The sequence below is a fragment of the Aeromonas enterica genome, from assembly GCF_054052465.1.
In genome coordinates, this window is sequence record NZ_JBSTYL010000031.1 from 1 (window position 1) to 49,677 (window position 49,677).

General features: G+C 56.9%; 38 protein-coding genes, 1 tRNA gene and 4 pseudogenes. 21 read left to right on the forward strand and 22 right to left on the reverse strand.

What is annotated here, in order from left to right:
• Nucleotides 1-101: 101 nt before the first annotated feature.
• Nucleotides 102-1,280 carry an SfnB family sulfur acquisition oxidoreductase gene (locus ACW5XD_RS21420; protein ID WP_456496633.1) on the reverse strand — a complete coding sequence of 393 codons (1,179 nt, stop codon included), beginning with the start codon at nt 1,278-1,280 and terminating at the stop codon, nt 102-104.
• A 264-nt stretch (nt 1,281-1,544) separates the two neighbouring features.
• On the opposite strand from ACW5XD_RS21420, the gene ACW5XD_RS21425 reads away from it, so the two are divergent.
• Entirely contained in the window at nt 1,545-2,261 is a 717-nt protein-coding gene (locus ACW5XD_RS21425) for a sulfite exporter TauE/SafE family protein (protein ID WP_456496634.1), read from the forward strand.
• Here the strand turns inward: ACW5XD_RS21425 and ACW5XD_RS21430 are convergent.
• The 5 genes and pseudogenes from ACW5XD_RS21430 to ACW5XD_RS21450 all read right to left on the reverse strand — a co-directional run bounded on the left by ACW5XD_RS21430 (nt 2,226) and on the right by ACW5XD_RS21450 (nt 6,843).
• On the reverse strand, nt 2,226-3,191 hold the full coding sequence (locus tag ACW5XD_RS21430; protein ID WP_456496635.1) for a LysR family transcriptional regulator: 966 nt from the start codon (nt 3,189-3,191) through the stop codon (nt 2,226-2,228). The genes ACW5XD_RS21425 and ACW5XD_RS21430 overlap by 36 nt on opposite strands.
• Before the next feature lie 56 nt (nt 3,192-3,247).
• Nucleotides 3,248-4,374 (reverse strand): annotated as a pseudogene (locus tag ACW5XD_RS21435) (ISAs1 family transposase).
• 119 nt (nt 4,375-4,493) lie between these two features.
• Nucleotides 4,494-4,882: pseudogene (locus ACW5XD_RS21440) on the reverse strand (H-NS family histone-like protein).
• A gap of 588 nt (nt 4,883-5,470) precedes the next feature.
• On the reverse strand, nt 5,471-6,148 hold the full coding sequence (locus ACW5XD_RS21445) for an inovirus Gp2 family protein (protein WP_456496636.1): 678 nt from the start codon (nt 6,146-6,148) through the stop codon (nt 5,471-5,473).
• A gap of 473 nt (nt 6,149-6,621) precedes the next feature.
• Nucleotides 6,622-6,843, reverse strand: coding sequence for a helix-turn-helix transcriptional regulator (locus tag ACW5XD_RS21450; protein WP_456496637.1), 222 nt, complete (start codon nt 6,841-6,843; stop codon nt 6,622-6,624).
• Between the two features lie 241 nt (nt 6,844-7,084).
• On the opposite strand from ACW5XD_RS21450, the gene ACW5XD_RS21455 reads away from it, so the two are divergent.
• Both ACW5XD_RS21455 and ACW5XD_RS21460 read left to right on the forward strand, forming a co-directional pair.
• Complete coding sequence (locus tag ACW5XD_RS21455) at nt 7,085-8,572, forward strand: DUF3987 domain-containing protein (protein ID WP_456496638.1); 1,488 nt, start codon at nt 7,085-7,087, stop codon at nt 8,570-8,572.
• 148 nt (nt 8,573-8,720) lie between these two features.
• Nucleotides 8,721-9,671: pseudogene (locus ACW5XD_RS21460) on the forward strand (DUF932 domain-containing protein).
• A 154-nt stretch (nt 9,672-9,825) separates the two neighbouring features.
• On the opposite strand, the gene ACW5XD_RS21465 reads toward ACW5XD_RS21460, so the two are convergent.
• A complete protein-coding gene (locus tag ACW5XD_RS21465; RefSeq protein WP_456496639.1) occupies nt 9,826-10,173 on the reverse strand; it encodes a helix-turn-helix domain-containing protein in 348 nt (115 codons plus the stop codon).
• A 229-nt stretch (nt 10,174-10,402) separates the two neighbouring features.
• On the opposite strand from ACW5XD_RS21465, the gene ACW5XD_RS21470 reads away from it, so the two are divergent.
• The 8 genes and pseudogenes from ACW5XD_RS21470 (at nt 10,403) to ACW5XD_RS21505 (ending at nt 14,714) form a co-directional block, all read left to right on the forward strand.
• Nucleotides 10,403-11,209, forward strand: coding sequence for a hypothetical protein (locus ACW5XD_RS21470; RefSeq protein ID WP_456496640.1), 807 nt, complete (start codon nt 10,403-10,405; stop codon nt 11,207-11,209).
• A gap of 70 nt (nt 11,210-11,279) precedes the next feature.
• Nucleotides 11,280-11,615: a hypothetical protein gene (locus tag ACW5XD_RS21475; RefSeq protein ID WP_456496641.1), complete on the forward strand. Its 336-nt coding sequence runs from the start codon at nt 11,280-11,282 to the stop codon at nt 11,613-11,615.
• Nucleotides 11,616-11,808: 193 nt separating this feature from the next.
• Nucleotides 11,809-12,093 carry a YkvA family protein gene (locus ACW5XD_RS21480; RefSeq protein ID WP_456496642.1) on the forward strand — a complete coding sequence of 95 codons (285 nt, stop codon included), beginning with the start codon at nt 11,809-11,811 and terminating at the stop codon, nt 12,091-12,093.
• A 25-nt stretch (nt 12,094-12,118) separates the two neighbouring features.
• Nucleotides 12,119-12,544, forward strand: coding sequence for a DUF2787 domain-containing protein (locus ACW5XD_RS21485; RefSeq protein ID WP_456496643.1), 426 nt, complete (start codon nt 12,119-12,121; stop codon nt 12,542-12,544).
• Nucleotides 12,545-12,655: 111 nt separating this feature from the next.
• Nucleotides 12,656-12,961, forward strand: a pseudogene (locus ACW5XD_RS21490) (JAB domain-containing protein); the annotation flags it as partial.
• A gap of 210 nt (nt 12,962-13,171) precedes the next feature.
• Nucleotides 13,172-13,678 carry a hypothetical protein gene (locus ACW5XD_RS21495; protein WP_456496644.1) on the forward strand — a complete coding sequence of 169 codons (507 nt, stop codon included), beginning with the start codon at nt 13,172-13,174 and terminating at the stop codon, nt 13,676-13,678.
• Nucleotides 13,679-13,713: 35 nt separating this feature from the next.
• On the forward strand, nt 13,714-14,076 hold the full coding sequence (locus ACW5XD_RS21500; protein ID WP_456496645.1) for a hypothetical protein: 363 nt from the start codon (nt 13,714-13,716) through the stop codon (nt 14,074-14,076).
• A 95-nt stretch (nt 14,077-14,171) separates the two neighbouring features.
• Nucleotides 14,172-14,714, forward strand: a complete 543-nt coding sequence (locus ACW5XD_RS21505; RefSeq protein ID WP_456496646.1) for a hypothetical protein — start codon at nt 14,172-14,174, stop codon at nt 14,712-14,714.
• 433 nt (nt 14,715-15,147) lie between these two features.
• Here the strand turns inward: ACW5XD_RS21505 and ACW5XD_RS21510 are convergent.
• Nucleotides 15,148-15,235: transfer RNA gene (locus ACW5XD_RS21510), tRNA-Ser, on the reverse strand.
• Between the two features lie 184 nt (nt 15,236-15,419).
• Between ACW5XD_RS21510 and ACW5XD_RS21515 the strand changes: the two genes are divergently transcribed.
• The 3 genes from ACW5XD_RS21515 to ACW5XD_RS21525 all read left to right on the forward strand — a co-directional run bounded on the left by ACW5XD_RS21515 (nt 15,420) and on the right by ACW5XD_RS21525 (nt 18,934).
• Nucleotides 15,420-16,076: a Bax inhibitor-1/YccA family protein gene (locus ACW5XD_RS21515; protein ID WP_042652487.1), complete on the forward strand. Its 657-nt coding sequence runs from the start codon at nt 15,420-15,422 to the stop codon at nt 16,074-16,076.
• A gap of 334 nt (nt 16,077-16,410) precedes the next feature.
• Nucleotides 16,411-18,564, forward strand: coding sequence for a YccS family putative transporter (yccS, locus tag ACW5XD_RS21520; protein ID WP_456496647.1), 2,154 nt, complete (start codon nt 16,411-16,413; stop codon nt 18,562-18,564).
• Nucleotides 18,565-18,589: 25 nt separating this feature from the next.
• Nucleotides 18,590-18,934: a TusE/DsrC/DsvC family sulfur relay protein gene (locus ACW5XD_RS21525; RefSeq protein WP_065403921.1), complete on the forward strand. Its 345-nt coding sequence runs from the start codon at nt 18,590-18,592 to the stop codon at nt 18,932-18,934.
• A 97-nt stretch (nt 18,935-19,031) separates the two neighbouring features.
• Here ACW5XD_RS21525 and dedD read toward each other — a convergent pair whose 3' ends face one another.
• From dedD to ACW5XD_RS21560, 7 genes are all read right to left on the reverse strand, one after another.
• A complete protein-coding gene (gene dedD / locus ACW5XD_RS21530; RefSeq protein WP_456496648.1) occupies nt 19,032-19,799 on the reverse strand; it encodes a cell division protein DedD in 768 nt (255 codons plus the stop codon).
• A 255-nt stretch (nt 19,800-20,054) separates the two neighbouring features.
• The gene (folC, locus tag ACW5XD_RS21535; RefSeq protein ID WP_456496649.1) at nt 20,055-21,314 is read right to left on the reverse strand and encodes a bifunctional tetrahydrofolate synthase/dihydrofolate synthase; all 1,260 of its coding nucleotides are present in this window, start codon (nt 21,312-21,314) and stop codon (nt 20,055-20,057) included.
• A gap of 2 nt (nt 21,315-21,316) precedes the next feature.
• Entirely contained in the window at nt 21,317-22,180 is an 864-nt protein-coding gene (accD, locus tag ACW5XD_RS21540) for an acetyl-CoA carboxylase, carboxyltransferase subunit beta (protein ID WP_042866098.1), read from the reverse strand.
• A gap of 119 nt (nt 22,181-22,299) precedes the next feature.
• The gene (gene truA / locus ACW5XD_RS21545) at nt 22,300-23,109 is read right to left on the reverse strand and encodes a tRNA pseudouridine(38-40) synthase TruA (protein WP_456496650.1); all 810 of its coding nucleotides are present in this window, start codon (nt 23,107-23,109) and stop codon (nt 22,300-22,302) included.
• A gap of 166 nt (nt 23,110-23,275) precedes the next feature.
• On the reverse strand, nt 23,276-25,438 hold the full coding sequence (locus ACW5XD_RS21550) for a FimV/HubP family polar landmark protein (RefSeq protein ID WP_456496651.1): 2,163 nt from the start codon (nt 25,436-25,438) through the stop codon (nt 23,276-23,278).
• A gap of 278 nt (nt 25,439-25,716) precedes the next feature.
• Nucleotides 25,717-26,733 carry an aspartate-semialdehyde dehydrogenase gene (locus ACW5XD_RS21555; RefSeq protein ID WP_456496652.1) on the reverse strand — a complete coding sequence of 339 codons (1,017 nt, stop codon included), beginning with the start codon at nt 26,731-26,733 and terminating at the stop codon, nt 25,717-25,719.
• A 205-nt stretch (nt 26,734-26,938) separates the two neighbouring features.
• The gene (locus ACW5XD_RS21560; RefSeq protein WP_456496653.1) at nt 26,939-28,072 is read right to left on the reverse strand and encodes a 4-phosphoerythronate dehydrogenase; all 1,134 of its coding nucleotides are present in this window, start codon (nt 28,070-28,072) and stop codon (nt 26,939-26,941) included.
• A 370-nt stretch (nt 28,073-28,442) separates the two neighbouring features.
• Here ACW5XD_RS21560 and ACW5XD_RS21565 point away from each other — a divergent pair, with 370 nt between their 5' ends.
• On the forward strand, nt 28,443-29,165 hold the full coding sequence (locus tag ACW5XD_RS21565; RefSeq protein ID WP_456496654.1) for a phosphatase PAP2 family protein: 723 nt from the start codon (nt 28,443-28,445) through the stop codon (nt 29,163-29,165).
• Nucleotides 29,166-29,250: 85 nt separating this feature from the next.
• Here ACW5XD_RS21565 and ACW5XD_RS21570 read toward each other — a convergent pair whose 3' ends face one another.
• On the reverse strand, nt 29,251-30,081 hold the full coding sequence (locus ACW5XD_RS21570) for a MetQ/NlpA family ABC transporter substrate-binding protein (protein WP_456496655.1): 831 nt from the start codon (nt 30,079-30,081) through the stop codon (nt 29,251-29,253).
• 240 nt (nt 30,082-30,321) lie between these two features.
• Between ACW5XD_RS21570 and ACW5XD_RS21575 the strand changes: the two genes are divergently transcribed.
• The 4 genes from ACW5XD_RS21575 (at nt 30,322) to ACW5XD_RS21590 (ending at nt 36,546) form a co-directional block, all read left to right on the forward strand.
• The gene (locus ACW5XD_RS21575; RefSeq protein WP_456496666.1) at nt 30,322-30,861 is read left to right on the forward strand and encodes a hydrolase; all 540 of its coding nucleotides are present in this window, start codon (nt 30,322-30,324) and stop codon (nt 30,859-30,861) included.
• A 489-nt stretch (nt 30,862-31,350) separates the two neighbouring features.
• Nucleotides 31,351-33,228, forward strand: a complete 1,878-nt coding sequence (asp, locus tag ACW5XD_RS21580) for a serine protease Asp (protein WP_456496656.1) — start codon at nt 31,351-31,353, stop codon at nt 33,226-33,228.
• An 18-nt stretch (nt 33,229-33,246) separates the two neighbouring features.
• Nucleotides 33,247-33,708, forward strand: a complete 462-nt coding sequence (locus ACW5XD_RS21585) for a serine protease chaperone (protein WP_456496657.1) — start codon at nt 33,247-33,249, stop codon at nt 33,706-33,708.
• Nucleotides 33,709-34,164: 456 nt separating this feature from the next.
• Nucleotides 34,165-36,546: a beta-glucosidase gene (locus ACW5XD_RS21590; protein ID WP_456496658.1), complete on the forward strand. Its 2,382-nt coding sequence runs from the start codon at nt 34,165-34,167 to the stop codon at nt 36,544-36,546.
• Between the two features lie 88 nt (nt 36,547-36,634).
• Here the strand turns inward: ACW5XD_RS21590 and ACW5XD_RS21595 are convergent, their stop codons facing one another.
• Nucleotides 36,635-37,612 carry a helix-turn-helix domain-containing protein gene (locus ACW5XD_RS21595; RefSeq protein ID WP_456496667.1) on the reverse strand — a complete coding sequence of 326 codons (978 nt, stop codon included), beginning with the start codon at nt 37,610-37,612 and terminating at the stop codon, nt 36,635-36,637.
• A 350-nt stretch (nt 37,613-37,962) separates the two neighbouring features.
• On the reverse strand, nt 37,963-40,341 hold the full coding sequence (ppsA, locus tag ACW5XD_RS21600) for a phosphoenolpyruvate synthase (protein WP_456496659.1): 2,379 nt from the start codon (nt 40,339-40,341) through the stop codon (nt 37,963-37,965).
• A 308-nt stretch (nt 40,342-40,649) separates the two neighbouring features.
• Between ppsA and ppsR the strand changes: the two genes are divergently transcribed.
• Nucleotides 40,650-41,462 (forward strand): posphoenolpyruvate synthetase regulatory kinase/phosphorylase PpsR, encoded by an 813-nt coding sequence (gene ppsR / locus ACW5XD_RS21605; protein ID WP_456496660.1) that lies wholly within the window; start codon nt 40,650-40,652, stop codon nt 41,460-41,462.
• A gap of 117 nt (nt 41,463-41,579) precedes the next feature.
• Here ppsR and ACW5XD_RS21610 read toward each other — a convergent pair whose 3' ends face one another.
• Nucleotides 41,580-41,873, reverse strand: a complete 294-nt coding sequence (locus tag ACW5XD_RS21610) for a hypothetical protein (RefSeq protein WP_456496661.1) — start codon at nt 41,871-41,873, stop codon at nt 41,580-41,582.
• Between the two features lie 362 nt (nt 41,874-42,235).
• On the opposite strand from ACW5XD_RS21610, the gene ACW5XD_RS21615 reads away from it, so the two are divergent.
• Entirely contained in the window at nt 42,236-43,612 is a 1,377-nt protein-coding gene (locus ACW5XD_RS21615) for an amino acid permease (protein WP_456496662.1), read from the forward strand.
• Between the two features lie 271 nt (nt 43,613-43,883).
• Here the strand turns inward: ACW5XD_RS21615 and ACW5XD_RS21620 are convergent, their stop codons facing one another.
• The 3 genes from ACW5XD_RS21620 to ACW5XD_RS21630 all read right to left on the reverse strand — a co-directional run bounded on the left by ACW5XD_RS21620 (nt 43,884) and on the right by ACW5XD_RS21630 (nt 49,642).
• Nucleotides 43,884-44,588 carry an SIMPL domain-containing protein gene (locus tag ACW5XD_RS21620; RefSeq protein WP_456496663.1) on the reverse strand — a complete coding sequence of 235 codons (705 nt, stop codon included), beginning with the start codon at nt 44,586-44,588 and terminating at the stop codon, nt 43,884-43,886.
• Nucleotides 44,589-44,642: 54 nt separating this feature from the next.
• Nucleotides 44,643-45,200, reverse strand: a complete 558-nt coding sequence (locus ACW5XD_RS21625) for a hypothetical protein (RefSeq protein ID WP_456496664.1) — start codon at nt 45,198-45,200, stop codon at nt 44,643-44,645.
• Between the two features lie 86 nt (nt 45,201-45,286).
• Nucleotides 45,287-49,642, reverse strand: coding sequence for a DUF5801 repeats-in-toxin domain-containing protein (locus tag ACW5XD_RS21630; RefSeq protein ID WP_456496665.1), 4,356 nt, complete (start codon nt 49,640-49,642; stop codon nt 45,287-45,289).
• Nucleotides 49,643-49,677: the final 35 nt, after the last annotated feature.

The following is a 49,677-nucleotide window of genomic DNA, read 5'->3' on the forward strand; positions in this document are numbered from 1 at the left end:
CTGAAATTGATACCGAAGGAAGTGCGCACTAAAGTAGCGTAAACAAGACACCGGTTTGAGGCCGGTGTCAGGTGATAACTAGATCTGTACAGTTAGTGGTTCTAAATATAGTTATGTTTATTTGGATAAACGTTATTTAAATAATACTGACCAATAGCATTTACCTTCCATCGTACTGGATCGTGAAGTGTGTGAGTGCGTGCATTTCGCCAGTGGCGATGTAGATTAAGTTCATCCCGGGTAGAACTGGTTCCAGCATACTCAAAGAGTTTGCTACTGGCTAGTAAAGCAATGTCATTAGCTAGCACTTTTGCCATCCCCACTCGTACCGAAAGCTTGGCGAGATCACCATCAGTGGTAATGTTAGTTTCATCCAGTTCACCGGCTACCAGATCCAGCATAGCGATAGCGGCAGCATGGCGAATTTCCAGATCGCCAATCCCTGAAATAAGATAGGGGTCATTACATGCCTGATCTGCACTGCTATCAATCCAGGGACGGGTTTTCTGTCTGATATATTTTATTGTCTCGTCAATTGACTCCCGCGCAATTCCGATATCAATGGCTGCGTGGATCAACTGAGAAGCAGCACCTATCGGCTTGATATCAAGCAGCGCCTCACTGAAAGGAATAAGATGTTCTTCCCTCACAGCAACATTGTGTAATTCCACAGTTCCGCTTGCTGTCACTTTTTGACCAAAGCCTGACCAATCCATTTTGATTTCCATGCCCGGCGTGCCTTTAGGGACGAAGGCGTGCATGTATAAACCGATATCATCTTTGGCGACAATACCAACCCAGTCAGCATGGATGCACCCAGTCGCATAAAACTTCTTACCATTTAACCACCATGCCCCGCGTTCCTGCGTCAGCGTTGTCTGAATGTCAGATGCATTCTTACCGCCAATTTCCGAAGCTGCCTGAGCAAATTTTTTTCCCGCCAAAATTTCGCTAAAGAAAAACTGCTTCTGAGAAAGCGTAGCCACAGCATTAATGAGATCAATAATATGAAAATGACTACGCGGGATCTGTGCTATTGCGGGATCAGCCGCCGCAATGATTCTCGTTATCTGGCTAAGCGCCTTATAACCCAAACCTAGGCCGCCATATTCACGGGGCACCGTAACAGCCCAGAGCCCGGATGATGCATATGAATCCACTTGCTCAGTACTGATATGGCGAGTCTGATCTCGTTCAGATGCACTCTGGCGTAGCCACTGCGCCATATCATTAGCATCAGACAACGACTTGGATAACTGTGGGCTTATCATCGATTTCATAGCATATGACTCCATGGGTAACTGCTGTTGAGAAATGTATATTAATCGCTAACAAAATGTTTTTGTTCAGTTATTTACGTTTACCACCTAAGGAAAATCCTGATTAATTATTCCTGCACAGCTCACTTATTGACACCACATAAAATAAAGCAATCAGTTTTTTCTTGATTGAACCTAATAAAAATACTCATATACATACACTGTCTTGCCCCCATAACATCTTCCATAAAATAAAAACAACGTGTATATAATAAGGGGAATCACATGATTAGCATCATATTAATTTTCTTACTGGCTGGCATTATAAAAGGCGTGATTGGGTTGGGGCTACCAACGATATCGATGGGTTTATTAACCATTATTATGCCTCCGGCCAGCGCGGCCGGACTTTTAATAATCCCTTCGCTGGTGACAAATATATGGCAGCTTTTGACCGGGCCTGAATTTTTTAGTTTAATTAAAAGGCTATGGGGATTTATCGCGGGTATTTTTATTGGCACGCTATTCAGCGTGTTACCTGGTTTAACATCTACATCGTCATGGACTGAAGCGGCACTGGGTATCGTGCTTATTATATATGGATTTTGGGGACTTATCGCCACTCGATTGCCATCCCCAGGCAATGCCGAGAAATGGCTTTCACCACTGATAGGCTATATCACTGGTGCGATTACTGCGGCAACAGGGGTTTTTGTTATCCCAGCAGTGCCCTACCTGCAATCGCTCCAGTTAAATAAAAATGCTCTTGTTCAGGCACTTGGATTAGCCTTTACTGCATCTACTATTGCGCTGGCCATGCATTTGTCACTGGACAGCAAACTGGATCATGCTGACTCTTATTTATCCACTGTGGCCTTAGTTCCTGCAATCGCAGGAATGTATGTAGGACAATATCTACGAAAAATCATCAGTGAAATAACCTTTCGTCGCTGTTTTTTTATCGGCTTAATTGTGCTGGGCACCTATATGGCTATTTTCTGATAAATAAAGGTCGGTTGGACGCTGCACCAGAAAATCAACAAACTCCTTCACATAGCCAGGAAGATCGGCAAAATCACGAGCGCAAATGATAAGTTTACGATCAGCCCAGAGCTCTGTTAGCTGGATAATTTTGCTGTCATGGCAATGTCGATAACGTTCAGCGGCATGCTTCGGGATAATCGCAACCCCGACGCCGCTACTTACAACCTGCATCACGGCATCAAATGTGGTCATGCGGATACGATAGTTGAGACGATGCCCCAGATTTTTGGCGTGTTCTTCAATATGCTCCTGAAGCGCACTTCCTTCGGATAACCCGATAAATTCAGTCGCCACTATATCTTCAAATGTCGTACTTTCCACATCGTACCAGCGGCCATTTGCTGGAGCAAACACCACTAGCTCATCATCACGAAATGGGAGCGAAGCCAGCCCGTTCAGTTGTGTTGAATCAGCTACGATACCTAAGCTTGCCATTTGATTTTTAACAGCAGCTACGATGTCGTAACTGAGCATCTCTTTAACGGAAACAGAAATATTGGGTTTGCTGAGTAAATATGGGCCGATCAGCCCGGGTAAAAATTCATTTTGCGCCGAAGAATTACATAACAAGTTGATATGCCCACGCAATCCTTTTCCATACTGATGGAGCTCACTACGCATATGATCGACCTGTTGCAATACAATATTAGCATGATTAACCAGCGAATATCCTGCATCTGACAACCTTACACCTTTTCTGGAGCGGCTGAACAGCTGAACACCAAGTTCCCCTTCCATACCGCGAATACGCTCGCTGGCTGACTGTAAGGTAAGGTTTGACAGCGCCGCGCCGCCAGTAATGCTTCCTGCCTTATAAACGTTCAGGAACAAACGTAAATCAATAATATCAAACCGCATAAGAACACCAATTCCTTTGATATGTAGCAAGTTATCCAATCTTTCACTGCTACTTGCTCTGGGTGTCAGGGTAAGAACATGAATGTTCAGTTTTTGTTCACCGCTATAATTCCTACCAAAATCACCTGCTCAAGATAGTCGCTATTCATGGCGGTTATCTTCTGTTTACGACGGATGCTGGCCCGCTTTCCTTCTTCCACTCGGAGCATGTTCAGTGCCATATGCCGTGCTGTGGCCAATATTTCAGCTGCATTCCCTCGATAGATCGGGCAGGCGTCCTCTTTCATGGTGACATCCAAAATCCAATGCAGGTGGTTTTCAATATCCCAATGGCTGCAAACCCCGTTGGCGAATTGTTCTTCGGTTAGGGCCGCCGAGCTGATGTAGTAACGGTACTCCAACGATTCATGCCCATTGTTGTCGCATCGATAGCCGATGGCTACCCCCAAGGTAGATAAGCCTTTCCAGGCCGGTAACTGCTTGGTTATCGCGCACGCCGACATGACATGGTATTCACGGAGCTCTATTCCTCCCCGCGAGCACTCTATCGTGGCTTGATGGCTACCCTCTTGTGCCTGCGGCGCCATCGCCTCACGTACTGCACGATAGAAGGTTTCTTGGTTGCCTTTGACTGTCAGTAGATAGTCCCCCCCCCTTGTCGACAATATTGGCTGCGCTCTCGGTTTGGTAGCCCATAGAATCAATGAAAACCAAACAGCCCCGGATATCCAGCAACGCCAATAATTCCGGGATGGCCTTGATTTTATTGGACTTGGCATCCGTCTTGACCTATTCCAGCACCACGCAATTGGCACTGGCAAACGCGCTGATCATGTGCATGTGGATGGTGGATTGACGATCCTCCCGATTATACGAACTATGCAGAATCTTGCCATCTATGACAATCAGTTCGCTGCGGGCACGCCTGTGGACGGCCTTCATACATTTGAGGAAACACGCCTGAAATTCGTCTGGTGCCAACCGGTATATAACTCTAGCAATGGTGTCGAGCACAGGAAGTCCGTTGGGAAACAAGCCTCTATCTTGGAACCAGCGGCAATGAGCCAGCCCAAAGTCTTCAATATCTTCCCAAACCGCCAATGACGGCACACACCGTCGGGAATACGATATCGAACAAGGGGTAAGAAATTTTTGCCGACTGGTGCGGGTCATGAAGGTCAGCGAAAAATTCAGCAAAGGCATTAAGTTGCATAGATGTACTCCCAAGAAAAGGAAATATCAGATAACAACCCGATCCCCAGGTCAAAATGTGCCGCATCTGTTTGAAAAATGTTCATGACCTTGTCCAGCTATCGGCATAGCCTTGTCTATTTAGATGAGGACGTCATCCAATTGGCGACCTTGCTCGAGTTGCTGGGCCAAGTATTTTTGCATGCGCCCCTGGCCGGTCCAGGTATGCTCTTGCCCGTTATCAACGTAACGGTATTTCGGCGGACGAGGAGCTCGTTTAGATTTAGTAGTGGTCGCTGCGGCTGGGGGGCTGCCCACCAACTCAGCTGGGTCAATCCCTGCATCAGCGAGCATTGCTTGAAATTCAGCCAGTCCGCTTGCGCTGCATGCTCTTTCTCTGCCAGCGCCAGACGCTCAAGATAGACAGCTTCAATTTTTTCGTGTGCTTCTTTGAGTTGGTCCAGAGACAACTCGCGCAACGCCGCACGCAGACTGCGGAAGTTCAACAGTACTTTCAGAAATTCACTCATAATAGTCCCACTCTCAATAAAAAATAGTTTGGCTAGATATACATCAAGGTCTTAACACCAAACACTATTTTTCATTTTGATAACGTTGCGCAACATTATATTGCTGAGTCAACACTTGATGCAATACGAATATCATGATGAACATATCACCATGTTGACCTCATGGTGCTCATGTATCTGTGATGACGCTCACGACCATCGATACATCAGTTCATCGTTTGACGCTAACAACTTGTTTACCATCGCCATGTAAATATCTCCCGCTCTATTTTTACGGGTTCCTACAACATCACAACGCACACCTGGCATTGACCTAACCTTACCCATCCCGCCAACACTGAAACGTCTTGGCGGTGCCCCCAAGACGCTTAGACATCATCTATGAAACCCTATTGAACCTAATTAATTTTCGATTCGCTATTTCTAGCCATACTTTCACTTAACTTAGCAGGTTTATCACATCAAGCATGATATTATACCCAAGTCATTACTTAAACAATGCCTCCATTTGACCTCCCCATCGCCTTGTCTAAGCTCATCTCCCATCCTCGCGACTAACAACGACACACCGCTTGAATAGTGAAGTGGCTAAACCTGGCTGCAACCCATATTGCGCTGACCATCACCAATGTCCTTGGAGTAGGTTTTGCAGAGATAGGCAAGGCGTAACAGAAAGCGATTGAAATCCTCAGGCCTCAGGTGCATTGAATTCTGGTCGAACAGATAGCTACCATTGGGTGGGAAATGGACCAATGTTGCGTAATCTGGATAGACAAGCCCCAAGGCACTACACCAAGCCCTCTGCACCCTAATAGCCATGTTATCGGCATCTGAATTGTTATAGTCGCCTCTAAATCCATTGACGTCTTTCTTGAAAAACAAAACCAGATGATAATGCCAGTGGTCACCACCCACTTGTTCTCTGACCCAAATATACAATGGATAAGCCGGCTCACCAGGTCTTCCTTTGCGTTTATGGTCTGCCTTGATTTGGCTTTTCAGTGCCTCTATAAAACTAGTAATCACTTTAGGGTCACTGCGCTGAAAGCAGATGGGCATGTCATATTCACCGCCACACGTATTTTGTGCAAAACGCAGGTCTACTCGCAGAGCAAAAATTCGGCCAAACTTGGTGACAGCTCCCTGTACCACCCCCAAACACCTTTCCAAGTAATAGGGAGATATTTCACCATAGAGGCGTTGAGCCTCTGCCATTAAGTTATTAAACTCCCAGTTTGCCAGATGATTACAATGCATAATCTCCATAATACAGTCCTGCTTGGGCATGCTGATTCACATGCCTTTATCTAAAGGTTTCGTTGATTAGTGGACTGAGGGATAGATTACAGACCACTAATATTCCATTTGTTTTCCAGGGGGATTGTTTTATTTCTCTCTGGATATATAGTCTGCCAAACAGACTAGACACCGTGTATAACAGGAGTGCCAATCCCAGATAGGATGTGACTGCGGGTACAGCAGAGTAGGTGTATAGAAGTTAATGAGGCGCTGTAGGCATATAACAGTAGATATAGAGGAAATGTAGATTGGGTGTATGTTAGGTATGCATTAGTCATGTATATATTAGATGCACATATATAATACATATACCGACATTGGCCCCAGCTTTGATATCCGGTATATACCACACTTGTCAGATTTAAGTGACCGACAGTACCGTGTATTTACTCGCGCCTGATGAAAGGATTTACTCTGAAGTTATACAATTCAACATCGCGTTATTCAGGCGTAACGTCAAAGCGGGATAAAATCCAATTATCTACCTCGCTCTCCAACCAGCCTACGCTGTTGAGACCTATCTTTACCCTTTTGGGGAGCGTGGGGTCATGGCGGGGAGAACGCTCACTCATCCAGTCATACAGCGTACTACGTGCAATATTGAGCTTGAACAGCATGTCCTTCAGACGAAGCACACGGACAGGTTTATGATGGGTATTCATGATACCAGACTCCTGATAGGAAGAGAGATAACGCCAGGCGAACTCAACCGCCGACAAGAACCCACTCAGGACTCAACTCAGGTGAAACTATCGAGTGATGGTTTGTTCTCATATCAGTAGCCCATGATGTATTTTTTGACATCCATCACAGAGAAATGCGGATTTTAACCCTGCCAGTCACATTTTTCAGCTAATTATTAGCGCACTCTGTGGTATGTGCATGACGTACTTGGAGCCGATGATGCAAAATCCCCCCTTATCCCCACCTTTCCACATAGCCAGCCAGATGTGCCGTTTCTTGCCTTTACCCCTACAACATGTCGTCACCGAGCTACGCCTGCTCACCCAGGCACATGATGACATCATCATCAACAGCATACTCAATGCCATGGCCGTGGCCGTGCAAGCCTCAACCGATATTCTCCATCCCTTTACCCACAAGCCCATCCCCCTTTCACTTTATTGCATCACCGTGGCTGAATCCGGGGCCCGAAAAAGCACGGTAGAAAGCCTCTTAATGGCGCCATTCAGGGATTTCGAACAGCGTCAGGAAGACGATAGTAAAAAGCGCAGGAGACGCTACGAGGATGAAATCGATATTTATGATATCCGGCTGAAGACACTCAAGGCCAAACTCAAAAAAGCGATTGCCAATCAGAATAAAGAGGATGAGACCGAACTTGGGGCCGAACTTACACTGCACAAAGACAACAAGCCCATTGTGGAGCCAGCACCACGAATACTCGTCAGTGACATCACGCAAGCAGCGCTGCAAAATGTATTGAGTGCACCATGGAGCGCCTTGTGCCTTAATACAGATGAAGCTGGTAAAATCCTCAATGGCAAGGATTTTTCAGTGCCCAGCTTCTACAATGGACTCTGGGATGCAACGCCATTCGCCATTGAACGAATAGCAACGGGGCGCAGCCAAGTTGCTAACTACCGCTTTAGTATGAACCTGATGTTACAACCGTCCGTTTTTGCTAAATACACTCGCATTCATGGTGAGCAAGCAAGAGAAAGTGGTTTCTTTGCACGCTGTTTATTTTCGTTTGTGCCACCATCACTGACCATCCAGCAACCTGTTGTTAATAAGGTGCTGACGCCACACCTTGATAACTTTATTGCTCGTATCACCACGCTACTGGACTCCGCTTATGAGCAGTTTCTGTGTGGGCAACTTCATGAGCGCAGAGTATTAGCACTACAAGACACCGCTCAAATAGCAAGGTTGGAACATGACAAAGAGATTTATCGCATCCAATTAAGTGCGGATGACCAACCCCGTGCCCCTCAATTCATTCAGCGCGCAACAGAACATACATTGAGGTTAGCCGGGGTAATGCATGCATTTTTGGAAAAAAATGAGAATAACGCCGTCAACAATGACTTGGTTTTCTCCGCAATTCAGATGATGCAGGAATATTCCAATAGGTACCAACAAGCCGTGGATTACCATGAAATAACAGAATCACTTATTCAAGCATTGCTGACCTTTATCCAACAGCACACTCATTATCATTCATCCCTCAACCTCCGTGTCACCAGTAAAACGCTGTTATTGCAAAAAGGCCCCTCAAAGTTGCGTAAAAAAGAACAGCTTGATATCGCACTGGCGATTCTGGAGTCACAGAACGCCATTCAAATAAAACGAGTATCCAATGGCACTTATATTATCCCATATGCCATCCAGGAAGCACCTCTGTTTCCTGGATTGCGGAATATCTAATTCACTCTTGACGTAGTTAGACTGGGCGCATTAATATCACCATGCGCTCCACTCTCTGTTTGGAATCCATTTCAACCATATTTTACACCTATATCACCTCCATGAGTTAGCGGGCTGAACCCTGCGTTTCACTATTCCTGGAGGATTTATGGCTCACCTGATTGATACCATGGCCTACACCGGCCAAACCCCTTGGCATGACCTCGGTAATTTATTACCACCGCATCAATCTTTGGATATCTGGCTTAAAGCTGCTGGGATGGATTGAACCATTGAGCAGAGCGACGTCATGTTTAATATCGCCTCCGATGCGCTGCATATTCGCCCCTACAGCGACAGCAAGGTGCTTTATCGCTCCGATACCCTCGCCCCCCTGTCGGTGGTATCTCAGCGCTACAACGTGGTACAGCCCCACGAGGTGCTGCATTTCTATCAAGACCTGGTGGAAGCCGGTGGTTTTGAGCTCGAGACCGCAGGCTCGCTCAAGGGAGGCCGCAAGCTGTGGGCCCTGGCCAAGACCGGCCAGAACCTCACACTCAGGGGCGGTGACATCGTGAAGTCCTATCTGCTACTCGCCAGCAGTTGCGATGGGACGCTCTGCACCACGGCACAATTCACCTCTCTGCGGGTGGTGTGCAACAACACTTTGCAGATGGCACTGCGCGGCAGTACCGGTGCCATCAAAGTGCCTCACTCCACCCAGTTCGATGCCGCTGTCGTCAAAGAGTCGCTTGGGCTGGGACTCTCCCATTGGGATGAATTCAAGGAGCAAACCAAGGCACTGGCACAACGGCCTGTAGCCCCCGAAGAGGCATTGCGTTTTTTCAGCAACTTACTGGCACAGCCGCAGGACGATGAGAGCATCATCTTCACCAGGCCGGTACAACGGCTACATGAACTCTATCAAGGCGCAGGCATGGGATCAGAGCTTGTCAGTTCCCGCAATACCGCCTGGGGGCTGGTCAATGCGGTTACCGAATATATTGACCATCACCGTCGCGCTCGCAGTCAAGATCATCGGCTCGATTCCGCCTGGTTCGGTCAAGGAGCCCAGCTCAAGACCCACGCGTTGAGCCAGGCGCTCACCCTGCTGCAGTAATCTCCCCTCCCCCTTCAAACCGCATAATAACCTCACCCGGACTGGCGCAAGCCAATCCGGGCAGGGGCGTCTTATGCTGCTCGTCAGGAGCCGTCATGAAAGCAAGAGCGAAATCAGGCCAGTTCTTGCGACTGCTTCCCTTCTTCTCCCTGAGTCAGGGCTTGGACAAGCGCTCAACCAGCCGGTCGAATGTCTCGATAAGCAAAGCTCGGTCGGCACTGTCCAATCGGGCGAGTTTCTGGCTAAGAACGATACCTTGCTCAGTCGGGCGCGGACTCGTCTCCCGCAGGAAGTCAGCCAGTTCGCAGTCAAATCGCTGAGCTAATTCAGCAAGACGGGCGACGGTCGGCACCACGATGCCGCGCTCCATGCGTGACACGGCCTCCATGCCGATACCCAGATGTTCCGCTACTGCTTCTTGAGTCAGCCCGCAATGCTGGCGCTGACGGGCAATCGCCTTGCCCACTGACACTGCCAGCTCTTTCATGTTGATGTCTGTCATAACTCCTCCATTCGACTCATATGGTCGAAGGAAGACGCATTGACATGAAGGACTCAGAGGGTAGAGTTACAACCTAAGGAGTTGTTAACGGACTTAATGAGAGGTCAATACGCAAACTCCGCCAACCTGTGCGCCCTGTGCTCTTTTATGTGTCTACCCATTTTCACATCCTCTCCATGCCATCACCCGTTTGGAGCAGACTAAGCAATTTTTACTTTAAGGAGGAATAATGAAACGTTACTTAATCGCCCCATTACTGCTGATAAGCACCACGGCATGCGCTGTTGGTGAGCCCGGTCGCTGGAGCACGGGATGGGGCCAAGGCGTGACCGAATACATGGCGACGGTCGATGAACAGAACTCTCTATATATTGGCTGTGGTGATGCCAAGAAAGTCTTCATGATGGTGACGATCCAAGGGAAAGAGTATGTCCCTGAACAGCACATCTATGACCCCGACGACAAGCATGCCTTTGCCCTTATCGTCGATGGGCAGCGCTATGACACCCCATACCTGACCGAGTCCAACGTAGGAGAGCAGAACTTTTATGACCTATGGGATAAGCTGCGCGGTGCAAAAAGTATCGCTGTCGAGACAGCGGATAAACAACAGCTCACGTTACCGACGCAGGATGTTGCCGCTATCCTGCCCTCAACCAAGGCGGCTGAATTTGGTTGTCTGATGTGGGATGAAAGCGAAGAGCCAACACCTGCCGCCGCCCCTACCCCTCCTCCCGCACCAGTGACAACCGCACTCCCTTCGTCAGCATTTGATGTCAGTTGGCGCCTTGAAGAGGTCTGGGTCAATCTGCCCGCTAAAGTGCTGCAGGTCGTTTCCCATCACAACAACATCACCATCCAGAGTGCCATCGTCAATCGCGGCAACTGCCGCAGCACCCCGCATCAGAAACTGCCGCTAACGCTCGGCTTTGGTGGCACAGCCAAATTTATCGTTCCCCAGAATTGCAACATTCTGGAGCTACGCCAGCTAACCAACCAAGGGGAAGCCTTATACCAATTTGACGCACAATCCTAGCATCCATACCCCCCCTAAAAATGGGGGGTAATTTGAGCACCAACACGGCAAGAAGAGGAAAGAAAATCACATGGAAAAAATTCATTACGACGACTTGGATACTGACAAATTAACAGCGCTCATTAGCAACAGGCTCTCATTTGAGGTAACGGGTTTATCCGGGCGGATGAGCAGCGCTGTCAGCAAAATTGAGAATGCCATTGAACCTGCTGGATTAAAATGCAGGGTTTACACCAGTGGGCGCATTGCCGCCGCAGGCGCAAGCCTTCTTGGTGGCCCTGCCGGAGTCGCAGGGGTTGTCTCTGCTGCTGGCATAGCGGTTCACAATCTCGCCACCTACAACCCGGACTATGAAATAGCTAAACATCTGGCAGATAACACCCTCAGCGTTATTTACAAAAAATAATCATCTCGTGGCCATACCGAATCCATCACGTAGATGATGGGCCGAGTTCTGGCCCCCACTACCGTATCCACCGAGGAGGCACTTGCCTCCTCTTTTATTTCCATTTTGTCCATCCACTGAACCAGGAAATCATATGCGACCTTGCCTCCCCCCTGATAAACCCTTCGACCACGATAGTTTTTGGCACAAGCTCTTGGCGTTAACTAAACGAGTCGGACGACCGCTTATCGAAATCTGTTTACTGCTCTATTACACCAGCAAAAAGGAAGGCCTGCCGGTCTGGGCCAAACTGCTTATCTACAGCGCTTTGGTCTACTTTGTCTCCCCCATCGACGCCGTACCGGACTTGCTGCCATTCGGATTCGCTGACGACTTTGCGGTGCTAAGCGCCACACTCGCCACGGTCAGCGCCTTCATCGACAAACAGGTACGCCAACTCGTTACCCACAAACTGACCGAGCTCTTCGGCGACCGCTGATTTTCCCCCATTTCTGGAGACACCTATGACCATTTACTTCTCTCGGGGCGGCTTTGTCCTGCCCGTTGCCCAGGCCCTGCTGACGCTGCTCAATCAGGAAGTAGCAAAAAACGAGCTCAATCTTGAGCACCTGACCCAACTTACTTTCAATTTCCGCAATCCCGGCTACAGCGCTCAACAGGGTGGTGCTCACCCGGTCGAGATACGCCTGATACGCGGTCTTGATGGCTGGCTGTTTGATTACGTCACCGACTTCAGCTACCAGGGGATCGGCCAGGATGCCGAGCTCTGCAAGGCGCTCGACTTCAACTTCCTGGATGACGAGCACTATTTGAAAGGATGGGGCCCGATGCAGCAAGCCGAAGCTCATGAGTTATTCACTCTGTGGCAGAGCAACTTTGTTGCCTACTGCCGGATGGCGTACTTCACCGTTACGGTCAGCGCAGATTAGGGGGCGTGTGATGACGAACGAACTGCCGCTCTCCCACTACTCACGCCAGTGGCTGGGGCTGGTCGCGGCCAAAGCCAAGCTACGGCCAACTCGCCAGGGCGAGCGCTGGTTGGGGCACTGTTTTTGGACTCCCAACATCGCGTACTGGCTTTTGAGGAGCTGTTTCGCGGCACTTTGGGCAGCGCCAACATCTATCCACGGGAAGTGGTCAAACGGGCTCTGCAACTCAACTGCGGGGCCATCATCGTGGTGCACAATCACCCCAGCGGTGACCCGGAGCCGAGCCACTGTGACCGAGTATTTACCCAAGCCCTCAAAGAGGCGTTGGCACTAGTTGATGTCCGGTTGCTCGACCATCTGGTGGTCGGCGCAGAGGGCGTGGTATCGCTGGCTGAACGAGGGATGCTTGTCGGATAGCACCTCGCAAGAGCACGAGGCGGGCCTCGGTCTGCGCCTTGTGTTGTACCACGAGTAGTCGTTACCTCTAAACCGAGTTCATTCAACTCAACCCCTTCTGTCCCTCAACTCGGACCATCTACCGCCACCGACAGATCCCGATAATCCATCCAACTCAATGAAGGCCACCTCACTGCAGGTGGCCTTTTTCATTTCAAGGAATCCCCCAACATGTCAGCCTTTATGATTGACCGCGAGGAGTACCTCGCCTTTGCCGTGCAGTTGCACCGCTTTTGCAATGCCCCGCTGCCACCCCATTACACCCTTGAATTGCTGCGCTCCCTTTGGTGGGCGTCGCCTGCAGACACGACCAGAACCTGGACGTGGCGGGTAGACCAGCTGGTTCGGTTGATGATGCTCGCCAATCGTCGGGCGGTCTGGCATCGCTATCAGCTGGGGCGTCAGAAGGATAGTGAGGAGTCACGCCCGCACCGCTCAGCCAAACTGAGCCCGCTCAAACCTGTCCACCATTACCACCAGGCACCACTCACCGATGCAGAATTGGTGGCCCTGTATAAATTCACCTGCTGCGCCCTGTACCAGTCCAGTGAATGGAGCGGGGGCCCAGAGCGTGCTCCCCGGTTGGTGAAACTGATACAGCAACTGCAGCAGGCCTTGGCACAAGACGTACTCACCCGGTTGCAGCTCTGGGAACACGCCCCCTGGGGAGAGATGTAATAACTCCGTCCTTCTACCATCCATGGAGCAATACCATGATTGAATGCAATGACAGCTTGAGCAAAGCCGCCGTGGCCGAGGTCCTGCGCGCCCATTCGGGGCTCGTCAAGCTCATCAACCAACAGTTGATGCTGCCGGGCTTTACCTATGCCCACGATGTCGAGGGACGGCGTATCGGAGGCCCGCTGGTACGCCCCAACCCGGTGTTGCACAAGACGAAGCTCTTTGTCAGCCCTCGCGAGATGTGCGAACACCTGCCGCGTGAAATTAACTTTGCCCAATTCCGCTGTCCCCGCAATGCAGCCGGTCAGCCGATAGGGGAGTGGCAACGGGTCATCGTCGGGGCCTACGTCAACCACGGCAGCAATGACGCGCCGGATTGGAGCAGCCATACCTGAATCTCCCCGTCTTCACATTCCCGCACATCACTGAACCACAGCCCCATGCAGCCCCTCACACCCGAGGGGCTGTTTGCATTTGAAGGAACCCCGCCGTGCACGACCTGCGTGATTACAAAGCCCTGACACCTAAGCAGATTACCGCTGCTATCGGTCAGCTCAACCACGACATCGCGCCGAAGATAATGACCCACCTCGCAGTGCGGGCCAGACAGCCGTACCCGCTCGGTAATGGCCGTAGCAGAGCCAAGGCCCAAAAGCTGCTGCGTCGGGTCAAGAAAGCACACCTGGCGGGACGTATCTCGTTCGAGCTCACGGTGACAGGTTGCCGCATCGGCCGAGGTAGCCATCAGACAGACCGCTACTACTACGATCGGACACTGCTGGCTCAAGGCTGGCGGCAATACGATACCGAGGAGGACGCCTGGTATTTCGGGATATGGATTCACACCGAGAAGCTGGAGATCTTTACCTACGCCGAGGGGGATACCCACCATGTGATTGCACCAAACGTCGAGGCGTTTCGTGCCGAACTGGCGCGGCTCTACCAGTACCACCCGCAGGCCCCAGCGTTTATCAGTATCGACCCAGAGGCTGGCGTTGTGACTCATCACTTTGAAGCCAAGCCGGAGGTATGAAATGGCGAAACACTGCCATTGATGCCATCAAGGCACTCTCTGCCAGAGTTGGGATCCCTGCCTGGTTCGGTCTGCTGGGAATTAAGGAGAGTGATATCGATGGCTGGATCAACAAAGCATTGGCGGACCCCTGTGCGCAGGTAATCCAAGAGAGGCTAGCGCCGCTCATATAGCACATTTGTACAAATGTGCTCTTGGCTGAGTGGTCTGTTCTTGATGTAAATTAGGCCAATGTCATAAAGCTGTGTGTGAGAGAGGGCTATTGGCCCTCTCTAAATGCATTAGACTAAACGAGGAAAACCAGCCCACAAATGTGTCCAAAGCTGTTCAGCGAGATAGCATGCCAGCCGACATCAAATGGCATACCCAGTGGCATACCAAAAATTGTAGAAACAAAAAATCCCAACCGAATCAATCAGTTGGGCTATATATATGGCGGAGGAGGTGGGATTTGAACCCACGGATGGTCGCCCATCGCCGGTTTTCAAGACCGGTGCATTCAGCCGCTCTGCCACCCCTCCGAACGGCGTGCATACTACGTCATGCCCTTGTTCATATGCAATACATATTTGTTCTGGGATAGTAGGGGGCAACAGGTTGGGGTAGTGCTTGAAATCAGCGCTCGTCATCCCCACATTCAGTGCATACAATGCGATAACGAAGCGGAATCTGCCGCCTCAACCGGAAATCAAGAGGACACCCAAGATGGATACCCGTTCTATCTACACTGGCACCCAGAGTGCCGCGCGCGATACCAACAAGGTACTGCGCAACACCTATATGCTGCTCTCCCTCACTCTTGGCTTCTCTGCCGTTGTGGCCGGGGTCGCCACCGTGATGAACATGCCGCCCCTGCACTGGGCCGTGTTCCTTATCGGTGTGTACGGTCTGATGTTCCTGACCCAGAAGAACCGCGAAAACGGCATGGGGCTGGTGTTCACCTTCGCCCTGACCGGCCTGCTCGGCTACAGCCTGGGCCCCATCATCAACATGTACATGAACAATGGTGGTGGCGAGATAGTGATGACGGCGCTGGGCGGCACGGCGCTGACCTTCTTCGGTCTGTCCGCCTATGCCCTGACCACCAAGCGTGACCTCTCCTTCATCGGCGGCATGCTGTTTGTCGGTTTCTGGGTGCTGCTGGTGGCCATGGTCGCCAACATCTTCCTGCAGATGAGCGCCCTGAGCCTGGCCCTGTCCGCCATGTTCATGCTGTTCTCCTCCGGTGCCATACTGCTGACCACCCAGCAGATCATCCGGGGCGGCGAGACCAACTACATCTCCGCCACCGTGACCCTGTATGTCTCCATCTACAACATCTTCCTTAGCCTGCTGAGCCTGCTTGGCGGCAACCGCAACTGATGAACAACCCCGCTTCGGCGGGGTTTTTATTGATGCCTGTTTCTGTCAGGATAAGTTGTAAATCAAGGATATGAAGCAAAGCAGCCCTGATCCAAATCAGGGCTGCTTTGCGCTTGGCGGGTTAGTATCCCGTTCTCGTTTCGTTCAAGGGTTGCTCTTGTCTCATGCCGATGGATTTCTCTGGCCTGCTGCGCCGACTGCTGACTAACAGTCACATCGATTTTGCTTCGCTCAAGGGTGGTGCCTAGCATGCCCATGGACTTCTCTGGTTTGTTACGCCGACTGCTGACTGACAGTCACATCAATTTTGCTTCGCTCAAGGGTGGTGCCTAGCATGCCCATGGACTTCTCTGGTTTGTTACGCCGACTGCTGACTGACAGTCACATCTATTTCGCCCTCAAGGTGTTGCTGGCCATCATGGGGCTGCTGGCCTTCACCCTGGCGACGGGCGACATCCAGCTCACAGTGCTGCTCTCCCTCGGGGTAGTGGCCGGCGCCATCGCCGAAACCGACGACAGCCTGTGGGGCCGGGTCAAGAACCTCGGTATGACGCTGCTCTGCTTCCTGTTTGCCTCCCTCTGCGTGCAGTACCTCTTCCCCACTCCCTGGCTGTTCGCCCTCGGGCTGGCGGGGTCGACCTTCATCTTCGTGATGGTGGGGGCGCTGGGCCAGCGCTACGCCACCATCAGCTTCGGCTCCCTGCTGATTGCCATCTACACCATGCTGGGGGCCGCCAAGGCGCCGGATCTCTTCTACCAGCCGCTGGCACTCGGCGCGGGTGCACTCTGGTACGGCCTGGTTTCCCTCATCTGGCTCTGGCTGCTGCCCTACAAGACGTTGCACGAGCAGCTCGCCCAGAGCTACTTTGCCCTCGGTCGCTATCTGCTGGAGAAATCTCGCTTCTTTCCGGCGGACGAACACGGCGCCCAGGCCATTCGCCACAATCTGGCCCAGCTCAACATCAATCTGGTCAATGCACTGACCCTCACCAAGTCGGCACTCAACGCCCGCCTCAGCACCCGCCATCAGGCGGCGCCCGAGCTTGCCAGCCTGCTGCGCCTCTACCTGCTGGCGCTGGAGATCCACGAGCGGGCCACCTCCAGCCACTACCCCTACAGCAAGCTGGAAGAAGAACTCAAGCAGGGCATCGTCCTCGACGGATTTCAGGAGGTGTTCCTGCAGCTGTCGGAGGCGTGCCAGCGACTCGGGTACGCCATCCTGGTACACAAGCCCTACGCCCACAACAAGCGCATCCACTGGACGCTGGAAGCCCTCGGCGATCAGCTGGAGTTCACCCACCTCAAGCAGCATTATCCCAAGACGCTGCTGACGCCGATGAAGTTCCTGCGCCGCAACCTGGCCAGCATCAACCAGCTGCTGGGCAGTGCCGAAGAGCTGCAAAACCCGACCCAGGTACAGGCTAGCCTGCCGGCCCTGGCGCGTCCGCCCCGCCTGCCGCTGCTGACCCAGCTCAAGCAGCATCTGACCCCGAACTCCATGGTGTTTCGCCACGCCCTGCGCCTGTCGCTCGGGTTGGTGGTGGGCTACGGCATACTGCAGGCCTTCAATCTGGACAAGGGTTACTGGATCCTGCTGACGGTGCTGTTCGTCTGCCAGCCGAGCTACAGCGCCACCCGCCGCCGGCTGGTGCAACGCATGCTCGGCACCTTCGCCGGCCTGCTGGTGGGGATCCCCGTGCTCTGGCTGTTCCCCGAGCTGCATGTCCAGCTGGTGGTGATGGGGCTGGCCGCCTTCCTGTTTTTCACCCAGGTGCGCAGCAACTACAGCGCCGCCGTCTGCTTCATCACCCTCTACGTGTTGATGGCCTTCAACCTGCTGGACGGCATAGGTTTTGCCATCCTGGGGCCGCGCATGCTCGATACCTTCCTCGGCTGCCTGCTCTCCTATGCCCTGGTGGCCTGGCTGTGGCCGGACTGGCAGTACAAGCGGCTGCCGACGCTCATTGCCAACTCACTGTCAGCCAACGCCCGCTATCTGGCGGCCGTGCTCGCCAGCCTGCAACAACAACGGGATGAATCCATCGACTACCGGGTAGCCCGCAAGAGCGCCCATCTGGCCGACAGCGAGCTGGCCATGGCCTGGCAGAGCATGCTGGTGGAACCGCAAAAGCGTCGCCGCTTCCTCGATCTCTGCTTCACCCTCACCTGGCGCAACCACGCCCTGCTCTCCTACATCTCGGCGCTGGGCGCCCATCGCGACAAGCTGGAAGCCATCGGCGAGCTCGACGAGATCAGCCGCCACCTGAGCCATACCCTGGAACGCGCCGCCGGTCATCTGGCAGGAGACATGCCGGCGCAGATCGAGGGTCAGTGCCCTGTCATCACCCCGGACAGCAGCGAGGAGCAGCTGATGCTGACCCAGCAGCTCACCCTCATCAGCCAACTGGCAGACGAATTGCTTGCCCTGGCCAACGAGAGCCGGTTGCTCACCGGGGAACAAGGCGCTACCATGCCCGCCCAATCCTGATAGCCCCCTTTGCGAGGAGCCCCTTATGTCTGAAAAACATCAGCTGGCATTCAACGGCCGCAGCATCGAAACCGATGCCAAGGGCTACCTGCTCAACAGCAGCGACTGGAGCGAGGAGCTGGCGCAGGTGCTGGCCGAGCAGGAAGGCATAGTGCTGGAGGAGCCCCATTGGGAGGTGGTGCGTTTCGTGCGCGCTTTCTATCTGGAGTTCAACACTTCCCCCGCCATTCGCGCCCTGGTCAAGGCGATGGAGAAGCAGTATGGCCCCGAGAAGGGCAACAGCCGCTATCTCTACAAGCTGTTCCCGGAAGGGCCCGCCAAGCAGGCCACCAAGATAGGCGGCCTGCCCAAGCCGGTGAAATGCATCTAAAAACCGGCCCGGCCTCTCGCAAAGAGACCATGAACAGGTTCTAAAAAATACCGCGCAGAGGCGCGGTATTTTTTGTTCGGCGTTCGTCAAACCCGTATCAGGGGTTGTAAGCCACCACTGAACCGCTGAGCCCTGTCATCTGACCAATGCGACCCTGCATGCCCTGCAGCTTGGCCTTGGAGACATCCGGCCCGATGAAGACACGGTTGAGCTGACCCTGCACCGGCGTTCTCGGCGAAGTCTGGGCCGAATAGCCTGCCGCTCGCAACTTGCCCACCAGTGCGTTGACGCTGTCGACATTCTTGAAGGCACCTAGCTGCAGGATCCAGCTGCCCTGAGCCGTGGCAGCAGCGGGAGCTGCTGGAGTGGTTGGCTGCGCCATCTTGCTGGCGATGAGATCGTCCATCGACTTGATCTGGCCCGCTTGTGGTTTGGTCTCCACCGGTTTTTTGACTTCCACCGGCTTGGGCGGTACCGGCTTTGGCTCGACCGGCTTTTTGGCGATCACTTCGGGCTTGGGCTTGACGACTGGCTGAGTCACCGGCTTGGTGGCTGGCGACTGTGTCTGCGTCGCCGGGGCCTTGTTGGCAGCGAGCGTAACCGGATCCGAGACCTCCTCAACCTGCCACTGCTCGGCGGCAGATGCCTGCTGCTGGCTGGCCAGATGTTCCGCCGGCAAGGCGCTGGCAGCAGAGACCTGCAGCGCCGGCTTGGCGGGTTCAAGTTCAGGCCGCAGCGGGATCTTGGCGAATGCCTCTTCCTTTTGCTCCAGCTTGTGGCCGTCCATCAGATCCGGCAGAAAAATGACAACCAGGGCCACCAGGATGACGGTCCCCACCAATCTGTTCTGAAACTTCGAAGCCAAGTTAATTCCCACCCATGTTACTTAGAATTAATTGCAATTTTGCGGACAACAATGATGGACAGTCCCCTCAAGCCATGCTGTTTTGCAACCTCGAAGCCAAGTTAATTCCCACCCATGTTGCTTAGAACCCACTGCATTTTTACGGACAACGGTGATGGACGATCCCCTCAAGACATGCTGCTTTGCAACCTGGGGCAGATTAACATCAACCTACATTGCTTGGCCGATGGCACCACTCAACCAGCACAGTGCCGATCAGGTCGAGGTGCCCGCCAGAATGTCGGCGACAGTGTAAAACGAACCAAACACAATGACCATATCATCCGGACTCGATGCGGCCAACGCAGCTTGGTATGCCGTACTCACGCAGTCGAAAGTAGTCGCGACAACCTGTCCAGCCCCGAGCGCCGTTGCAAGCTGGGTTGCACTCGCCGCTCGCGGGCCGGTCAGGCTGGCCAGATACCACTCACCGATGAGACCGTCGAGCTCGGCAAGCGAACCCGCCATGTCCTTGTCTTTGAGCATGCCGACCACGGCGCGGCGCGCGCCCTTGCAGGGAATCTGGCGCAGCTGGCTGGCCAGGTAGGCCGCCGAATGAGGGTTGTGGGCCACATCGACGATGACAAGGGGCGCGGTTTGCAGTCGTTGCATCCGCCCCGCCAGCCGGGCATTTGCCAGCCCGTCACGAATGGCGGACTCAGGCAACGGCAAGCCGAGGGATTCCAGCGCTGCCAGCACGGTCACCGCATTCATCAGCGGCAGGGCCGGTTTGGGCAGGTCGCGCCACTGATGAAGGCCGTGGTAATCCCAGCCAGTGTCATGCTCATCGCCGTGGAAGTCGCGGCCAACCTGACGCAGACAGGCGTCGAGGCGCTGCGCCTCTGAGGCTATGGTCGCTGGCGGATTGGGCTCGCCACTGATGGCAGGTTTGCCGGCGCGGTAGACACCGGCCTTCTCCACCGCCACCGCCTCGCGGGTATCCCCCAGCCAGTCGCAGTGATCAAGCGCAATCGAGGTGATCATCGCCACATCGGACTCCACCACATTGGTGGCATCGAGCCGACCGCCCAGCCCCACCTCCAGCAGCAGCACATCCGGCGCGGCGCGGCGAAAGAGCCACAGACCTGCCAGGGTGGCGAACTCGAAGAAGGTGAGGGCAATCTCGGCGCGAGCGGCTTCCACTTCGGCAAAAGCCGTGCAGTGTTCGTCATCAGCCAGCTCGGCGCCGTCGATGCGCACCCGCTCGGTAAAACGCAGCAGATGGGGAGAGGAGTAGACGCCGACCTTGTAACCAGCCGCCATCAAAATGCTGGCCGCCATGGCACAGCTGGAGCCCTTGCCATTGGTGCCTGCCACCGTGATCACCTTGAACGGCAATTGGGTGAGCCCCATGCGACGGGCAACGGCACCGACCCGATCCAGCCCCATGTCGATATTGACCGGGTGGATCTGCTCCAAATAAGAAAGCCAGTCGACCAGCGACCGGCTTTGGGATTGTTGCATGTTTGAACTCATCTTCACTCTTCGATGACGTGAGTATTCAGCATTTTGGCGAGCAGGCTGGCCAGACGGTTACGCATTTCGCGGCGATCGATGATGAGGTCGATGGCACCCTTTTCCAGCAGGAACTCGGAGCGCTGGAAGCCTTCCGGCAGCTTCTCGCGCACGGTCTGCTCGATGACGCGCGGGCCAGCAAAGCCGATCAGCGCCTTGGGCTCGCCCACGTTGATGTCACCCAGCATGGCCAGACTGGCGGAGACGCCCCCCATGGTGGGGTCGGTCAGCACTGAGATATAGGGCAGGCCCGCCTTGGTGAGTCTGTCCAGCGCAGCACTGGTCTTGGCCATCTGCATCAGGGAAAACAACGCTTCCTGCATGCGGGCACCGCCGGAGGCGGAGAAGCAGACCAGACCGCGGCCTTCCTTGATGCTCTCCTCGACGGCGCGCACGAAACGGGCACCGACCACGGAGGACATGGAGCCACCGATGAAGGAGAATTCGAATGAACAGGCGACGACCGGCACCCCCTTGAGGGTCCCCTTCATCACCACCAGCGCATCTTTTTCTCCCGTCTCTTTCTGAGCGGCAGACAAACGATCCTTGTAGCGCTTGGAATCCTTGAATTTCAAGACATCCTGCGGCTCCAGCTCGGCACCGATCTCGGTACGGCCCTGCTCATCGAGAAAACTCTCGAGACGGGCACGAGCGCTGATGCGCATATGATGATCACACTTGGGGCACACTTCGAGATTGCGCTCCAACTCTGCCCGGTAGAGCACCTGTTCACAAGCACTGCACTTGGTCCACACCCCTTCCGGAATGTTGTGACGACGAGGTGTAGTGATCTTGCTCTTGGGAAGGATCTTCTCAAGCCAGCTCATGGAATTCCTTAATGCTTTTGTGCCTGACAAAACGCATCGAGCCTAGATTGTTCAATGACTTAATAGCTCGATGGCAATAAATGACGGATCATTAAACCACAAATTTTCGGGGCCAGTTACTAAAAACTGGTCGTACCCGGTGCCGAGTCCGGCAGCCAGAGCGGGCCGAGCGGCAGCCGTGGCAGCGCCAGTTCTGCCGGGTAATCCACGTCAACCAGATAGAGTCCACCTGCCTTGGCCGTGGGCCCGGCCAGGTTGCGATCCTTGGCGGCCAGCACCTCGGCAATCCACTCGACCGGTTTGAGCCCCTGCCCCACCAGCAACAAGGAACCGGTGATGTTGCGCACCATGTGGTGCAAGAAGGCGTTGGCCTTGATGTCGAGCACGATATAGGGGCCGGAGCGGCTGACACACAGATGGGTCACATTGCGCCAGGGGGTGTTGGATTGGCAGGCAATGGCGCGGAAGGTGCTGAAGTCATGCTCCCCCAGCAGACTCTGGCCCGCCTCGTGCATCAGGTCCGCATCTATGGTTTCGTGATAGTGGCTGACGCCGCTGCCGAGGATCGCCGGGCGGTAATTGAGGTTGTAGATGACATAGCGATAGCGACGAGCAGTGGCGCTGAAGCGGGCGTGGAAGCTCTCGTCCACCGGCTTGACCCAGCGTACGGCGATGTCTGGCGGCAGGTTGGAATTGAGCCCCAGAGTCCAGGCCCCTTCGCCGCGGTTCGCCTCGGTATCGAAGTGGATCACCTGGCCTGTCGCATGGACACCAGCATCGGTACGCCCGGCGCACTGGATGGAGACCGGATGATTGGCAATCCGGCTGAGAGCCTTCTCCAGCTCGGCCTGCACGCTGATCACTTCTCGCTGACGCTGCCAGCCGAAATACCGGCTGCCGTCATATTCAATACCTAGGGCAATTCGCATGGATAACACTTGTCTTATGGTGAAAGGAGGGCGGTAAAAGAAACGGGCGGATTATACGCGCTCAGGCTGAAAAGTCCCAAAAACCGCATCCGCTCGATACAGACCCCCAATAGAGAAGGGCAGCATGCCGGCTGCCCTTCGTTACTTGATCACGCCATGCAAAGGATTATCCCAGCCGTTTGAGCAACTTCTCGGCCTCGGCACGCTGGTGATCCGTGCCCTGCTCCGCCGCTTCTTGCAGCAGTTCGCGGGCGCTATCCTTGTCATCGATCTCGAGGTAGGCACGGGCCAGATCCAGCTTGGCCCCCACGCCACCATCGTCGGCATCCACATCAAACCCAGTGGATTCCGGCAACACCTCGGGGAAACCATCCAGCCCCACGTCCAGCGAGAAGCCCTGATAAGGCTCCTGCTCCGTGGTGCTGGCATCGGCATCGGCCAGCAGCTTGTCGATTTCGACATAGCCGCTCTCCTGCGCCAGTTCCCGTGGCTTCACGTCTCCCTGATGAGATTCCACCTCGGCGAAGGCATCCTCAAAATCGGAGAGTGCCAGCTCGTTGGGATCCCACTCGAGATCCGGCTCGGCCGCCTTGCCCTTGGTCGGCGCCAATCCCAGTTCCGCCAACATCTCGTCGGCACTGGTATCGGCGGCGCTCTGCTGCGCACTGCCCTTGCCAGAAGTTGGCTCGGCAAAGGCACTCTCGAAGTCGCTCAGGTCAAAGGAGGCCAGCTCCTCGCCGCTAATTACGGGCTCGGCATCCGGCTGGCCGTCATCGTCAGCATCCAGATCCAGATCGGCAGTGAGATCGGCGTCCAGCTCGGCAAACAGTGCGGCCTGCAGCTCCTCTTCACTCATGACCTCATGACCGCCCTTGGGCGGGTTGAACTCGCTGGCGAGATCGAGATCCGGCCCGGCATCGAGCTCGATGGACTCGTCATGGGCGAGATCCAGCTCGGGCACCAGATCCGGGTCACGGATGGCCATCTTGGGCGCAGGTTCCGGCTCGAAACTGGCCAGATCCATCTCGCCATCGTCGCTGAACACCAGATCGGCCGGCGCCTCTGTCTCGGCCACCGCCATATAACCATCCGGCGTGTTGAGATCCGGTCTCGGCCGCATCGGCTCCTCGTCCGTGATGCCAACCGTCATCAGCTCGTCAAATTCGCCGCTCTCCTGATCCATGACCATGGCGGTGGATTCGGACAGGCTCTTCTCCTGCTCCTCCAGCTCGCGACGTGCACGGGCACGCAACCAGAGCGTGACCAGCGCCAGCACCAGCAGCACGGGCAGTAGTATGATCATCGCCAGGTTGAGCGGCGAAGCGAGCAGGTCCATCAGCCAGTTCTGCTTGGGCTCGGGAGCCGCCACCACCGGTGGTACCGGCTTGGCTTTCAGTTCGGCAATCTCTTTTTGCAGTGCCGTCTGATCCAGCAGCTGGGCCTTGAGGGTTTCCACCTCTTCGGTCAGGGATTGCAGGCGCAGCTTGAGCCTGTGGTTCATCTCCGTGACTTGGCCGAGTTGGGCATTGGCATCTTCCAGTGCCAGCGCCATCTCGGTAGAGGGCTTGCCGATCGGCTTGTCCACGTCGGCCGGCAACGGAGCCGGTGCGCTCGCACTGGCGGCGCTGGTCGCAGCCGCCTGGCTTGGCACGGAGTCAGCCGCCTTGGCAATCTCTTTGAACTCGGTAGCCGGTTGCGGGGTAGTCACCTTGGGCACTGGCGCAGGTATGGGCGCGGCCTTGGGCGCAGTCACCTTGGCAGGTGCGGCGGCAACCTTGGTCTCGGCCGGCTGGGCCGGCTGGGCATGTTTGTTGGCCAGATATTTCGGGCTGAGCCCTTTCCAGCTGGCGTTGTCGCTGTTGAAACGCTGACGAGCCTGTGCATCCGTGATGACGCTGGCCTCGGCGGCGCTTGGCAGCAGAATGCGGGATCCCACCAGTATGTGGTTGATGTTGCCATCGGCAAAACTGCGGGGATTCTTCTCGTAGATCGCCACCATGGTCTGGTAGACGCTCACCTTGTTGGAGGGGCGGTACTTGCTTGCCAGACTCCAGAGGGTATCGGTGGGACGGATCGGACCATAACTACCGGCATTGCTGGTCGCAACCTGCTGCACTATGGGCTGGGCCCTGGCTTGGCCGGGTTGGGACGTGGCGCGGGGAGCGGCGACGGGTTGTGCCAGCGGCTGGGAATTGACGGCAGGCGGAGCCGGTTCGTCCGGGCCCTTTAGCTCAACAAAAAAAGGCTCCCGCGCCGAGTCTTCAGCCTGAGCGGTGCCCAGCAGACCCAATGCGAGTAGCGTTGCCAATGTTATGCGGGAATGTCCCATATTCGTTCCTTCGTATGACGGCCCTATCGCATTGAAAAATCTGGATAGTTACCCCAAAACAGTCGGTTCAATATAAATCAGGCTCAGGTTGCAAGCCAGCAGTCCGACACATTTAGCACCCAACTTGTTTCTGAGTGTAGGAAAAAACTTAATCAGTTGATATCACGAAAAATTCTCGGGGCCATAGAGTGCGGCGCCGGTCACATCCACACCGCATGCGGGTGGCAGGTTTCACGCCCGATGGGGTTCCTTCCCCATCGGGCCAGCCGATCCGCGGATCAGAGGTAATCGCGCACCAGCAGTTCGGCAATCTGCACACTGTTGGTCGCGGCGCCCTTACGAACGTTATCGGCCACAATCCACATATTGATACCACTCGGATGAGAAATATCCTGGCGAACCCGGCCAACCAGCACCTCATCCTTGCCGGTGGCATCGCGCACCGGGGTCGGATAATCCGCTTCGTCATCGAACAGGGTAACGCCGGGGGCATTGCGCAGCAGCTCTTTGACCTGATCCGCATCGAGCGGCTGGTGCAGCTCGACGTGGACCGCCTCGGCGTGACCGTAGAACACCGGCACCCGCACGCAGGTGGGGTTCACGGCAATGGTGGCATCGCCCAGGATCTTCTGGGTTTCCCACACCATCTTCATCTCTTCACGGGTGTAGCCGTTGTCGGTGAAGCTGTCGATCTGCGGGATCAGGTTAAAGGCGATCTGTTGCGGATAGAGGGTCGGTTCCACCGGGCGACCGTTGAGCAGCTGCGCGGTCTGGCCGGCCAGCTCGCTCACCCCCTCCTTGCCGGAGCCGGAGACGGACTGGTAGGTCGCCACGTTGATGCGGGCTATGCCCACTTCGTCGTGCAGCGGCTTGAGCGCCACCAGCATCTGGATGGTGGAGCAGTTCGGGTTGGCGATGATGTTGCGGTTGCGAAAATCGGCCAGCGCGTCCGGGTTCACTTCCGGGATCACCAGTGGGATGTCTGCGTCGTAACGGAAGCAGGAGGTGTTGTCGATGACGATGCAGCCGTGCTCGGCGGCAATCGGCGCCCACTTGGCAGAAACCTCGGCCCCGGCGGAGAAGAGCGCTATTTGCACCTGGCTCCAGTCAAACTCTTCCACGTCCTTGATCTCGAGGTTCTTGCCGCCAAAGCGCACGGTATCACCGGCGCTGCGGCTGGAGGCCAGCGGATAGAGGGTGCCGACCGGGAAGGCGCGCTCCTCCAGAATTTCGATCATGGCCTGACCCACGGCGCCGCTGGCGCCCAATACCGCTACGTTGAATTGCTGACTCACTGATGTTCTCTCCTGTGGAATTACCCATGGATGGCACCGGTTAACCGCCACTATCCATGGTGTCGCTGACGCACGCTGGCATCACAGTTGGCAGGCTGACCTGCCCGATAGGGGATTTGGCATCATGCCAAACCGGACAAGGGCGGAACCGGGTGTGGCACCGGATCCGCCCATTTTCTGGTGTTGCATTCGGGATTGAGTCGGCTCACCCGGCCTGAATGCCAAAGCCGAGCCGGGCCAGAGTATCGCCGGCGAAAGGGCCGCAGACATGCAACGAGGATAGCTCGCGCCGCTCCGGATAGTGTTTGCGCTGTTCATCGAAACTGCCGGGCAGCTCAATCCGGTTGCGAAAACGGGCATCGTCGCGACGCACGTCATAAATAAGATGCACCAGCTGCTTGATCAACGCCTGATCCACCGGCTGACCCGGCGTCAGTGCGCGCACCTCGGGGGCTGGCAGCAAGGATTGCAGATCCTGGCGCGCCGCGCGGCCCAGTTGCTGGCACAGCGCCTGATAGAGCATCCAGGTGCCGCGCGCCTTGCCCTCCAGGCTGTAACCCGCGATGTGAGGGGTTGCTATCTCGGTATGGGGCACCAGGGCTCGCAGTGGCTCTGGCTCCCCTTCCCACACATCCATCACCAGCCGCAGCGGCGCCTGGCTCTGCTGGCGCGCCAGCAAGGCCTGGTTGTCCCACACCTCGCCACGGGAGGCGTTGACGAGGATCTGTCCGGCCGGCCGCGCGGCGATCACCTGCTCGTCCAGCAGGTGGAAAGTGGCAACCGGCCCCTCGCGGGTGATGGGCACGTGGAAGCTGACGATGTCGGCGCCAAGGGCGCTCTGGTAGTCGACAAACGCTCCCGCCTCTCCCGCCTGCGCGGCGGCCCGGGCGCGCGGCGGATCGCAGCGCAGCACCCGCATGCCGAGGGCCTCGGCCTTGCCCGCCACGCATTCCCCCGTGTTGCCGGCGCCTATGACGGCGAGGCTCATCTCGCTCAAATTGAGCTCATGACGCTCGGCCAGCACCAGCAAGGCACTCAGCACATAGTCACCGACCGAATACTTGTTGCAACCCGGCGCACTGAAGAAGGAGATGCCCCGCTCGGCCAGCAGCGCCTTGTCTACGTGATCCGTGCCTATGGTGGCGGTGCCGACGAACCCGAGCCGCGGGCTGGTGGCGAGGAGCTCGGCATCGACCCGGGTCACGGAGCGCACCAGCAGCACATCGGCATCTTGCAGATCCACCGCCTGCATCTGTCGTCCTGGCAGGGGGATCACCTCGCCAAATTCGGCAAACAACTCAAGGGCGTGGGGCATATTTTCATCAACGACGATCTTCATCGGGCTCTCTCACTTCGCAACCGGCCACAGGCGCGCCATTCTAGCCCAAACCAACCGAATTTTCAGATGCTTATTCGCCCATCTCCTTTCACCACAGTCGCTCCGCCCGGCCTGCCCAAAGCGGCCAGATGCCCAGACGCTGGTTCACCCATGCCCCTTCACCACAGTCGATCCACCAGACCGGCCCAAGCCGCCAAGATGTTCGGATGCTGACGCCCCATGCCCATATCGCCATGTCGGCCCGGGCCACACTCATTTGTAACCCCATGTTACAGCCCGGCCGGTACGACTTGACCGACAAGCCGAGGCTGGCACAATGGCGCCTCTTTTCTATCTGCCCCTATTACACGCACCCGTTACGAGCCCTGTTATGCCGACTCATGCCTCTTCGTTGCCGCGCCGCCAGGTGCTTGGTTTCAGCGCCGCCCTGATCCTGCCGCTGCTACTGCTGGCCTGCCTCCCCTGGCAACCCTTTATGAGCAACGCTCTGCAATCGGGTTGGCTGTGGTGGCCCTACGCCCTCACCCGCATGGTGGATCTGCCCGGCCTCGCCGTCAGCATCGCCGCCCTCTTGCTGCTGACCCGGCACAAGCTGACGCTGAGCCTGCCCGCCACGCTGGCCCTCGGTGGCGCCCTGTTTGCCGTGCTGGCGGGAGACTGGGCCATCAAGAGCCTGGTCAAACACCTGACCCAGGAGCCGCGCCCCTATCTGCTCTGGCTTGAGAGCCAGAACCTGATCCCCGCCATCCAGCAGTTCTACGCCAGCAAGGTGGAAGTACGCAGCGAGCAGGTGCATGCAGCCAGCCTCTTGCTGGCCCTGCCCGAGTGGCTCGGCAACCACTGGCAGGCGGAGGTGAACTACGCCTTCCCTTCAGGCCACAGCATCGCCGCGATGAGTCTGGCCCAGTTCTTCGGTCTGATCTGGCTGGCCCGCGCCCCTGCCGGGGTCTGGCTGCTGCCGCTGTGGGCGCTGGGCATAGGCCTGTCACGGATGCTGATCGGCATGCACTGGCCGCTGGACGTGCTGGCGAGCGCCCTGCTCGGCAGCCTGACCGCACTCGTTGCCGCCCGCTGGTGGCTGCGCCGCTACTGACGCCTGTGACGACGCCAACAAAAACCGGGCACCTTCTGGTGCCCGTTTTTGTTGATGCGATAGCGTCACATACCGATGGCCATGCTCAGTTGCTGGCGCTCTGCCCCTGCCAGCCCTCGGGATACTTGTAACCCACGAAGCGCTTGGCGGCATAGGCCTTGAATTCGGGGGAGTTGTAGGCCGCCGCCACGTCCTTGGCAAACGGCTGCCCGGCATCGGCGCTTTTCACCACCACCCAGTTGATGAAGTTGTAGCTGCGCTCGAGGAACAAGCCCTCGCTGAACGCAATGCCGCTGGAGGCGGCGAAGTTGCCGTTGATGACGGAGAAGTCCACATCTTCCCGCGAGCGTGGCAGTTGCGCTGCTTCCAGCTGGATCAGCTTGATATTGTGCGGATTTTTCGCCACATCAAACTCACTCGCCTTGAGCGGATTGATCCCCTCCTTGAGGGTGAGCCAGCCCAGATCCTGCAGCATCAGCAGAGCCCGCGCCTGATTGGTCGGATCGTTGGGAATGGCGACCGTGCTCCCTTCTTTCAACGCAGTCAGCTCGCCCAGCTTGCCGGCGTAGAGCCCCATGGGGCCGGTCGGCACCTGGGTGATGGGAGCCAGCGACAGGCCCCTGTCTTTTGAGAAACTCTCCAGATAGGGTTTGTGCTGGAAGCAGTTCACGTCGAGCGAGCCATCGGCCAGCGCGATATTGGGGGTCACGTAGTCGGTGAATTCTACCAGTTTGACCTTGTAGCCCTTGGCCTCCAGCTGCGGCTTGATGGAATCGGTCACCATGTCGGCAAAGTCCCCGACTGTCGTGCCAATCACTATCTCTTTCTTGGCCGGATCGGCGGCAAGAACGGAAAACGGCAGACTGCTGGCCAGCAGTGCCAGCGCGGAGAGGGTGAAGAAGGAACGACGCTGCATAAGAAACTCCCTGTCAACATGATCAAAACGGTGGCCTATGATGACGCCTGCCACCATGGATATATTCGCCACAACCATCTAGCCATCCAAACGGCTAATTAATGCCACCATAACAGAGCCTCTTCCCGTCGCCAAGCAACAAAACAGGGCAAGCTTATTTATCGCAAGCCATAGCCTTTGATATAAGGACTTCATATGGCAGAGATCCATCACCCATCTATTTTCAGCCAAGGAGCCATCATGCTGACCGTCTCTACCACAGGCCTGCTGGTCGTCGATATTCAAGGCAAGCTGGCACGGCTCGTCGAGGGGAGCCCGGCCCTGATTGCCAATAGCGCACGGCTGGTACAAGGGGCCCAGGCACTGGGCTTGCCGGTTGTCTGGCTGGAACAAAATCCGGACAAGCTGGGACCAACGGTGCCCGAGCTGCAACCGCTGCAGAGCGACGCCCCCGTGCTGACCAAGTTCAGCTTCGGCGCGCTGGGGGAGCCGGCAGTGGCCGCTGCGCTGGCCCGGACGGGCAGGCGTCACTGGCTGGTGTGCGGCATTGAGGCCCATATCTGCGTTTACCAGACGGTGCTGGGACTGCTCGACATCGGCGCCGATGTCTCCCTGGTGGTGGATGCGGTGTCGTCCCGCAGCGCCGCCAACCGTGACTTGGCCATCGCTCAGCTGACCGCCCGTGGCGCGCGGCTCACCTCGGTGGAGATGTGCCTCTACGAGCTGCTGGGGGATTGCCGTCATCCGGCGTTTCGCCCGATCCTGGCCTTGATCAAATAACGGCTGGCCACTCGCGGCCAGCCCCTCACATAAACACGGCGCCACTGGCGCCGTTTTCATTGCCGCCTGGGTGCAAAACCCGCCTCCCGGCATGGCAGGCTTGCCGGCCACATAACGCCCGCTTGAGTATGTGTCATATCTGGTCAGGGCCAGCCCAACGCGCCGGCCTCGGCACTGCCGCAGCCAAGGTGAATGGTGAATGGTGAATGGTGAATGGTGAATGGTGAATGGTGAATGGTGAATGGTGAATGGTGAATTAATAACATCTTGACCTATAAAGACAAAGATCAATAAACGCCAACTGAGAAAAGTTCTCAATACAACACATAAAAGGATTCACTGGAACCCCCATATGGTTGAAAACAGATTTGTGATGGGATTTTTTTGAGCCTTATCCCAGATCAGGAATGAGCCCTTTTTGGCTCTGTTTTTCCCGTGTATAGATGCCAGTCGCACCCAGGACGGTGCGATATAAGATGGAGTTTATTAATGAGAAAAACATCGTTGGCGTTGGCAATCTCGGCCCTGCTCTCGGCCCTGCCTATCGCCTCAGTTCAGGCTAATGAGAGTTGCACCCCGCTCACCGGTAAAGAGGCCGGACTCGATACCGGTCGCAGCAGCGCAATCCGTTGTCTGCCCGGCATCAATCCCCTGCAGGACCAGCAGTGGCACCTGCTCAACAACGGCCAGAATGCCTTCAGCCCCCGCGGCGGCGTGGCGGGCAATGACCTCAACCTCTGGTGGGCACACCGCACCGAGGTATTGGGTCAGGGCATCAACGTAGCCGTGGTGGACGATGGCATGGCCATCGCGCACCCGGATCTGGCCGACAACGTGCGCCCCGGCTCCAAAAACGTGGTGACCGGCAGCAGCGATCCGACCCCGACCGATCCGGACAGTGCCCACGGCACCTCGGTATCCGGCATCATAGCCGCGGTGGACAACACCATCGGCACCCTGGGGGTGGCCCCCCGCGCCCAGTTGCAGGGCTTCAACCTGCTCGATGACAACAGCCAGCAGTTGCAGAAGGATTGGCTCTACGCCCTTGGCGGCAATGCCGTCACCGCAGACAATCGGGTCTTCAACCAGAGCTACGGCATGAGCCTGGTCGATCCAGAAGGGGCCAACGGGCTGGATCAGATGCAGCTCGATCGCCTGTTCGAGCAACAGACCCAGCAGGCGCAGGGGGCGGCCTATATCAAGGCGGCGGGCAACGGCTTCAACCGGATTGCCTCCGGCAACTATGTGCTCAACCGCACCGGCAACCTGCCCAAGCTGCCGTTTGAGAACAGCAACATAGATCCCTCCAACAGCAACTTCTGGAACCTGGTGGTGAGCGCCATCAACGCGGACGGGGTGCGTTCTTCCTACTCCAGCGTCGGCAGCAACGTCTTCCTGAGCGCCCCCGGCGGGGAATACGGCACGGATGCGCCCGCCATGGTGACCACGGATCTGCCCGGCTGCGACATGGGGTACAACCGGGTGGACGATCCCAGCACCAACCGGCTGCACAACAACCCGCAACTGGATGCCAGTTGCGACTATAACGGCGTGATGAACGGCACCTCCTCGGCCACCCCGAACACCACGGGCGCCATGGCGCTGCTGATGTCCGCCTACCCGGACTTGTCGGTGCGGGATCTGCGCGATCTGCTGGCCCGCAACGCCACCCGGATCGATGCCAATCAGGTGCCCGTGCAAGTAAGTTACACGGCCGCCAACAGTCAGCGCCGCCAGGTGACGGGTCTGGAGGGGTGGGAGCGCAACGCAGCCGGCCTCTGGTACAGCCCGACCTATGGTTTCGGCCTGGTGGATGTGAACAAGACCCTGGCCCGCGCCGCCAGCCACGAACCGCTGCCGCCACTGGTGCAGTTGCCTTGGCAGAAGGTGACGGTACGGGATCGCGCCGTCGGCGCCATCCCGGATGTGGGCAGCAGCCCGACCCGCTCCAGCACGCAGGTCGATCAGCCATTGACGGTCGAGGCCGTGCAGGTGATGGTGAGCCTGGATCACCAGCGGCTGCCCGACTTGCTGATCGAACTGGTCTCGCCATCCGGCACTCGCAGCGTGCTGCTCAACCCCAACAACAGCTTGGTGGGGCAATCCCTCGACCGGCAGCAGCTGGGCTATGTGCGCACCAAGGGGCTGCGTGACATGCGCATGCTCTCCCACAAGTTCTACGGCGAACCGGCTCAGGGCGAATGGCGCCTGGAGGTGACCGACGTGGCCAATGGCAGCCGCCAGGTCTCGCTGCTCGATCGCAGAACCAACACCCGCAGCACCCTGACCGAGCGCAACAACAGCCAGCCGGGTCAACTGCTCGACTGGTCCCTGCGGGTACTCGGTCACGACGCAGTCCGTTCCTGATCACAGAGGAGTCATAACATGAAACACAGCTTACTCAGCCTTGCCCTGGCAAGCCTGCTGACCTCGGTCTGCGTGTACGCAACGGCCGACGAGTCGGTGGTGATCGATGGCAAGCAGTACAACACCATTGAGGTGAATGGCAAGACCTACCTGACGCCGGATAACGGCAGCAAGAAACGGGTCGCCCGCAGTCTGGATGGCAAGGTGCCACAACAGACCCTGCGCCGCGGCGATGTCCTGCTGCAAGGGGTCGCCAGCCCTGAGCTGACCGTCAGCGGCACCCTGCTGGTGGAAGCCGATGACAATCATGCCAAGGCGCTGGCGGGCCGCCACGGCCTGCAGTTCAAGCAGAGCAGCGGCGGCATCGCCCTGCTGGAGGCCAAGCCCGGCACGGATCTGAACGCCATCGCCACCCAGCTCAAGCAGCAAGGGGTCCGGGTGCAGATCGAACTGGCCGGTGCACTGAAACAGCCAAAGTGAGCAAGCCCTTGCGCTGACAAGCACGAGGTATCTTGCACACGCCGAGGGGGCCGCTGGCCCCCTCTCTTCTACCCGAGCGTCTGCGCCCCGCATCTCACGGCACATCGCAACCCAAGCCGGACCGCCCCTGCTGTCACCATCCTCCTTCGTGGACCCTACGACCTCCCCTTTCCCCTCCCTGCCGTGCCGCTTGGGATGCGACCCCTGTCACAACTTGGCACCCTTGCACCCAACTGCACATTTCTCGCTCCCCCCGGACAAGGCGCCGCCCGCCCGACTTGCTAACCTGCCTGTGGCTCCGGCCATGGCGGCACCCTTGCACGTGCCCCCTGGCCCACTCTGAGCCGTCATCGATATCCATGGAAACCCGCCATCAGAGCGGCCGCCCGGCCCAGTCACTTGCCGGTGTCGATATCGCACTTGCTTTTTTATTCAGACAGTTACGAGGAAATCTTCATGCCTATCACGACAAAAATGAAAGCGGTTTCACTCGGCATAAGCCTGGCGCTGACCGGGCTGCTGGTTGGCTGCAACCAGAATGACTCGGACCCCCTGGTAAAAGACGATGCCTATTACCGCAGCCAGGCCGAAGCCATGGTGGCCAAGCTCACCCTGGGCGAGAAGCTAAGTCTGCTCTCCGGCCCAGGTTATGGCAGCGCCGACGGCGCCATCAACCTCAAACAGGATGTCGCCGGGGTAGCGGGCTACATCAACGGGGTGGCACGCAGTGCCGACGGCATCGACATTCCGGCCCTGAAACTGGCCGATGGCCCGGCGGGCCTGCGGATCAGCGCCAATCGCGACGGCGACAGCGCCACCTATTACGCCACCGCCTGGCCCATCGGCTCCCTGCTCGCCTCCAGTTGGGACGTCAACCTGGTCAAGTCCGTGGGGGAAGCCATGGGGGATGAAGTGCGCCAGTACGGGGTCGACATACTGCTGGCCCCCGGTATGAACATTCAGCGCAACCCGCTCAATGGCCGCAACTTCGAGTACTACTCGGAAGACCCGCTGCTGACCGGCAAAATAGGCGCCGCCATGGTCAACGGGGTGGAGAGCAACGGGGTGGGCACCACCATCAAGCACTACTTCGGCAACAACTCCGAGACCAACCGCAACCAGATCAACGACATCGGCGAGCCGAGAACCTTCCGCGAAATTTATCTGCGCGGCTTCCAGATCGCGGTGGACGAAGCCCAGCCCTGGGCTGTGATGACCTCCTACAACAAGGTCAACGGCACCTATGTCAACGAGCGCAGGGATGCCGTGACCGATGTGCTGCGCGGCGAGTGGCAGTTCGACGGTCTGGTGATGTCCGACTGGTTTGCCGGCGACGTGGCCAACAACGCCTACAAACAGGTGTTGGCGGGGCAGGATTTGATCGAACCGGTCAACGTCAAGGAGCAGTTGCAGCAATCCATCGACCGAGGCGATCTCGACGAGGCCAGGGTGACCGAGGCCGCCATCCATATCCTGACCCAGGCGATGAAGAGCCCCTCCTACAACCAGTTGGCCGTCAGCAACAGCCCGGATCTGGTCGCCCACACCAAACTGGCTCGCCAGGCCGGGGCTGAAAGCATGGTGCTGCTGCGCAACGAAGCCGCCGCCCTGCCCATAGCCGCGACCAGCAAAGTAGCCAGCTTTGGCATCAACCAGATCAACACCTACAAGGGGGGTACCGGCAGCGGGGATGTGAACGCCGCCAGCATCACCACCATAGCCCAGGGGCTGGCTGCTCGCTTCCAGGTCAACGAGGCGCTGCAATCCTACTACCGCGATTTTTACGAGAACAACAAGGTCTATCACGAGGGACTATTCGGTGCCAAGGGCTACTACACCTGCGACGAAGCGCCCGTGACCGGCGATCTGGCGGCCCTTATTGCCACGGCGGCAGCCACTCAGGAAGCCGCCGTCATCAGTATCGGCCGCCAGGCAGGGGAAGGCGCGGATCGCAGCAGCGGCAAAGGAGACTACCTGCTCGGCGACGACGAGATCGCCCTCATCGATGCGGTGAGCAGCGCCTTCCACGCCCAGGGCAAGAAGGTGGTGGTGGTGCTCAATGTCAACGGCGTCATTGACACAGCCCAGTGGGGTGACAAGGTGGACGCCATACTGCTGGCCTACATGGCCGGTCAGGAAACCGGCCATGCGGTGGCGGACGTGCTTTCCGGCACGGTCAACCCGAGTGGCAAGCTGGCCCAGAGCTTCCCGCAAAACTACGCCAGCGTGCCCTCCTCCAGCACCTTCCCGGGTGAGGATACTGACGGTGACGGCGAGCCGGACGATCTCTACTACAACGAGGGGATCTATGTGGGCTACCGCTACTACAGCACCTTCGACAAGGCGGTGTCCTACCCGTTCGGCTTCGGCCTCTCCTACACCAGCTTCGGCTACACCAGCCCCGCGATCGCCACCAATACCCTGGCCGATGGCGCGGCCGGCAGCCTGGTGCTGACGGCAACCATCACCAACACGGGTGCCGTGGCAGGCAAGGAGGCGGCCCAGGTCTATGTCACCGCCCCCGAGGTCAAACTGCAAAAACCGACCATAGAGCTCAAGGCCTTTGCCAAGACCAAGCAGCTTGCCCCGGGTGCTAGCGAACAGCTGAGCTTCACCATTCCGGCCAGCATACTCGCCAGCTTCGATGAGGCCAGCAACCAGTGGATCGTGGAGCCGGGGAGTTACAGCGCCTACATCAGTCCCTCCTCGGATGTCTCCGCCAGCACGCCGGTCAGCTTCACGGTGAGCAAGGAGATAGTGGTGAGCAACACCACGCCCGGGGCACTGGCCCTGCCCAGCGGGGTGGACGTCGCCACCGTCACCACGGTGACAAAATAAGCGAGCATGGGTAAGCAATGAAGCTGATGGGGCGCCCCTCTTGTTGCTTTCACCCTTGGCGGGATCCGGCGCAGGTCGGATCCCGTTATTATTGACGGATATTGCGATAGGCCAGCGGGGTCATATTGGTATTGGCCTTGAAGAAACGATTGAAGGCACTCTGGGAAGAAAAACCCACCAGATCACTGATATTTTGCAGCGGTTGCTCTCCCTCTCCCAATAAACGGCAAGCCTCCATCACCTTGACCCGTTTCAAGATGGCGGAAAAGCTGTTGCCCTCCCCCTGCAATTTCCGGTTGAGGGTCCAACGGCTGATATTCATGGCCGAGCAGACATCCTTGAGTAAATGGTCATCGCTCTCCATGAAACCACCGCGAATTTTATGGCGGATCATATCCGCCACCAGATTGGCAAAAGGCACCCGCTCATCGATATTGCTGCAAATATGCGCGAGCTGGCGTGTCTGCAAGCGGCAAAGCGGGCCGTTGTAACTATCGGCGCGGCTATCCAGCAGGGCATTGTCGATGGTCAGGGTGTTGCCTGACTGATCCCAGCGACAATGGGCGCCAAAGAAATGATCCAGCTGGCGATGATGGGCCGGCGGCTTGCCGACGAGCCCCACAGAGATGCCAAGGCCGGGTGCATAGACCCGCAAGATCCGGTAGAGGATGACGAAATTGGGGATGGCCTGACTCGCGCCAAGGGCGGCAGGACCTTGATTGATATACTCATATTGGCTGAACAGTGCCCCTCTTCGCACCACAAAGTCGTCGCAGTTGCCGATGACGGTGCGATAAGCCAACAGAGCCTCGATAGCGGCGCGAGGGGACGGCTGATTCAGACACAGGCTGAGGAGCGCAGGATAATGCTGGTAGAGCTCGGCGATATCGTAAGACAAGATGCTCTCGTGAAAGCCGCTCAGATACCGCTGCATCAGGCTCAGCATGCGATAATGGCTATGAGCCAGGATCCGGCCATGCTCACGGTGAATATCGAATGGCGTCAGACCGGCAGCCATCAGGATGGCATCCGTATCTCCCCCTTGCTGCTGGCAGGCCATCAGCATTCTTCTGATCACCTGATTTGATACGCTCTGTGACATCTGTCTACCCTGGCATATTGATGTTAATGACAAAAAACGTATTTATTGAATTAAGCTGGCCGCAATAAAAACCTATTTATCCCGCCTTGCTCGACATGACATGCATATAGTAATCCGCTCACCTCGGCAGGTTTATTATGGGGTGGCGATGAAGTGAACAGATGTAACAGAGTGTAAAACCAAGATCTGGTGCGCCTATTTTGAGCGGGAATAACGAATATCCAGGACAAATAATTCCATCTGGTTTATTACACGATAAAAATGGCGCCCTCCTGGGGCGCCATTTTTATTATTCAGGCAGGAACCGGCGAGGATCAGCCAGTCTTGTGTTGCTCGGCCAGATAGAGCCAGGTATCGACCACGGTATCCGGGTTGAGAGACACAGAGTCTATTCCCTGCTCGACCAGCCAGGCGGCGAAGTCCGGGTGATCGGACGGGCCCTGACCACAGATGCCGACATACTTGCCCGCCTTGCGCGCAGCCTGGATAGCCATCGACAGCAACGCCTTGACCGCCTCGTTGCGCTCGTCGAACAGGTGGGCGATCAGCCCCGAGTCCCGATCCAGCCCAAGCGTGAGCTGGGTCATGTCGTTGGATCCGATGGAGAAGCCATCCACGTGCTGCAGAAACTGATCCGCCAGCAGGGCGTTGGAGGGGATCTCGCACATCATGATCACCTTCAAACCTCGCTCGCCACGGCGCAGCCCGTTCTCGGCCAGGATGTCGATCACCTGTTCCGCCTCGCTCACGGTGCGCACGAAGGGGATCATCACCTCGACGTTGGTCAGTCCCATCAGATCCCGTACCCGCTTGATCGCCTCGCATTCGAGGGCAAAACAGGGGCGGAAGCTGTCGGCAATGTAGCGCGATGCGCCGCGGAAGCCGATCATCGGGTTCTCTTCGTGGGGCTCGTAGCCACGGCCACCCACCAGGTTGGCGTACTCGTTGGACTTGAAGTCCGACATCCGCACTATGACCCGCTCCGGCCAGAAAGCGGCGCCCAGAGTGGCGATCCCTTCGGTCAGCTTGGCTACATAGAATTCACGGGGGCTGTCATAACCCGCGATCATCTTGCTGATGGTGGCCTGCAGTTCAGTGCCCTGCTGATCGAACTCCAGCAGGGCCTTGGGGTGCACGCCGATCATCCGGTTGATGATGAACTCGAGGCGCGCCAGACCCACGCCAGCATTGGGCAACTGGGCAAAGTCGAACGCCCTGTCCGGATTGCCGACGTTCATCATGATCTTGATGGGCAGGCGTGGCATGTTGCCCACCTCGGTCACCGCCACATCGAAATCGAGTTCGCCATCATAGATGAAGCCGGTGTCCCCTTCCGCGCAGGAGACGGTGATAAGCTGGCCCGGCTCAATGCGCCTGGTGGCATCGCCGCAGCCCACTACCGCCGGAATGCCCAGCTCGCGAGCAATGATGGCGGCGTGACAGGTACGCCCGCCACGGTTGGTAACGATAGCCGAGGCCCGCTTCATGATGGGTTCCCAGTCCGGGTCGGTCATGTCGGTGACCAGCACGTCGCCGGGTTGCACTTCGTCCATCTGGCTGATGGAGGAGATGACCCGCGCCGGGCCCGCGCCAATCTTGTGGCCGATGGCACGCCCCTCGATCAGCACTTTGCCCGATTGCTTGAGGGCGAAGCGCTCGAGCGTGTTCGCCTCCTGGCGGCTGCGCACGGTTTCCGGGCGAGCCTGCACTATGTAGAGCTTGCCGTCCTGCCCATCCTTGGCCCACTCGATGTCCATCGGGCGGCCGTAGTGCTGCTCGATGATGAGGGCCTGCTTGGCCAGCTCCATCACCTCGGCATCCGTGATGCAAAAGCGGCTGCGCTCGGCTTCCATGGTGTCGACGATCTGCACCTGACGGCCATGGCTGGCGTCGCTGGAATAGGTCATCTTGATGAGCTTGGAGCCGAGGGTCTTGCGCACCACGGCAGGACGCCCGCCCCTGAGGGTTGGCTTGTGCACATAAAACTCGTCAGGGTTGACGGCGCCCTGCACCACCATCTCGCCCAGGCCCTGGGCCCCGGTGATGAATACCACGTCGTTGAAGCCCGACTCGGTATCCAGGGTGAACATGACACCGGAGGCGGCGAGATCCGAGCGCACCATGCGCTGTACCCCGGCCGACAGGGCCACGCCCTTGTGGTCATAGCCCTGATGCACCCGATAGGAGATGGCGCGATCGTTGAACAGTGAAGCAAACACATGCTTGACGGCAATCATGACGGCATCGATGCCGCGTACGTTGAGGAAAGTCTCCTGTTGACCGGCAAACGAAGCGTCCGGCATATCCTCGGCGGTAGCGGAGGAACGTACCGCAAACGAGGCATCCAGCCCACCACTCAACTTGTTGTAGGCAACCAGAATAGCCTGCTCCAGTGCTGGTTGGAACGGCGCCTCTATCACCCAGTTGCGGATCTGCTGGCCAGCCCGGTTGAGGGCGCCAATGTCATCTACATCCAGGCTATCGAGCAGATTGTGGATCTTGCCGTTGAGGCCGCTTGACTCCAGAAACTCGTTAAACGCAAAGGCGGTGGTAGCAAACCCGCCCGGCACGGATACACCGGCACCAGAGAGGTTGCTGATCATCTCGCCAAGGGATGCATTCTTGCCGCCAACTCGTTCTACGTCCTGCATTCCGAGTTGCTCGTACCAGAGTACGTACTGTTGCACTTGCATGTCTCCAGGTTGGTGGGCACTGTGCCGTCATGGCACCTTGTGCGCCAGTTTATGTGCGTTATTGTCTGTTTCTACTGTTGCCAACGACCATGAAAACGTTTTCTACTTATTGTCAAAAAAATCCCCGAGCAAGATTTGGGGATGGTCGAATGACACAGACATTCTACAATGCCAACACAAAAAGGTAACGACTCAGGTTTGCAAGCCACTTCACAACTTGGGCACAGCAGACTGGTTGACAAAAACGATATGGTTTCGAGAGATACTTCTTGCTTGCCAGCAAGCCGACCCCATCACAGGAGCACCCAGTGCACACCGTATTTTATGTTTCCGACGGCACCGCCATCACCGCCGAAGTGTTCGGCCACGCCGTCTTGAGCCAGTTTCCGCTGGTGTTTGAGCAAGTCACCATCCCCTTCGTGGAGACGCAGGAAAAAGCCAGGCAGGTGCGGGCGCGCATCGATGAACAGTTCCGCCAGACCGGGATACGCCCCATACTGTTTCACACCATAGTCGACCCTCTGGTACGCGAAGAGGTGCTCAAGGCCCAGGCCAGCAGCCACGATTTTCTCAACACCTTCGTCAGCCCGCTGGAGCAGGAGCTGGGGGTCAAAGCCGAACCCAGACTGCATCGCACTCACGGCATGGAGAATCGCAAGCTCTATGATGATCGCATCGAGGCGGTCAACTTTGCCTTGGCCAACGACGATGGCATCACCACCAAGGAGTATGAGGAAGCGGACATCATCCTCATCGGGGTCTCTCGCTGCGGCAAGACGCCGACCAGTCTCTATCTGGCACTGCAATTTGGCATTCGGGCCGCCAACTATCCCTTTATCGAACAGGACATGGGCACCCTAGTACTGCCCACTGCCCTCAAGGCCAACCGCCACAAGCTGTTCGGACTCACCATAGCGCCCCAGCGGTTGCACGAGATCCGCAACCAGCGCCGCGCCAACAGCCGCTATTCATCTCTTGAGCAGTGCGAGCAGGAGCTGGCGAGCGTGGAGCGGCTGTTTCGTCAGGAGGCAATCTGCTTCCTCGACACCAGCTCTCATTCGGTGGAGGAGATAAGCGCAAAAATTCTGGAGGCAACCGGCATGCGCCGTCAGCTCTATTGAACTGGCCCGGGCTGCGGAGCTAAGCCCGCCCCCGGCACGGTCCATGTGAGACAAGAGGGCAGGATGACCGGCAGAAATGAAAACCGAGCCAGATGCGGCGCATCTGGCTCGGTTTTTTTATGGTTGACGGGAACGGGAGGCAGGGCTGTTCAACTCCTTGTTGTTCATCAGCATGGCATAGAAGTTGAGCACGCCATGACGCCGGCGTACCCATTCGGTCAACCAGAGTGCGGGCAGTAGACCAACCGCACCGGCTGTCAGCAGCACGGTTCGAAAGTGCATCACCAGATAATCATCACCCTGCACAGCCCAGACCAGCAGGCATCCCGCCGCCATAGTCAGCAACAAAGGAGAGAGCCAGACTGTCAACCAGAGTATGACAGCCAGCAGGCTGCCAATAATACGTTGCATGAATCACATCCTTATTTACCGAGGAAACTTCATAAAACAGCAATCAACGAAAGAGTCAACCCGCCAGAATTCGATTGCACACATTGCGAGCAACCACTCCCCTCCAGCACATTCGAATCATAAAAAACCTGTCTTGTGCCGAAAAAACCGGCGAATAATGAGGAAAACAGGTGCATGTACGACCGATTATCACTATTCTGCTTCCGTTGGTAGCCGCCACAAAAAACAATAAGCGGCCTACCGTAACGAAATAAATACGAATTTCGTCACGTTTCAAGCACGCTTTGCCGTGCAAGGTCACATAGAGTGACTCGACGGGCGAGATGACAGACGAGTGACATCAGAGACGTAAGGAAGGAAGAATGGATCTTCAACAAGACGGCGAGGAGCTGAAGCGCGGCCTGAAAAACCGCCATATCCAGCTCATCGCATTGGGCGGTGCCATCGGTACCGGCCTGTTTCTCGGCATTGCCCAGACCATCAAGATGGCGGGCCCTTCAGTGCTGCTCGGCTATGCCATCGGCGGCTTTATCGCCTTCCTCATCATGCGCCAGCTGGGCGAGATGGTGGTAGAAGAGCCGGTTGCGGGCTCCTTCAGCCACTTTGCCTACAAATACTGGGGTGACTTCGCCGGTTTCGCCTCCGGCTGGAACTACTGGGTACTCTACGTACTGGTGAGCATGGCCGAGCTGACGGCAGTCGGCATCTATGTCCAATACTGGTGGCCCGAGATCCCGACCTGGATGTCGGCTGCCGTCTTCTTCGTACTGATCAACGCCATTAACCTCTCCAACGTCAAGGCGTTCGGCGAGATGGAGTTCTGGTTTGCCATCATCAAAGTGGTCGCCATCGTCGGCATGATTGGCTTTGGTGGCTATCTGCTCGCCAGCGGCAATGGCGGACCAGATGCCAGCATCACCAACCTGTGGGACCAGGGCGGTTTCTTCCCCAACGGCATCAGTGGTCTGGTGATGGCGATGGCGGTGATCATGTTCTCATTCGGCGGTCTTGAGCTGGTGGGGATCACGGCCGCAGAGGCGGATGACCCCGAGAAGAGCATTCCCAAGGCCACCAATCAGGTTATCTACCGCATCCTCATTTTCTACATTGGCGCTCTGGCCGTACTGATGTCCCTCTACCCCTGGGGCAAGGTGGTGGAAGGTGGCAGTCCCTTCGTCATGATCTTCCACGCGCTGGACAGCAACTTGGTGGCGACCGTGCTCAACATGGTGGTACTGACTGCCGCCTTGTCGGTCTACAACAGTTGTGTCTATTGCAACAGCCGTATGCTGTTCGGCCTGGCCAAACAGGGCAATGGCCCGCGCAGCCTGCTCAAGACCAACAAGAGCGGCGTGCCCGTGGTAGCCATCTCGGTCTCCGCCGCAGCAACCCTCTTGTGTGTGCTCATCAACTATCTGATGCCGGGCAAGGCGTTCGAGCTGCTGATGGCGCTGGTGGTATCCGCCCTGGTCATCAACTGGGCCATGATAAGCCTCGCGCATTTGAAGTTTCGCAAGAGCAAACGGGCCGAAGGGGTTGAGCCCAAGTTCAAGGCATTCTGGTACCCGTTCGGTAACTACCTCTGCCTCGCCTTCATGGCTGGCATTCTGGTCATCATGTACCTGACTCCGGGCATCCAGATCTCGGTACTGCTCATCCCGGTCTGGATCGTCGTGCTGGCCATCGGCTATCAGTTCAAGCAGAAGCGTCGTGTACGGGTTGCCACCAACCTGGGTTGATCCCGCGCCACCTCGTTACACCATCAGATGCCGGTCACCGACCGGCATCTTTCTATCCGCCATCTGCAACTTGCTGCGTCAGAGTACAAGACCAGCCACCGACGCCACCCGCCTTTGCATCATATAAAATCATGCATGATCGGGAGCCTGCCAGTCACATCGTCATCCGGTTGCCGCGCTCTCGCCTTCAGCTTGCCAGATAAAAACGACAAGCCCGAGGGGATGAGCCTCGGGCCTGGGATAAGTTCGACAAGGCCGGATGGCCAACGCCTTACTCCAGCAGGAAGACGGCCTCCACGTTGTCCGTGATGCTGATCTGCTGCTGTTGATAGCTGTTTTCCATCATGTCGGCGGCTGGCGCCATGGCGGCAGCCTTGAGTGCACGGCTATAGATGGGCATGGGGGTGTTGTTGCGGTACTCGACGCTGTAAACCTTGCCAAGCTTCATGCCGAACGCCTTGGCCAGGGATTCCGCCTTGGTTTTGGCATCTTCCACCGCACCGATACGCGCCTGCTCCTTGATGGTCTGCGGCGACTTGAGGCCGTACTCAATCTGGGACACAGACTCCAGACCCGCCTTGAGGGCGGTATCCATCAGCTCGCTCAGTTTGTCGAGCTGGTAGAGTTTGACTGCGAGTTGACGCTGGGCACGGTAGCCCACCAGTTCCGGCTTCTTGTTCTGCGGATACTGATATTCGGGGGAGATCACCAGATTGCCCGCCTCCACGTCACTGCGCTTGATACCCAACCCTTCCAGCTGGCCAAAGAAGGCCGCGACCTTGCCATCCACCTGCTGCTTGGCCTTGATGCCCTGTTTTTCCAGCGCGGTCACCGACACATTGAGGGTCAGCATATCGGGTTCGGCCTTCTGCTCGGCGTAACCACTCACTACCAGATGCGGGGCTTGCGGTACTTCAAGCGCGAATAACGGGGCACTGATAACCAGAGCGGAAAGAGTAAGAAGGGGACGCCACATAAAAAAACCTCAGTCAATTAGAGTGAGGTCATTATGCCCGTGGTCGAATGGGATTCATATATCGTGCAATGGCGGTATCTGATCCAGCACCTGATTGGTCATGTCAATGTTGATGCTGATCTCGTTGCCCATCAGCTCTTGATGACTGGGAGCCATCGGTGCGCTGCTGCGGGAACCGAGCACGACGTCATCATCAAAATGGAAGGAGTCCCACGACAGAACGTGTCCTTGCTGCGGGTTTACAGGGTCAGCTGGTGTGGACGTTATGAGTGGAACACAGTCGATGCTGTCGGAGCGCATGAGTAGATCCTGCAGACAGGTATCACTCAGACTCTGCAGCGAATACTCCTGCTGCCCCTGATCATGCCCTACCAGCACGACCATATGAGGTGGCTCTGCATCTGCTGCCGGAGTGAAAGCGATGGTGGCAGAGGCGAAGTCCACATTGAGGGAACCCGCCACTTCGCCATCTTCGCTCTCCAGATCCAGTGCATCAATCCGATCACCAGCCATCGTGGCCTGATAGCCAAACTGGCCAGTGCAGGTAATGCTGCCCTGCCCATCCCAGCTATAGCGAATGCCATCGATATCAACCCAATTGAATGACTGCATGGTGACCCTCTCCTGTACTGCCGCTATCTTAGCCGCCCCCTTAGTCAAAAAACAGGGGCCAGGCATAGCCCGGCCCCATTACCCGATTACGGATCAACCTTGAGATTGCCATCATCCAGCAGCTGTTTGATGATGTCGTGGTTCGTCGTCAAACTGCCACTCTGATCCAGATCGAGACTACTCTGGAACTGTACAGTCAACTGGGAACCTCCACTTGGTAGTCCGTTGGTATCTATGGTCAGTTTGTTGGTCGTGGTATCAAACTGCAGGTAGTTGTTGAGCACCGTTGCCAAATCATCGTGATTGGCGCCCGAGGGGACCCCAACCAGCAGATCTGACAGATCCAGCACGTCACCGCCGTTGGCAGGGTTACCCAGTGTAAAATCGGTAATGTTGTCGGTACTGCCATCTGCATTACCAGCAATCCACTTGAAGGTGTCACTGCCCGCTCCCCCCGTCATGGTGTCGCTGCCCAAGCCGCCGATCAGCAGATCGTTGCCATCTCCTCCTTGCAGTATGTCGTTGCCAATCCCACCGATCAGGGTGTCATTACCCGATTCCCCATAGAGGGTATCGTTGCCGCTGCCACCATCCAGCACATCATTACCCGAGCCCCCCACCAGGGTATCCTTGCCACCCATACCGTACAGCAGGTCGTCTCCGTCGCCGCCGGACAAGATGTTGTCCAGACTGTTGCCCGTCATGCTGTCACCAAAGTCGGATCCGATTGCGTGCCCTTGTGTACTGCTGAAGGTCACATTCACACCACTGGCTGAGGTGTCATAGTCCAAGGTAAATGGTGCTTCCGGCAACAGGCTAAGACCAATGTTGCTGTGAACGGCGTCCCCATCTCCATCTGTCAGCGTGACCGGCAGTTGCAGACTCACTGGAACTCCGGGGGTTGCAACGCTGGAGCCGAAGTCCCCAATCTTGAAGTCGCTCCCGGCTGCATAGTGGAATTCCAGACTGTTATAGCCATCTGCGGTATAGGCTGCCAGCTTGGTATTGGAGACAACTCCTGCCACTGTCGCGACATAAGCAACAGCAGAGCTCGGATCACCGTCGGTAAAGTTGACCGTGAAGCTGTGTCCTCCCACTGCCACGGTCTGGGACATACCTGCCCCTATGCTAACAATCTTGGTCGACCCGCCGTAGCTGATTGCCACAGCGGTCAGCGACTCCTTGTTGCCATCACCTATATCGTTGTCATTGTCCACATCCTGACGGGCAACCAGTTGTACACTGGAGCTGCTATTGATCGCTGTAAACATTGCGGAGGCGCCATTGACATCGTAGTGAGCCTCAAAGGCATGGGTTTGATTGGCCAACGTGCCGTAGGAACCACCACTGACCGGATTACCTGTCAGGTCGATAACAAAATCGATTCGCATCCCTTCGCCAGACCCAACGGAGGCACCACTACTGATTCCACCCGTATTGGCGGATGTATTCACAGTGCCGCCATCCACACCATTGGTCATCGCCGTCAGCAGCAGATCCTTGCTGTTGTCATTAGCTGTTGTATTAAAACCAGCCCAAGAAGCATTGCCACCGACGAAGTTGTATCCCCCGCCATTGAAGTCGATCGCGGTCTGTCCGCCATCCACCTCACCGATCATTTGGACTTGATAAGTCGCAGATGAAGGTTGCAAGGTTGCAATGAACACGGTACCGGCCGCCGTTGCAGCGGTCAGTATGGTGCCATCCAGTGACAGGGTATAGGTGACAGGCAAGCCACCCGACGTCATGCCACTGCTGCTGCCATTCAAGCTACTGTCGAAACGAATGGCTCCACCATCAGCCCCGTAGTTGTTGGACAAAGAACCATCGCCATCCAGCAGGAAGGTGCCCGTGACTCCGGATTGGTTCAGCATGACGCTCATGGCAGGGGTCATGACAACGGGCACATCGTCTTCAACTTGTACGATGAAGTCCCGAACCAATACAACATTATCGGTACCTTCATTCGCCGTGATCGCATTGGACAGATTCAGCGCTTTCAATTCCAAGTCATTGCCATCAGCCTGAGCGTGATCAATCGATCCTTGGAGAGTAAAGGTGTAATCACCATCAGCTTCGACAGCCAACGTAAAGATGGGTTTGCTGCCTGCCATCGCAACCAGGGTATCGACGCCGACACCATGAATAATGCTGTAGGTAATCGCCACACCACCAGAGGTCAATGCAGGCAAACCGGCTGTATTGCCGACGCCGAAATTGACACCAATACTGTCGACCACCATATGAGCCAGGGAACCAGCAACTGTGGTCAGGGCCGGATTGTTGCCAGGCAATCCGGTGGGCAGGCCATCTTCGAATACAGAAGCCGTGATCGGAGTGGTGTCCAGTACCAGGATCTTCAGCAGTGCGCTGGAGGTATCACCGTCAGCGTCCACTATGGTGTAGGTAAAGGTTTCCTGAGTATCAACAGACACATCATTGGGTGGTGTGTAGGAGTAGGAACCATCGGAATTCACCACCAACTGGCCACCCAAGGCTGTCGGGATTGCACCTGTTGACCCCCCTTGCACCAGGAAGGTCACCACATTGCCATTGATACTATCTGCGACTCCCACATAGGCAGCGGGATTGCTGACGGTGAAGCTCACCTGCAGCACGGTAGCAGGAGAATCTGCACCGACACTGTCTACACCGGCGCTCGCATCCACGTCCGTGATCACGTTGCCGGTAGCGGGAGGCGGCACGGTAGCCTGCAACGTTGCATCCAGGTCATAGATGTTGTTGACCAGCGTTACCGCATCCCCATGATCTTCTACCAACCCAAGCTGAGCGATCGCCGACGCATTGCCGCTGACATTCAAACCCACCGCGTAAACTTCAACATTGTTGTTGTTCACAAAGCTGGTCCAGCCGGCAGGGACGTTGCCCTCATTGGGCGCACCGTCCGACAGGAAGTAAACCTTGGTTTCATACCCAGCCAAGGCTGGGTTTGCCAGATCCGCCGTCAGTTGATTCTGCGCCAATACGAGAGGCGCGTTGTAGTCGGTACCGCCTCCATCTGTCGGCAAACCGGAAATGCTGGCCTTGGCAACATCCGGATCGCTGGTTTGCGGGATCAAGACTGCACCACTGGCAAAATCAATCACAGTGATGGTCAAGGGCACGCCCAAAGCGACATAAGAATCAATCATATGATTCAGTGCACTCTGCGCCAGTTCTAGGCGATTCGGCGAACCATTCGTCGTCGTACCTATCTGCCACAACATGCTGCCAGATGTGTCTATCACCATGATGAGGTTGAAGGGGGGCAGCCCGGCCTCTGCCACAACCACACTGTTGTCTTTTGCGGTTGGCACGTCGTCCTCGAAGTTGAGGTTACCACCCAAGTCCGCACTCACCGTGCCGGTCGCAGTGTCGTTGTCGCCATCCACCACCGTCACCGTTGCACTCAGCAGCACCTTGCCACTGGCCAGGCTGATAACGCTGTTGTCGTTGCTGTTGTCCACGTCCTCCGGCACATGATCCAGCGCCGCCGACTGGGTCAGCGTCACTGTGCCATTGCTTGCCACGCTGATGCGGAACACTTCGCCCTCACTGGTTGCACCGACAATGTCGCTGCCCACCTTGGTCAGGGTGATGGCCAGCCCGTTGCTGGTCAGCTCGCTGTTGCTGTCGGTCACGCTCAGGCTGTAACTGCCCACCGTGGTGGTGCCCGCACCGTCCGCGCCATAGCTCGGCACTGCCGCCGCCAGGAACGCCGCCGCAAAACTGCCGGTCGCCGTGTCACTGGCTGCACCAATGGTCTGTGCATCCTGGGTGGTCAGGGTGATACTGCCGTCCGCCACCGCATTGATGGTCACACGCGGACTGTCATCCTCGAAGCGGAACACGCCGTTGGCGCCCAGGTCCACCGCCGCACTGGCGCGGTCGCCATCGGCATCCGTCACGGTCTGCACCAGGGTCAGTACCCCGCTGCCCAGGCTCAGCGCCACACTGTCATCCGCATTGCCGCTGTCGCCATGCCAGACGTTGTCCAGCAGGGCCAGCGTCACTTCCCCGCTGGCCGGGTTGATGGTCAGGGTGAAGTAGTCCACCCCACCCGCGCTGCCGGTGATGACGTTGCCCACCTGGTTCAGCACGATGGCCGCACCCTGGCCATTGGCCGCTTGCGGGTCCACCGCAAACAGACCGCTCACCACATTGCTGCCGCTCAGCGCCAGGTTGTAGCCGATACTGCCCGCCCCGTCGGCCCCGAAGGCCGGATTGAACTGGGCCTGTACATTGGCCGCGCTCAGGCTGGCACTGGCCACCCCGTCGCTGCCGGCGCCACCCAGGCTGACCAGGCTTTCATCCACGGTCGCACCCAGGCTCGGCGCTTCCACCGCCAGCCCGGCCCGCGGACCATCATCTTCAAACCGGAACACACCGTTGGCGCCCAGGTCCACCGCCGCACTGGCGCGGTCGCCATCGGCATCCGTCACGGTCTGCACCAGGGTCAGTACCCCGCTGCCCAGGC

Excerpts from the sequence above, each read along its gene's own strand:
- ACW5XD_RS21420 (WP_456496633.1), bottom strand. The coding sequence starts at position 1,280 with ATGAAATCGATGATAAGCCCACAGTTATCCAAGTCGTTGTCTGATGCT.
- ACW5XD_RS21425 (WP_456496634.1), top strand. The coding sequence starts at position 1,545 with ATGATTAGCATCATATTAATTTTCTTACTGGCTGGCATTATAAAAGGC.
- ACW5XD_RS21445 (WP_456496636.1), bottom strand. The coding sequence starts at position 6,148 with ATGGAGATTATGCATTGTAATCATCTGGCAAACTGGGAGTTTAATAAC.
- ACW5XD_RS21450 (WP_456496637.1), bottom strand. The coding sequence starts at position 6,843 with ATGAATACCCATCATAAACCTGTCCGTGTGCTTCGTCTGAAGGACATG.
- ACW5XD_RS21455 (WP_456496638.1), top strand. The coding sequence starts at position 7,085 with ATGCAAAATCCCCCCTTATCCCCACCTTTCCACATAGCCAGCCAGATG.
- ACW5XD_RS21465 (WP_456496639.1), bottom strand. The coding sequence starts at position 10,173 with ATGACAGACATCAACATGAAAGAGCTGGCAGTGTCAGTGGGCAAGGCG.
- ACW5XD_RS21470 (WP_456496640.1), top strand. The coding sequence starts at position 10,403 with ATGAAACGTTACTTAATCGCCCCATTACTGCTGATAAGCACCACGGCA.
- ACW5XD_RS21475 (WP_456496641.1), top strand. The coding sequence starts at position 11,280 with ATGGAAAAAATTCATTACGACGACTTGGATACTGACAAATTAACAGCG.
- ACW5XD_RS21485 (WP_456496643.1), top strand. The coding sequence starts at position 12,119 with ATGACCATTTACTTCTCTCGGGGCGGCTTTGTCCTGCCCGTTGCCCAG.
- ACW5XD_RS21495 (WP_456496644.1), top strand. The coding sequence starts at position 13,172 with ATGTCAGCCTTTATGATTGACCGCGAGGAGTACCTCGCCTTTGCCGTG.
- ACW5XD_RS21500 (WP_456496645.1), top strand. The coding sequence starts at position 13,714 with ATGATTGAATGCAATGACAGCTTGAGCAAAGCCGCCGTGGCCGAGGTC.
- ACW5XD_RS21515 (WP_042652487.1), top strand. The coding sequence starts at position 15,420 with ATGGATACCCGTTCTATCTACACTGGCACCCAGAGTGCCGCGCGCGAT.
- yccS (WP_456496647.1), top strand. The coding sequence starts at position 16,411 with ATGCCCATGGACTTCTCTGGTTTGTTACGCCGACTGCTGACTGACAGT.
- ACW5XD_RS21525 (WP_065403921.1), top strand. The coding sequence starts at position 18,590 with ATGTCTGAAAAACATCAGCTGGCATTCAACGGCCGCAGCATCGAAACC.
- folC (WP_456496649.1), bottom strand. The coding sequence starts at position 21,314 with ATGAGTTCAAACATGCAACAATCCCAAAGCCGGTCGCTGGTCGACTGG.
- accD (WP_042866098.1), bottom strand. The coding sequence starts at position 22,180 with ATGAGCTGGCTTGAGAAGATCCTTCCCAAGAGCAAGATCACTACACCT.
- truA (WP_456496650.1), bottom strand. The coding sequence starts at position 23,109 with ATGCGAATTGCCCTAGGTATTGAATATGACGGCAGCCGGTATTTCGGC.
- ACW5XD_RS21550 (WP_456496651.1), bottom strand. The coding sequence starts at position 25,438 with ATGGGACATTCCCGCATAACATTGGCAACGCTACTCGCATTGGGTCTG.
- ACW5XD_RS21560 (WP_456496653.1), bottom strand. The coding sequence starts at position 28,072 with ATGAAGATCGTCGTTGATGAAAATATGCCCCACGCCCTTGAGTTGTTT.
- ACW5XD_RS21565 (WP_456496654.1), top strand. The coding sequence starts at position 28,443 with ATGCCGACTCATGCCTCTTCGTTGCCGCGCCGCCAGGTGCTTGGTTTC.
- ACW5XD_RS21570 (WP_456496655.1), bottom strand. The coding sequence starts at position 30,081 with ATGCAGCGTCGTTCCTTCTTCACCCTCTCCGCGCTGGCACTGCTGGCC.
- ACW5XD_RS21575 (WP_456496666.1), top strand. The coding sequence starts at position 30,322 with ATGCTGACCGTCTCTACCACAGGCCTGCTGGTCGTCGATATTCAAGGC.
- asp (WP_456496656.1), top strand. The coding sequence starts at position 31,351 with ATGAGAAAAACATCGTTGGCGTTGGCAATCTCGGCCCTGCTCTCGGCC.
- ACW5XD_RS21585 (WP_456496657.1), top strand. The coding sequence starts at position 33,247 with ATGAAACACAGCTTACTCAGCCTTGCCCTGGCAAGCCTGCTGACCTCG.
- ACW5XD_RS21590 (WP_456496658.1), top strand. The coding sequence starts at position 34,165 with ATGCCTATCACGACAAAAATGAAAGCGGTTTCACTCGGCATAAGCCTG.
- ACW5XD_RS21595 (WP_456496667.1), bottom strand. The coding sequence starts at position 37,612 with ATGCTGATGGCCTGCCAGCAGCAAGGGGGAGATACGGATGCCATCCTG.
- ppsA (WP_456496659.1), bottom strand. The coding sequence starts at position 40,341 with ATGCAAGTGCAACAGTACGTACTCTGGTACGAGCAACTCGGAATGCAG.
- ACW5XD_RS21610 (WP_456496661.1), bottom strand. The coding sequence starts at position 41,873 with ATGCAACGTATTATTGGCAGCCTGCTGGCTGTCATACTCTGGTTGACA.
- ACW5XD_RS21615 (WP_456496662.1), top strand. The coding sequence starts at position 42,236 with ATGGATCTTCAACAAGACGGCGAGGAGCTGAAGCGCGGCCTGAAAAAC.
- ACW5XD_RS21620 (WP_456496663.1), bottom strand. The coding sequence starts at position 44,588 with ATGTGGCGTCCCCTTCTTACTCTTTCCGCTCTGGTTATCAGTGCCCCG.
- ACW5XD_RS21625 (WP_456496664.1), bottom strand. The coding sequence starts at position 45,200 with ATGCAGTCATTCAATTGGGTTGATATCGATGGCATTCGCTATAGCTGG.